Origin of the sequence: Breznakia blatticola (genome assembly GCF_004365815.1) — a bacterium.
GTDB lineage: Bacteria > Bacillota_I > Bacilli_A > Erysipelotrichales > Erysipelotrichaceae > Breznakia > Breznakia blatticola.
In genome coordinates this window covers 1-57,671 of sequence record NZ_SODD01000003.1, presented here as the reverse complement: position 1 = coordinate 57,671, position 57,671 = coordinate 1, and the positions used below count along the sequence as shown (strand labels likewise).

General features: G+C 34.3%; 56 protein-coding genes (1 of these 56 running past the window's edge). 44 read left to right on the top strand and 12 right to left on the bottom strand.

What is annotated here, in order from left to right:
- Both EDD63_RS01690 and EDD63_RS01685 read left to right on the top strand, forming a co-directional pair.
- Window positions 1-875: the 3' portion of an ABC transporter permease gene (locus tag EDD63_RS01690; protein ID WP_134167834.1), read on the top strand. The gene continues 235 nt to the left of window position 1, outside the view; the window shows 875 of its 1,110 coding nt (coding positions 236-1,110); its start codon lies off the left edge, out of view; its stop codon occupies window positions 873-875.
- Between the two features lies 1 nt (window position 876).
- Window positions 877-1,827 (top strand): ABC transporter permease, encoded by a 951-nt coding sequence (locus tag EDD63_RS01685; RefSeq protein WP_134167832.1) that lies wholly within the window; start codon window positions 877-879, stop codon window positions 1,825-1,827.
- 46 nt (window positions 1,828-1,873) lie between these two features.
- On the opposite strand, the gene EDD63_RS01680 is transcribed toward EDD63_RS01685, so the two are convergent.
- Both EDD63_RS01680 and EDD63_RS01675 read right to left on the bottom strand, forming a co-directional pair.
- A complete protein-coding gene (locus EDD63_RS01680) occupies window positions 1,874-2,551 on the bottom strand; it encodes an SRPBCC family protein (protein WP_134167830.1) in 678 nt (225 codons plus the stop codon).
- A 10-nt stretch (window positions 2,552-2,561) separates the two neighbouring features.
- Entirely contained in the window at window positions 2,562-6,149 is a 3,588-nt protein-coding gene (locus EDD63_RS01675) for a SpaA isopeptide-forming pilin-related protein (RefSeq protein ID WP_134167828.1), read from the bottom strand.
- A 693-nt stretch (window positions 6,150-6,842) separates the two neighbouring features.
- On the opposite strand from EDD63_RS01675, the gene rsmG reads away from it, so the two are divergent.
- The 4 genes from rsmG to EDD63_RS01655 are packed head-to-tail and all read left to right on the top strand — an operon-like array spanning window position 6,843 to window position 10,015.
- Window positions 6,843-7,553, top strand: a complete 711-nt coding sequence (rsmG, locus tag EDD63_RS01670; protein ID WP_134167826.1) for a 16S rRNA (guanine(527)-N(7))-methyltransferase RsmG — start codon at window positions 6,843-6,845, stop codon at window positions 7,551-7,553.
- The gene (locus EDD63_RS01665; protein WP_134167824.1) at window positions 7,550-8,314 is read left to right on the top strand and encodes a ParB/RepB/Spo0J family partition protein; all 765 of its coding nucleotides are present in this window, start codon (window positions 7,550-7,552) and stop codon (window positions 8,312-8,314) included. The genes rsmG and EDD63_RS01665 overlap by 4 nt, the downstream gene beginning before the upstream one ends.
- Before the next feature lie 11 nt (window positions 8,315-8,325).
- Window positions 8,326-9,111, top strand: a complete 786-nt coding sequence (locus tag EDD63_RS01660) for a ParA family protein (protein ID WP_134167822.1) — start codon at window positions 8,326-8,328, stop codon at window positions 9,109-9,111.
- Window positions 9,104-10,015, top strand: coding sequence for a ParB/RepB/Spo0J family partition protein (locus tag EDD63_RS01655; RefSeq protein ID WP_134167820.1), 912 nt, complete (start codon window positions 9,104-9,106; stop codon window positions 10,013-10,015). The genes EDD63_RS01660 and EDD63_RS01655 overlap by 8 nt, the downstream gene beginning before the upstream one ends.
- A gap of 13 nt (window positions 10,016-10,028) precedes the next feature.
- Here the strand turns inward: EDD63_RS01655 and EDD63_RS01650 are convergent, their stop codons facing one another.
- A complete protein-coding gene (locus EDD63_RS01650; RefSeq protein WP_166667506.1) occupies window positions 10,029-11,237 on the bottom strand; it encodes an RNA polymerase factor sigma-54 in 1,209 nt (402 codons plus the stop codon).
- 98 nt (window positions 11,238-11,335) lie between these two features.
- Here EDD63_RS01650 and EDD63_RS01645 point away from each other — a divergent pair, with 98 nt between their 5' ends.
- The 10 genes from EDD63_RS01645 to EDD63_RS01600 all read left to right on the top strand — a co-directional run bounded on the left by EDD63_RS01645 (window position 11,336) and on the right by EDD63_RS01600 (window position 20,695).
- The gene (locus tag EDD63_RS01645; RefSeq protein ID WP_134167816.1) at window positions 11,336-14,050 is read left to right on the top strand and encodes a sigma 54-interacting transcriptional regulator; all 2,715 of its coding nucleotides are present in this window, start codon (window positions 11,336-11,338) and stop codon (window positions 14,048-14,050) included.
- A 110-nt stretch (window positions 14,051-14,160) separates the two neighbouring features.
- Window positions 14,161-14,577, top strand: a complete 417-nt coding sequence (locus tag EDD63_RS01640) for a PTS sugar transporter subunit IIA (protein ID WP_067421551.1) — start codon at window positions 14,161-14,163, stop codon at window positions 14,575-14,577.
- A 12-nt stretch (window positions 14,578-14,589) separates the two neighbouring features.
- The gene (locus EDD63_RS01635; RefSeq protein WP_067421546.1) at window positions 14,590-15,060 is read left to right on the top strand and encodes a PTS sugar transporter subunit IIB; all 471 of its coding nucleotides are present in this window, start codon (window positions 14,590-14,592) and stop codon (window positions 15,058-15,060) included.
- Between the two features lie 12 nt (window positions 15,061-15,072).
- Complete coding sequence (locus tag EDD63_RS01630; protein WP_134167814.1) at window positions 15,073-15,831, top strand: PTS mannose/fructose/sorbose/N-acetylgalactosamine transporter subunit IIC; 759 nt, start codon at window positions 15,073-15,075, stop codon at window positions 15,829-15,831.
- Entirely contained in the window at window positions 15,818-16,633 is an 816-nt protein-coding gene (locus EDD63_RS01625) for a PTS system mannose/fructose/sorbose family transporter subunit IID (RefSeq protein WP_208318282.1), read from the top strand. Before EDD63_RS01630 ends, EDD63_RS01625 begins: the two co-directional genes overlap by 14 nt.
- A 28-nt stretch (window positions 16,634-16,661) precedes the next feature.
- The gene (locus EDD63_RS01620) at window positions 16,662-17,678 is read left to right on the top strand and encodes an SIS domain-containing protein (protein WP_208318281.1); all 1,017 of its coding nucleotides are present in this window, start codon (window positions 16,662-16,664) and stop codon (window positions 17,676-17,678) included.
- 5 nt (window positions 17,679-17,683) lie between these two features.
- On the top strand, window positions 17,684-18,352 hold the full coding sequence (locus EDD63_RS01615) for an HAD family hydrolase (RefSeq protein WP_134167810.1): 669 nt from the start codon (window positions 17,684-17,686) through the stop codon (window positions 18,350-18,352).
- A 1-nt stretch (window position 18,353) separates the two neighbouring features.
- Window positions 18,354-19,196 carry a sugar phosphate isomerase/epimerase family protein gene (locus EDD63_RS01610; RefSeq protein WP_134167808.1) on the top strand — a complete coding sequence of 281 codons (843 nt, stop codon included), beginning with the start codon at window positions 18,354-18,356 and terminating at the stop codon, window positions 19,194-19,196.
- Entirely contained in the window at window positions 19,186-19,821 is a 636-nt protein-coding gene (deoC, locus tag EDD63_RS01605) for a deoxyribose-phosphate aldolase (RefSeq protein ID WP_134167806.1), read from the top strand. The genes EDD63_RS01610 and deoC overlap by 11 nt, the downstream gene beginning before the upstream one ends.
- 106 nt (window positions 19,822-19,927) lie before the next feature.
- On the top strand, window positions 19,928-20,695 hold the full coding sequence (locus EDD63_RS01600; RefSeq protein WP_166667505.1) for an endonuclease/exonuclease/phosphatase family protein: 768 nt from the start codon (window positions 19,928-19,930) through the stop codon (window positions 20,693-20,695).
- A 59-nt stretch (window positions 20,696-20,754) separates the two neighbouring features.
- On the opposite strand, the gene EDD63_RS01595 is transcribed toward EDD63_RS01600, so the two are convergent.
- Entirely contained in the window at window positions 20,755-21,456 is a 702-nt protein-coding gene (locus EDD63_RS01595; protein ID WP_134167802.1) for a GntR family transcriptional regulator, read from the bottom strand.
- Window positions 21,440-22,186 (bottom strand): GntR family transcriptional regulator, encoded by a 747-nt coding sequence (locus tag EDD63_RS01590; protein WP_134167800.1) that lies wholly within the window; start codon window positions 22,184-22,186, stop codon window positions 21,440-21,442. Before EDD63_RS01590 ends, EDD63_RS01595 begins: the two co-directional genes overlap by 17 nt.
- 224 nt (window positions 22,187-22,410) lie before the next feature.
- On the opposite strand from EDD63_RS01590, the gene EDD63_RS01585 reads away from it, so the two are divergent.
- Genes EDD63_RS01585 through EDD63_RS01555 form a run of 7 tightly spaced genes read left to right on the top strand, consistent with a single transcriptional unit; the run spans window position 22,411 to window position 27,753 of the window.
- Entirely contained in the window at window positions 22,411-23,424 is a 1,014-nt protein-coding gene (locus EDD63_RS01585; protein WP_134167798.1) for an SIS domain-containing protein, read from the top strand.
- Window positions 23,425-23,430: 6 nt separating this feature from the next.
- Window positions 23,431-23,853 (top strand): PTS sugar transporter subunit IIA, encoded by a 423-nt coding sequence (locus EDD63_RS01580; RefSeq protein ID WP_134167796.1) that lies wholly within the window; start codon window positions 23,431-23,433, stop codon window positions 23,851-23,853.
- Window positions 23,846-24,316 carry a PTS sugar transporter subunit IIB gene (locus EDD63_RS01575; protein ID WP_134167794.1) on the top strand — a complete coding sequence of 157 codons (471 nt, stop codon included), beginning with the start codon at window positions 23,846-23,848 and terminating at the stop codon, window positions 24,314-24,316. Before EDD63_RS01580 ends, EDD63_RS01575 begins: the two co-directional genes overlap by 8 nt.
- Before the next feature lie 12 nt (window positions 24,317-24,328).
- Window positions 24,329-25,075, top strand: a complete 747-nt coding sequence (locus EDD63_RS01570) for a PTS mannose/fructose/sorbose/N-acetylgalactosamine transporter subunit IIC (RefSeq protein ID WP_134167792.1) — start codon at window positions 24,329-24,331, stop codon at window positions 25,073-25,075.
- Entirely contained in the window at window positions 25,075-25,890 is an 816-nt protein-coding gene (locus EDD63_RS01565; RefSeq protein WP_134167790.1) for a PTS system mannose/fructose/sorbose family transporter subunit IID, read from the top strand. Before EDD63_RS01570 ends, EDD63_RS01565 begins: the two co-directional genes overlap by 1 nt.
- Window positions 25,877-26,521, top strand: a complete 645-nt coding sequence (locus EDD63_RS01560; protein ID WP_134167788.1) for an HAD family hydrolase — start codon at window positions 25,877-25,879, stop codon at window positions 26,519-26,521. The genes EDD63_RS01565 and EDD63_RS01560 overlap by 14 nt, the downstream gene beginning before the upstream one ends.
- A 32-nt stretch (window positions 26,522-26,553) precedes the next feature.
- Window positions 26,554-27,753 carry an ethanolamine utilization protein EutH gene (locus EDD63_RS01555; protein ID WP_134167786.1) on the top strand — a complete coding sequence of 400 codons (1,200 nt, stop codon included), beginning with the start codon at window positions 26,554-26,556 and terminating at the stop codon, window positions 27,751-27,753.
- Between the two features lie 23 nt (window positions 27,754-27,776).
- Here the strand turns inward: EDD63_RS01555 and EDD63_RS01550 are convergent, their stop codons facing one another.
- The gene (locus tag EDD63_RS01550; protein ID WP_134167784.1) at window positions 27,777-28,313 is read right to left on the bottom strand and encodes a DUF5662 family protein; all 537 of its coding nucleotides are present in this window, start codon (window positions 28,311-28,313) and stop codon (window positions 27,777-27,779) included.
- Between the two features lie 125 nt (window positions 28,314-28,438).
- Between EDD63_RS01550 and EDD63_RS01545 the strand changes: the two genes are divergently transcribed.
- The 3 genes from EDD63_RS01545 (at window position 28,439) to EDD63_RS01535 (ending at window position 31,731) form a co-directional block, all read left to right on the top strand.
- Window positions 28,439-29,368, top strand: coding sequence for an aldo/keto reductase (locus EDD63_RS01545; protein WP_134167782.1), 930 nt, complete (start codon window positions 28,439-28,441; stop codon window positions 29,366-29,368).
- Window positions 29,369-29,503: 135 nt separating this feature from the next.
- Window positions 29,504-31,132: a vWA domain-containing protein gene (locus tag EDD63_RS01540; RefSeq protein WP_134167780.1), complete on the top strand. Its 1,629-nt coding sequence runs from the start codon at window positions 29,504-29,506 to the stop codon at window positions 31,130-31,132.
- Window positions 31,133-31,236: 104 nt separating this feature from the next.
- A complete protein-coding gene (locus tag EDD63_RS01535) occupies window positions 31,237-31,731 on the top strand; it encodes a GNAT family N-acetyltransferase (RefSeq protein WP_134167778.1) in 495 nt (164 codons plus the stop codon).
- Between the two features lie 56 nt (window positions 31,732-31,787).
- Here the strand turns inward: EDD63_RS01535 and EDD63_RS01530 are convergent, their stop codons facing one another.
- Together EDD63_RS01530 and EDD63_RS01525 are read right to left on the bottom strand one after the other, a co-directional pair.
- Window positions 31,788-31,979: a hypothetical protein gene (locus EDD63_RS01530; RefSeq protein ID WP_134167777.1), complete on the bottom strand. Its 192-nt coding sequence runs from the start codon at window positions 31,977-31,979 to the stop codon at window positions 31,788-31,790.
- 108 nt (window positions 31,980-32,087) lie between these two features.
- A complete protein-coding gene (locus EDD63_RS01525) occupies window positions 32,088-33,467 on the bottom strand; it encodes an NAD(P)/FAD-dependent oxidoreductase (protein WP_134167775.1) in 1,380 nt (459 codons plus the stop codon).
- 108 nt (window positions 33,468-33,575) lie between these two features.
- Here EDD63_RS01525 and mnmE point away from each other — a divergent pair, with 108 nt between their 5' ends.
- The 6 genes from mnmE (at window position 33,576) to EDD63_RS01495 (ending at window position 41,473) form a co-directional block, all read left to right on the top strand.
- Window positions 33,576-34,904 (top strand): tRNA uridine-5-carboxymethylaminomethyl(34) synthesis GTPase MnmE, encoded by a 1,329-nt coding sequence (gene mnmE, locus EDD63_RS01520; RefSeq protein ID WP_134167773.1) that lies wholly within the window; start codon window positions 33,576-33,578, stop codon window positions 34,902-34,904.
- Between the two features lie 12 nt (window positions 34,905-34,916).
- On the top strand, window positions 34,917-35,687 hold the full coding sequence (locus EDD63_RS01515; protein ID WP_134167771.1) for a TatD family hydrolase: 771 nt from the start codon (window positions 34,917-34,919) through the stop codon (window positions 35,685-35,687).
- Between the two features lie 36 nt (window positions 35,688-35,723).
- The gene (locus EDD63_RS01510) at window positions 35,724-36,035 is read left to right on the top strand and encodes a hypothetical protein (protein ID WP_134167769.1); all 312 of its coding nucleotides are present in this window, start codon (window positions 35,724-35,726) and stop codon (window positions 36,033-36,035) included.
- An 8-nt stretch (window positions 36,036-36,043) separates the two neighbouring features.
- Window positions 36,044-37,579 carry an RDD family protein gene (locus EDD63_RS01505; RefSeq protein ID WP_134167767.1) on the top strand — a complete coding sequence of 512 codons (1,536 nt, stop codon included), beginning with the start codon at window positions 36,044-36,046 and terminating at the stop codon, window positions 37,577-37,579.
- A 181-nt stretch (window positions 37,580-37,760) separates the two neighbouring features.
- Window positions 37,761-39,425, top strand: a complete 1,665-nt coding sequence (locus tag EDD63_RS11700) for an ammonium transporter (protein ID WP_134167764.1) — start codon at window positions 37,761-37,763, stop codon at window positions 39,423-39,425.
- Between the two features lie 533 nt (window positions 39,426-39,958).
- The gene (locus tag EDD63_RS01495; RefSeq protein ID WP_243833717.1) at window positions 39,959-41,473 is read left to right on the top strand and encodes an NlpC/P60 family protein; all 1,515 of its coding nucleotides are present in this window, start codon (window positions 39,959-39,961) and stop codon (window positions 41,471-41,473) included.
- 184 nt (window positions 41,474-41,657) lie between these two features.
- On the opposite strand, the gene EDD63_RS01490 is transcribed toward EDD63_RS01495, so the two are convergent.
- Both EDD63_RS01490 and EDD63_RS01485 read right to left on the bottom strand, forming a co-directional pair.
- On the bottom strand, window positions 41,658-42,839 hold the full coding sequence (locus EDD63_RS01490) for a pyridoxal phosphate-dependent aminotransferase (RefSeq protein ID WP_134167762.1): 1,182 nt from the start codon (window positions 42,837-42,839) through the stop codon (window positions 41,658-41,660).
- The gene (locus EDD63_RS01485; protein WP_134167760.1) at window positions 42,839-43,327 is read right to left on the bottom strand and encodes an Lrp/AsnC family transcriptional regulator; all 489 of its coding nucleotides are present in this window, start codon (window positions 43,325-43,327) and stop codon (window positions 42,839-42,841) included. Before EDD63_RS01485 ends, EDD63_RS01490 begins: the two co-directional genes overlap by 1 nt.
- 98 nt (window positions 43,328-43,425) lie before the next feature.
- Here EDD63_RS01485 and EDD63_RS01480 point away from each other — a divergent pair, with 98 nt between their 5' ends.
- A complete protein-coding gene (locus EDD63_RS01480) occupies window positions 43,426-44,574 on the top strand; it encodes a helicase-related protein (RefSeq protein ID WP_134167758.1) in 1,149 nt (382 codons plus the stop codon).
- Window positions 44,526-45,155 carry a phosphoribosyltransferase family protein gene (locus EDD63_RS01475; RefSeq protein ID WP_134167756.1) on the top strand — a complete coding sequence of 210 codons (630 nt, stop codon included), beginning with the start codon at window positions 44,526-44,528 and terminating at the stop codon, window positions 45,153-45,155. The genes EDD63_RS01480 and EDD63_RS01475 overlap by 49 nt, the downstream gene beginning before the upstream one ends.
- On the opposite strand, the gene EDD63_RS01470 is transcribed toward EDD63_RS01475, so the two are convergent.
- Window positions 45,140-45,829, bottom strand: a complete 690-nt coding sequence (locus tag EDD63_RS01470; RefSeq protein ID WP_134167754.1) for a PRD domain-containing protein — start codon at window positions 45,827-45,829, stop codon at window positions 45,140-45,142. The genes EDD63_RS01475 and EDD63_RS01470 overlap by 16 nt on opposite strands.
- Before the next feature lie 107 nt (window positions 45,830-45,936).
- Here EDD63_RS01470 and EDD63_RS01465 point away from each other — a divergent pair, with 107 nt between their 5' ends.
- Both EDD63_RS01465 and EDD63_RS01460 read left to right on the top strand, forming a co-directional pair.
- Window positions 45,937-46,800, top strand: a complete 864-nt coding sequence (locus EDD63_RS01465; RefSeq protein WP_134167752.1) for a MerR family transcriptional regulator — start codon at window positions 45,937-45,939, stop codon at window positions 46,798-46,800.
- Window positions 46,801-46,885: 85 nt separating this feature from the next.
- The gene (locus EDD63_RS01460; protein WP_134167750.1) at window positions 46,886-47,809 is read left to right on the top strand and encodes an AEC family transporter; all 924 of its coding nucleotides are present in this window, start codon (window positions 46,886-46,888) and stop codon (window positions 47,807-47,809) included.
- A 16-nt stretch (window positions 47,810-47,825) separates the two neighbouring features.
- Here the strand turns inward: EDD63_RS01460 and EDD63_RS01455 are convergent, their stop codons facing one another.
- Window positions 47,826-48,695: a mechanosensitive ion channel family protein gene (locus tag EDD63_RS01455; RefSeq protein WP_134167748.1), complete on the bottom strand. Its 870-nt coding sequence runs from the start codon at window positions 48,693-48,695 to the stop codon at window positions 47,826-47,828.
- Window positions 48,696-48,861: 166 nt separating this feature from the next.
- Here EDD63_RS01455 and EDD63_RS01450 point away from each other — a divergent pair, with 166 nt between their 5' ends.
- The 8 genes from EDD63_RS01450 (at window position 48,862) to EDD63_RS01415 (ending at window position 57,498) form a co-directional block, all read left to right on the top strand.
- Complete coding sequence (locus EDD63_RS01450; protein WP_243833716.1) at window positions 48,862-49,905, top strand: ABC transporter permease; 1,044 nt, start codon at window positions 48,862-48,864, stop codon at window positions 49,903-49,905.
- Window positions 49,902-50,951, top strand: a complete 1,050-nt coding sequence (locus tag EDD63_RS01445; protein ID WP_134167746.1) for an iron chelate uptake ABC transporter family permease subunit — start codon at window positions 49,902-49,904, stop codon at window positions 50,949-50,951. The genes EDD63_RS01450 and EDD63_RS01445 overlap by 4 nt, the downstream gene beginning before the upstream one ends.
- Window positions 50,952-51,704, top strand: coding sequence for an iron ABC transporter ATP-binding protein (locus tag EDD63_RS01440; RefSeq protein ID WP_134167744.1), 753 nt, complete (start codon window positions 50,952-50,954; stop codon window positions 51,702-51,704). It begins immediately after the preceding gene.
- 14 nt (window positions 51,705-51,718) lie between these two features.
- On the top strand, window positions 51,719-52,711 hold the full coding sequence (locus EDD63_RS01435; protein ID WP_134167742.1) for a siderophore ABC transporter substrate-binding protein: 993 nt from the start codon (window positions 51,719-51,721) through the stop codon (window positions 52,709-52,711).
- A gap of 193 nt (window positions 52,712-52,904) precedes the next feature.
- Complete coding sequence (locus EDD63_RS01430; protein ID WP_067421503.1) at window positions 52,905-53,105, top strand: cold-shock protein; 201 nt, start codon at window positions 52,905-52,907, stop codon at window positions 53,103-53,105.
- A gap of 92 nt (window positions 53,106-53,197) precedes the next feature.
- Complete coding sequence (gene secA / locus EDD63_RS01425) at window positions 53,198-55,531, top strand: preprotein translocase subunit SecA (RefSeq protein ID WP_134167740.1); 2,334 nt, start codon at window positions 53,198-53,200, stop codon at window positions 55,529-55,531.
- A 6-nt stretch (window positions 55,532-55,537) separates the two neighbouring features.
- A protein-coding gene (gene prfB / locus EDD63_RS01420; protein ID WP_208318280.1) for a peptide chain release factor 2 occupies window positions 55,538-56,639 on the top strand; the annotation gives its coding sequence in 2 pieces (ribosomal slippage) (window positions 55,538-55,600 and window positions 55,602-56,639; 1,101 coding nt in all).
- A 7-nt stretch (window positions 56,640-56,646) separates the two neighbouring features.
- Window positions 56,647-57,498 (top strand): YitT family protein, encoded by an 852-nt coding sequence (locus tag EDD63_RS01415; RefSeq protein ID WP_134167736.1) that lies wholly within the window; start codon window positions 56,647-56,649, stop codon window positions 57,496-57,498.
- Window positions 57,499-57,671 lie beyond the last annotated feature (173 nt).

Here is a 57,671-nt window from a genome sequence, read left to right as displayed (position 1 = left end):
CTTATAAAACAGGAATGTTTAACATTGGGGCTGAAGGACAATTCATGGTAGGAGCATGTGCGAGTGTTGTAGTTGCTATTTTAGTACCACTACCAGGAATCTTACATGTAATTGCATCAGTACTTGCAGGAGCCCTTGCAGGAGCCTTATGGGGTTTTATACCTGGTCTACTGAAAAGTAATTTTAAGATAAATGAAGTTGTAGTTTGTATTATGTTGAACTACTTTGGTATGTATTTAAGTAACTTTATTTTGAAATCATTACCAGGATCAAGTATTTCTAAAACGGTAGTGATTCCTTCATCTGCATCATTAAGTTCAGAGTTCTTAAGTGGACTTACTAATCACTCACGTTTGCACTGGGGAATTCTAATTGTTGCATTCTGTGTATTTGCTTACTGGTTTATTTTAAACAAAACATCATTTGGATTTAGTTTACGAGCAACTGGACACAATGAATACGCTGCAGATTATGCAGGTATGAAAACAAAACGTAACGTTGTACTATCGATGATGATCGCTGGAGCATTAGCTGGTCTAGCTGGAGCAATTATGTCACTTGGTGTATTCAACATGGGACGTGTTCTTAGTGGATTTGAAAACTACGGATTTGATGGAATTGCGGTTGCCTTTGTAGGTGCATTTAACGCCATTGGTATTGTCTTAGCTGGATTGCTATTTGGTTTGTTAAAAGTTATGGCACCATTAATGCAAGCAACTGGAGTACCAAAAGAAATCAATGAAATTATTTCAGCATTTATCGTATTATTTGTGGCAATGCAATATGGTATTCGCTTATTACTTACAAAACTTGAAGCGCGTAAGCATAAAAAAGCTAAGCCAAAAACCTTAGAAACTAGTAAGGAGGGAAAATAAAATGGAATTATTCTTACAAATGTTCCCAGCTGCACTAGTTATGGCAACGCCAATTATCATTGCAGCGCTTGGTGGATTATTCTCAGAAAGAAGTGGAGTTATCAACATCGCTTTGGAAGGGATTATGTTAGTAGGAGCATTCGCAACTGCAGTTACAGTTATTTTCCTAGGTGAAAGTATGGGACGTGCTGCAATCTGGGTTGGATTACTTGTAGGAGCCCTTGTTGGTTGTGCCTACTCAGCAATTCATGCTTTTGTTTCGATTCGATTACGTGCAGATCAAACCATTTCTGGTACTGCGCTTAACATGTTATCAACAGGAATTACCGTATTCTTATGTCAATTAATTTTCCAAGGACAAAGATCACCTAACATTCCTGTAAGTATGCCAAAGATTTCAATTCCTATTTTAAAGGATATTCCAATTCTTGGCCGTATGTTCTTTAATGAAGCATATCCAACATTCTTCATTGCTGTATTACTTGTTGTTGGTGCATACTTCTTGTTATATAAAACAAGATTTGGATTACGTTTACGTAGTTGTGGAGAATTCCCACAAGCCAGTGCATCAATGGGAATCAATGTTGCAAAAATGCGTTACATTGGAGTTCTAACTTCAGGAGCTCTAGGAGGGCTTGCTGGAGGAATCATGCTTTTAACAACAAACATTCAATTCTCTGTATCAGTTATTCACGGAGTTGGGTTTATCGCTCTTGGATGTTTGGTATTTGGAAAGTGGAATCCATGGGGATGTCTACTTACTGGAGTATTCTTTGGATTCTCAGAAATCATTTCATCATACTCAGGAAACATTCCTGGATTAAGTGGAATGCCTACAGAATTCTTCTACTCAATTCCTTATGTATTAACCATTGTTGCATTGGTATTATTTGCCAAACGTTCAATTGGTCCAAAAGCTGCAGGTCAAATTTACGACGCTGGAGAAAGATAAGCAAAAAGCAAAAGGTCAATCTCACTTACATGAGACAGACCTTTTTTTAATGGAATGTGGCTTTTGTTCCTATCGGATTACGATCTTGATCGTAAAGGATTTCACAGTGTCCACTATATCCACTTGTATGCACACTAAGTAGGTATTGTTGGCAAGCATGATCCGCAGGTTTTAAACCTGTAGAAGTAGTATAACCTTCTGTAAACAGAAAACTTCGTTCTTCAGGTTTTGTTTGTGATACGACAGTTTCTACCGCTATGGAATTCCCATTCTCTGTAGGAGTATTTATGATAGGAGTTACACCATTTGGTTGTAAATTTGTATTTGGTAAAGGTGTAGTATCACTTTCTTTGTTTGGAGGTATCGCCTTGGATGGCTCTTTTTTTGAAGACGTATCGCGTACAAGTATTTCAAGTGCTTTACGTGCTTCATTTCCTGCATGATCTTTTGCCACAATTTCTACTTGGTAGTGACCAGGTTTGTATTTATCAAAATCACCTTCGATTTGATAACGAATATTCTTTGTCTTGTTATCGACAACTTCTATATGCTCTTTTAAATCAAAGTTTGCACCTAATTCAATTTCATAGGAATCACTATCGCAAATGATGATTGGTGGAGTTAGATCTTTTTCTTCTTCTATAAGAGAAAAATCTTTTAAGTTTCCTTGTTCACTTGCACTTTGTCTGCATCCGCTACAAAAGAGAAGAAAGATGCAAATCATGATTTGTTTTCTATGGTGTTTCACGATGTTTTCTGTATCGTAATATACATACTCCACCAATCGAAGTGCAAATCAAAGTGATAAAGAAATGAATTTGACTTGTATCATTTGTTGCTGGGAGTGTCATCGATTCAATTAGAGAATTGAAATAATGAATCGTGTAGACATGTTCATCATCGAAGTCATCCATTTGTACGGTAATGATTTCATCAGATATTTGATATCCCATTGGTGCTTTGATTTCTTTTATTTCAATACGATCATAACTTCCAGAACCTGCAAATGATAAAGTAGCTACTCCAGTTTCGCTTTCTGAAGTAATTTCTTTTGTTTGTACGCATGTATCATCTTTATAGAAATTTGCTTCGAAGATAACTTCTTTATTTTTATCACCTTTGATAGGTTCTTTTGAATGTGTATCTCTTTTTTCTACATAGATTGTATGTTCTGTTGATTGAAATGCAATACTTTGATCATCACTGTTGATATCTTCATGTGCTACGTATGGTACTAAATCTTTTTTCTCTACATAGTCATCTTTGATGTATAGATATTCATAAAATACGATTTCATCATCATCGCTGAAGGTATTTGCTGGCACATGATGTTCTACTTCATAGATGCCATCGTGTGTTTCAAAACGAATATCTTCACTAGTGAATGACTGGATACATGAGGTACTTTGTTTATCAATTATTTCAGTAACTAATGTATAGGCTTGATTGGTATCGATATTTTCATATAGTAAACGATCTACTAAAACTTGATCAACAGTTGGGTCAATAATTTTTTCTTCATCCTTGTTGAAAGCAATCGTTGATAACTTTGGTTTTGGGACGTTTGCATATGCAATGGTATGTGTACTTCCTAAATCGCTAAATGTTTCATCTATAACGAATGTATACACTTCATCTGATAGTATATATAGACCATTGCTTTTGCTTTCTGTGACATGAACTGTTGCACCATAAGGTAAATCTGTAAATGCTATTTTTCCTGTACTTGAATCAATACTACTTGTTTGATGATATTCTTTGTCGTGCCAAGTATAACTCAGACTAAATTCGAACCCATCAAGATCCGTAATGCTTTCATTTGTGTATGCATCAATTTTCTCAATGACAAGATTGGTGCGAATATATGTATTTTCTAGTTTTTTACTTTCCGTGTAAGTTGCTGTCTTATTATCAGCTTGACTAAATGTATAAATAAGTGGTTCTTCATGAAGCAGATATCCAGTTGATGTAACTTTTTCTAGGAGAGCATAACGAGTTTTACCTACTACAGAAATTGGTAAGTTCGTAATTTGTAGAAGATGATTTTCATCTGTGTAAAAATATCCATCTTCTGAATCTTTATTTACAATTATGTCACCTTTTTTATATAGCGTTGAACCATCAATTGGTGAAAGGATATCATCTAAAACTTGTAGTTCAAATCCAGCACTATAGGTATGACTAGCTAGTGGCATTTCCCATGTTTTCTGCAGTTGGATAGTTGCAGTAGGTTGTTTGTTTTTAATGACTAAGCTTATTACACTATTTCCATCTTCATCGCTTTCTAAGAACTCGCTATCACTTGAAATGATAAGTGTTGGTGTATAATCAAGAGCTAACATACCTTCAGGTGTTTTGATTTCTTCAACAGTATAAGTACCTGCACGAAGTTTTAATGGTGTAAATGCTTCACCAGTTACTTTGCTTGTGATATGTCCATCTTCTGTTGTTGTAAATGTATCATATACTTTATTTCCAACTCGTTGACTTACATACTTTCCATCTGCATCTTTTAGTTTAAAACTTGCTGCTGAGTATGTAACTTTTTGATTTGTGTTTGCATCCACTTTTATCAATTTAGCATATGCTTCAAATTGATTGTTGCGAACAACATAGGTTTGAAGTTCTTGGTTTTCTTCTTTTACCGTGAAAGTCATATCCGGAGCTTTATGTAAATTTAGATTTCCGGTTTTTGTGTTTGTGATAATGTATGTACCATAAGGAAGGGGTTTACTTTTTGCATATCCTTTCTCGTTGGTACAAAGTGTATCGTAAATTATTGCATTCTCTTTTCCGATACGCTCTACTTCTGAAGCAAGCTGTATGGTAAATTCAGCACCTTGTTCATTTAACTGTAACCCTGATGATGGACCCCACACTTTTATAATCGCTAGTTGTCCTTGATATACTTGTTCATAAGAAGTCACATCACGTGTAATTACATCCGTTGTTTGATTTTCATACGTTAGTTTAATAATCTTGGCTTTATCTTTTGCATAGCCATTAGGTGCTTTTGTTTCTTCGATTCGGTAAGTTCCTAATTCTAAGCCTTGCCAAGATAACGTTAGATTCTCTTTGCTTGTACTTTGTTGACCAATCGATGTGTCTTTTGGTAAAAGTACATGTTTACTAACTGGATCGATAATATCTTCATGTGCAAACACTTCATAGGTTGCAGGATACAATGATGCATCTCCTTGTGGAGTGAAACCGTTTGTTGCATCTTGTTTATGCAAGTTGATAGTTCCTTTTGCACGCTTGTTGCTCATTGTATATGTATAAGTTTTATTTGGTTGAATATATATAGGTACAACTTTTGGATCGACAACTAAAGGTGCAACAACAGCAACTTCCTGTAAATACAATGTTTGTGGAAGAAGGTTCTCGATACGCACACTTCCTTGTTCACCAGTTATATACGTACCTATTTTATGTTGCATCTGCATATCAGTAGCTAAATCAAAACTTACACCTGCAACTGGGGTTCCGCGTTCATCGACTTTTGTTATCTCAAGAGCACCATAACGAATGTTCTTTAAGGTGATTTGCATCGTATCACTTTGCGTAAGTTTGTAACTTGCTAAAGTTTGTGCACCAGTTTTGGTAAACATCGTTGCGCCACCTTTATAGTTTCCGATATCCTTTTCTAAAGTAATAGTAATCGTATCATCTGTTGTATTATTATTTTGCACATGTAATGTGTTTTGTGACTGTATGCTTGCTGATACGTTTGGACTTGCTGACACGACTTTCCAAGCATGATTCGTGGCTTGATTATTTACAGCAAAGCTACGTGTCTCATTTGCCTTGATTGAGCCATCACCAAGCGCATAGGTTGGTTTAAGCCAATAATTTGTATTTATGGCTTCCCAGTGTTGGATACGCTGTTGAAAGTTAGCGACATCAAGAGAAGCATAGGCTAAATTTGGATGTAATATTTTCCATACATATGCATTAAAAATGCTGATTTCCTCGTTTGACATATTTGCATAATTATTTGCGATTGCTAAACGAGCAATGCGTGTTTGCAAAGTGTTGTTAGGTAATGGACTTGCTTGATATCCAGGTCCTAGACTTGCCTCAATTGCTGGATCAATACAAAGTGCACGTTGTCCATCTACAGTGAAAGCATGCAATGTACCCCATCCTGCAGCCATTCCATTTACATTTCCTGCTGTGGCTTCCCAGCGATAGGATATCCCTGTAGAAATCTGTGATAGATTTCCATTTTGTGCTCGTGCTTGTTTATTAGGATAGAAGGCTACACTACTAAAACTGATAAGCATGACGAGCATTACATAAATCAATCGTTTAATTTTCATAGAAAACCTCCTCGTTTATATATTGGAAAAAGTAAAAAGATTATCCTAAAAATTAGTGAAAAAGAATTCAAATTATGTAAAAATCCGAATCTTCCATAAAACGAGCAGAATTGGACAGTGCCATTAACAAATCTATTTCTATACGTATAATGTAAGTAAGGAGGAAGACTAAAGGAAAAAGCTTTAGCTACCTCGCATAAATTTCCAAACAGAAAGGAGCTTAGACCCATGGGAACATAAGCAGTCTAAATGAAAAAATTGACAAAGACTACATTTGAATATGATAAGGCAATAGGAATGAATAATACATTTGGGTTATTCAGGCAGTATCCGCTATCAAATTAGGGTGAATAGAAATTCATTTGGACAAAAGAAAAAAGTTGTTGATTAATACATTATGACACCTAGCTGATAACAATGAGCATAGAAGTAAGAGAAAGTAAATATAGGTAAGTGATAAGGTAACTACAATCAAAATAATTTGACGAAGTAATTGAAGAAGAAAATACAACAGAAAAGTAAGAATGTAGGAAAAACATCAACAACAAAGAAGTTAGAAGTAAAGAAAAGGAGAAATTGTTTGGAAAATTTGAATTGTTGACGGGTTCGTTATTATGATTAGATAATAATGAACCCAATTTTTTTATGTCAAGGGAATGAATTTTCGGATTATATGCTATAATAGGTAGGCATATGAATAAGAAAGAATTCTTCTATCAACAAGTCGCAAAAAAAGGAATTGAAGTTAGTGAAGAAATGAAACTTCAATTTGCAAAGTATGCAGACTTATTAGTTGAATGGAATCAAAAAATGAATCTGACGGCAATCGTCGATGAACAAGGGATCTATGAGAAACATTTTCTCGATAGTTTTCTTTTAGCTTACGCGGTTGATATAAAAGGCAGTCTTTGCGATGTAGGTGCAGGGGCTGGTTTTCCTAGTGTACCGTGCTTGATATTATACCCAGAGTTAAAGGTAACGATTGTTGAACCACTGCAAAAACGTTGTACCTTTTTAAATGAGGTAAAAAAACAACTAGGATTATCAAATCTTACAATTATGAATGCTAGAGCAGAGGACTTTGCCAAAAATCATCGAGAATCATTTGATATTGTGACAGCTAGAGCGGTTGCAAACTTAACAATGTTAAGTGAATTATGTTTGCCGCTAGTAAAAAAAGGTGGATTTTTTGTGGCCTTGAAAGGGCCAGGTGCTGATGATGAATTACAAGAGGCAGCATTTGCAATACAAACATTAAAAGGAAGTGTTGAGCGTATTGATCATCAAGAGTTTTTTGGTCAACAACGCAACAACCTAATTATAAAAAAAGTCGATTCGACACCGAAAAAATATCCGCGTCCATTTGCGCAGATAAAAAAGAACCCGTTGAGGAGAAAAGCATGAGTGAAATACGAGACATAAACATAGATGAAATTAAAATCAATCCAAACCAACCACGTTCATTCTTTGATGTGGATGCAATTATTGAATTAGCCAATTCGATTCGTGAAAATGGTTTAGTTCAACCGATCAGTGTACGGATTGTTGATGATGGTTATGAACTTGTAGCAGGGGAACGTCGATTACGTGCCACGAAATACTTAAAATATGAAACCATACCTGCATATATTGTAGAAAGTGATGTAAAAGATTCTGCATATATGGCAGTTGTTGAAAATGTACAACGCGAAGATCTTAGTGCAATTGAAGAAGCAAAAGCCTATGATCATATTTTGCGTCAATTCAATATGACACAAGCAGAACTTGCAAAACGTTTAGGAAAATCACAACCTGCGATTGCAAATAAATTACGTTTATTGCAACTAGATATCAATGTCCAAAATGCAGTAGAAAGTAAATTGATCAGTGAACGACATGCACGAAGTATGTTATCATTAGATGGAGAAAGCCAAAACGAAATCTTAGACCAAGTAATTAAGAATCGTTGGACGGTTTCACAAGTAGAAAGTGAAATTGCGAAAAAGAAAAAAGAGAAGAAACCGGTTGTCGCAAAAACCGTTAAAGGTGTATCAAGAAATGTACAAATTGGTATTAATACCATTAAAAGAGCAGTGGAAATGGTTGAAAAGAGTGGTATCTCGATTGACTATGCCCAATCTGAAGAGGAAGATTTCGTAACGATTACACTAAAAATTACGAAATAGAAAGGGGACTTATGGGAAAGATTATTGCAATATCTAACCAAAAAGGTGGTGTCGGGAAAACCACTACGGCGATAAATCTTGCTAGTGGACTTGGTTATTTAGGTAAGAAAGTACTACTTGTTGATTTTGATCCACAAGGAAATGCAACACAGGGTGTTGGTGCAAATAATGATGACAGCAAACTCAGTGTTTACAATTTGATCATGGAAGATTATGAAGTGGATCAAATGCGTAAGAAATTGGTAAATCCACCAATTGATTTAATTCCAGCAAATATCTCATTAGCTGGAGCGGATTTACAAATGGTGCAATACGAAACAGGTAAAGAAGAATTATTAAAAAATAAATTAGATAAAGTGAAAGATGAATACGATTTTATTATTATCGATTGTCCTCCTTCGCTAGGATTGTTGAATACCAATGCACTTACTGCTGCAGATAGCGTAATTATTCCCGTACAATGTGAATATTACGCACTAGAAGGATTGATGCAATTGTTACTAACGATTCGTTTGGTACAACAATTATTCAATCCAAATTTAGAAGTAGAAGGTGTTGTTCTTACAATGTTTGATGCAAGAACAAAACTATCATTGGAAGTCCAACAAGAAGTACGAAAACACTTCAAGGATAAAGTCTACAAAAGCTTTATACCAAGAAATGTGCGTCTTTCTGAATCACCTAGCCGTGGTATGTCAATTTTCGAATATGATGTACGTTGTGAGGGTGCAAAAGCATATGCTGGATTAGCAAGTGAAGTTGAGAAAGCAAATCGAAAAGGGGCAAAACATGAGTAAAGAAAACGGAAAAAAAGGTGGACTAGGAAAAGGTCTTCAAGATATTACTGGAGGTGCTGGATTTGAGGCAATCTTTGGAAAAGAAGTAGGTAAAGCTGTAGAAAATCTACAACAAGGAAATGTGGAAGGATATGAAGCTTCTTTGATTGAAGTAAAAAGTATTAAACCAAACCCATACCAACCACGTAAAGAATTTGATCAAAAAGCATTGGAAGAGTTAGCACAATCCATCGAAGTGCATGGAGTCTTTACCCCAATTCTGGTAAAGAAAAGTGTTACCGGTTATGAACTTGTTGCTGGTGAACGTCGTTTGCGTGCATCAAAAATTGCAAAATTAAAAGAAATTCCAGCGATTGTTGTCGACTTTGATGATAAGCAAATGATGGAGATTTCTTTACTTGAAAATATTCAACGTGAAGATTTAAATGTGATTGAAGAAGCGCAAGCAATGGCAAACTTGATCGAGAAACTTGGATACACACAAGAAGAACTTGCAAAACAAGTTGGAAAAAGTAGAGAGCACGTTACTAACATTTTACGTTTATTAAAACTACCTAAAGATATTCAAGGATATGTTGCTGATAATAAACTAACAATGGGACATGCACGTGCAATTCTTGCACTTGATTCACAAGATGATATGAAACTTGTAGCAAAACAAGCAATTAAAGATAAGATGAGCGTTCGTCAGGTAGAACGTTTAGTAAAAGAAATGAAATCACCATATGTCAACAAACGTAAAGAAGAAAGTAAAGCTTCAAATTACGATGGTGTTGTAAAAATGATGCAAGATCGCTTACAAACAAAAGTTGATATTGATGATCGTAAGATTACAATTCACTATGATGGTGTAAATGATTTAAACCGTGTCTTAGAAATATTAGATTTATTAGAGGAAGAATAGTCTTTCTCTTTTTTTATTTTCGTTTTCTCTTATTTGAGTTAGGAATATTCAATTGTTTTCGATATTTTGCAATTGTACGTCGTGAAACGTTAAGTTCCATCTCATCAAGTAAGACAACTAATTCATCATCGGTTAATGGTGCATTTGGATCTTCTTGCTCAATTAGTAATTTAATTGCTTTAATTAGTGCATCTTTACTCGTACCACCTTTCGTTTGTGATACGAAAAGATGTTTCAATGGAAGTACTTGTTCACCAAATTCGTAGTACTTATTAGAAAGCGTACGAGAAACAGTCGACTCATGAAATCCTGTCAAATCTGCAAGTTTTTTTAAGGAACAAGGTTGTAATTCATCATTATATAAGAAATGTGACTTTTGAATATGAAAAAGCGCATTGGCTAAAACCATTAACGTTTGATTTCGTTTACTAATTGCATCAATGTAGAAATATGCTTCTTGAAAATAACTCTTGAGTTCTTCGGTATATTCTTTATATTCATCAAGGACATATACATGACCAAGATCATTAGGAATGAGTTCGATCGTATGTTCATCTATTTCTACTTTAAATTCAGGAGTAATTACTTGCTGATTTGTAGTTGTATAATTTGAGCATGGATATGGATTGCATGTCTGAATTTGTTTTAAAAATAAATCGATATCATGTTTTGAATAAGAAGTATTCTTGATGATATTCGAATAATCTTTATTGGCAAGTTGTTTTGGGTATTCTTTTAATAAATTTGCTGCTTCATCATATCCTTTATGTTGTAATTGAATGCAAATGGAATCAATAGAATTACGAGCAGCTACACCAATAGGCTCAAAGGATTGAATAAGTGCTAGGTTTGCCATAAAAGTTGATGTATCGATTTGTAATGTGCGAACACAATCCTCGATGGAGTCACTCAAAAAACCATATTCATTTAGTGATTCAATGATGAAACTACAAACTTCTTCATCATAATACGCATTACTTGTGTGTAACTGTAAATAAAGTTCGTCACGTAATGAAACACCTGTAGAAGCTAACTCAAAAAATGAATCCTCATTGCTATAGTTTGGTGTAAAATCAAAAACTGGATTGTTTTGTGTAACCTCTTGTAACATTCGTAGAAGAGATGAACGATCCATGCTTAATGTATCAAGTGAATCCTTCATTTTTGTGGATAAGATCAGTTTTTGTTGGACTGTTTGCGAAGTTTTTAAAGTTTGTTTCATGGCACTTCCTTTCATTAATATTATAGCAAGATTCATGCCAAACTATGCTCTTGACAAAGCTATTTTTTACCAATAGTATGGGATACGAGAGGTGGCCTATGCGAGATAAAATACTAGAAGAAATTAAAGTTCATACCCAAAATAATGATTATGAGAGTAACTCTGTAGTTGAGATTTCAAAGAGACTACAAGTTTCAAGAAATGTAGTAGCTAGTGAAATTCGTCAGCTCTTTGCACAGGGAAAACTAATAAAAATAAATCAAAAACCAATTTTGTATGTAGTAAAAGAAATCTTTGAAGAAATCCACAATCAAAAAGTGGACACACTTGAAGTCGATTCATTACATGTGCTTACTTCAACAAACTCTGATGAAAAAAGAGACTTTGAAAAACTCATTGGATATGATGGAAGTCTTTCTGAATTAGTTAGTCAATGTAAAGGCACCATATCTTATCCACCTAATGGATTACCAATGATGTTATATGGACCAACAGGTACTGGAAAATCATACATTGCTCGATTGACTTATGAATATGCCAAACATAAAGGTTTACTAAGTAAAGAACAACGGTTTATCTCAGTAAACTGTAGTGAATACGCGAATAACCCTGAATTACTAACTGCAAACTTATTTGGACATGTAAAAGGAGCATTTACTGGTGCAGATAAGGATAATGAAGGTTTAATTGCATTGGCAGATGGAGGGATTTTGTTTTTAGATGAAGTACACAACTTATCTCCAGAATGTCAGGAAAAACTATTTCAGTTTATGGATTTAGCAGAGTATCACCGTGTTGGAGATAATGAGAACTGGTATGCATCAAATGTGAAATTAATATTTGCGACTACAGAAAAGCCTGAGGATGTGTTACTCAAAACATTATTGCGTCGAATTCCTATGACGATTACCGTTCCTTCATTAAAAGAACGTGGGCTCCATGAAAGAGTGGAACTTTTATATTCAATGTTCAAAACAGAACAAGATAAACTACAGAAAAAAATTCGAATAAGTGCTAAAGCATATAGTATATTCTTAGCATATGATTTTCCAGGAAATATTGGAGGACTTCGCGGATGTATTCAAACATGTTGTATCCAAGCGATGTTTAGTAATCAAGATGATGATGCAATTGTTATTCAATTGCATGATCTACCAAAAGACATACTAGAAAGTGAACAATTACAAAGCATAACGACAAACTTTGAAAATACTGGAGATACAATTGCTGTAGATGAATTAGATAGTTTTATTAAAGCAGAGAGTTATATTATTCAAATGCTACATAATGTGTTAACAACTTTTCAAACATATACAGAAAATGATGCAAACATTTCAGAAATGGATGTATCGATCAATCAAAATATCCATGAGTACTTTGATAAAATCTTGTATCATGCCACACTGTCAACAGATAAAGATTTCTACTATAAAGGAATTGAAAACATTTTTGATATGATACGAAATCGTTATGGTTTGAGTTTATCAAACAATGATATTTTGACATTAAACTGTTTTATTATGGATTATCGAAAGAATTATATCAGTGTTAGAAATTGGTCGTACAAGCAAGCAGAACAAATATCAGAATTACTAAGCTATTTAGAAAATCATAAATATTACGAAACTAATATTACAAAAGAAATCACAAACTATTTACATGCATATCTTGATTTAGATATTTTAGACATTGTAAAAATTGTGTTTATGTTTTATCTAAGTAATGTAACAAATCATAAAAGTGAAAAGAAACGTTTAGCTGTAATACTTGCTCATGGATTTTCTACGGCTAGTAGTATCGCAGAAGCAACAAATCAATTTCTTGATACCTATGTTTTTGATGCGATTGATATGCCAATCAACCAAGATGTGCAAACAATTATAAAAAAACTAAATGAATATTTAAATAGTATGGGTAAATTCGAAGAACTATTTCTTTTAGTAGATATGGGAAGTTTAGAAGACATTTACAAAGGAATACAAAACAAACAAGCCAATATTGGAATTATTAATAACATCAGCACAAAAACAGCGTTAGAAATTGGAAATGGTATTATTCAAAATCGTCCTATGGAAGATATTTTTGATGAAGTCATTCAATATTCAAAGACGCATTATCACATTGAGAAAAATCAATTAAAGAAAAATGTAATATTATGTTCATGTGCAAGTGGTATGGGTACAGCAGAAAAGCTACGACGTATTCTAAAAGATTCACTACCAGTAGATGTTCCTATTGAAGTTCAAACATATAATTACAATGAATTGGTAGAAAAAGGAATTCATAATAAAGTGTTCACAGATAATCATGTATTGTTTATAGTGGGAACACTCAATCCAAATATTGAAAATCTCCCATTTATTCCAATCGAGGAATTAATTATTACAGATAGCTTTGCTGTTTTAAATCATGAGTTACAATCCATCATGAGTGCAGAGCAATTAGATACTTTCAAAAAGAAGATTTTAAAGAATTTCTCATTAAGTAATATTATGAGTAGTTTAACTATCTTAAATCCAAATAAATTATTAGAACATGTCGCAGATGCACTTGATCGCCTACAAAATGCGTTGGATAAAACATTATCAAGTAGTACATGTTTTGGTTTGTATGTTCACATTAGTTGTTTGATTGAACGATTAGTTATGAACAAAGAAGTTGAAACGTATTTAGATGTCGATGAATTCACCAAAGAAAATCAAAACTTTATTAATTTAGTAAAGCAAACATTTAGAGAGGTTGAAGAATATTATGGGGTGGATATCTCGATTCCTGAAATCGGTTATATTTACGATTATATAAAAAATGATTAAAGTGTGTCAGTTTGGCACACTTTTTGCTTGTTAGTAAGTGACGGGTAAAGAACTGAAAATAATCGGTTTGGCACAGTTCTTGCTTGATAAGAATTGAAAGGAGTGGTTTCTTGAAAAAAGTAATTTTGGCTTCACATGGTGATCTATCAAAAGGGATGCTACATTCAGTTTCGATGATTGTTGGTGATTTAGCAAAACAAGTAGAAACGTATAGTTTATATCCAGGTGAGACACCAAATGATTACTATGAAAAATTAAAGTTGGAAATATCAACAAGTACAGATACATATGTAATTGTTTGTGATGTGAAAGGTGGTAGTGTTCACACAACCTTATCAAAACTGATGGAATTTGAAAATGTGACAATTTTATCAGGAATGAATATGAGTATGGTGTTGGATTTATTACTTAACCAAAAAGAAAAGTTAGAAACTAGTGACTATCTTGACCTTATTCAAAACGCAAAAAATGGTATGAGTGTAGTGAGTAAGGATTCTATAGAAGTACGAGAAGATGAAGAATTTTAGAAAGGAGGACTTATGATTCAATTACTTAGAGTCGATCATCGTTTATTACATGGTCAAGTTGCATTTTCATGGACATCAGCGGTTTCGGCAGACTGTATTCTAGTTGCTAATGATGATGTTGTTGTAAATGATTTACGTAAAACAACTATCAAACTAGCACAACCAAGTGGTGTAAAACTGGTTATGAAAAGCATGAAAGATGCAGTTGAAGCTATCAACAGTGGGGTAACTGATAAATACAAATTATTAGTTGTTGTTGAGTCAATTAAGGATGCAAAAATGCTTGTTGATCAATGCCCAAGTGTAAAAAGCGTAAACTTGGGTGGTACAAAAGCAACAAAAGAAACAAGACAGATCTCAAAAGCGATGAATGTTTCAACAGATGAAGAAAACATGATCAAAGAGATGGTTGATAAAGGTGTCGAAGTAGAAATACGTATGGTACCTACAGATAAAAAAGTAAAAGCTGAAAGTGTATTGTAGAGAGGAGAATTTATGGAAGCACTATTATTAGCGTTGGTAGCATTCATTGGAAAATGTGATTTAGCTACAGGAACAAATATGATCCAACGTCCCATCGTATTAGGTCCAATTGTTGGATTGATTCTTGGCGACTTGGAAATGGGGATAACAATTGGGGCAACTCTTGAATTAGCATTCTTAGGGTCTGTATCAGTTGGAGCATTTATTCCACCAAACGTTATTGTTGGAGGAGTATTAGGAACAGCATTTGCAATTGTAACAGGAAAAGGACCAGAAGTAGCCTTTACAATGGCATTTCCAATTGCATTATTAGCTTTAGCAATTGACAACGTGATTTTCTCACTTGTTCGTCCATTGATGGCAAAACTTGCAGACAACTATGCTGCAAAAGGAAATGGAAAAGCAGTATCTGTGATTCACATGTGTACAGGATTTATCACATGTACAGTATTAGCAATTATTACATTTTTAGGATTCTCATTAGGATCTGCGCAAATGGAAGCAATTGTAAATGCAATTCCAGAAGTAATTACAAACGGATTAACTATCGCAACCGGATTATTACCAGGAATTGGGTTTGCCATGTTATTACAAATGATTATGAATAAGAAAGTTATTCCACACTTCTTCTTAGGATTCTTATTATCAGCATACTTAGGAATCCCAGTAGTAGGTATTGCCTTGTTTGGAGTTATATTGATTTTCTTATCAATTAAATTTACAAAAGATGAAGCACAAGTACAGGAGGTAACAGTTGATGAAGACTTCTAATTCAATTACGAAAAAAGATTTACGTAAAATGTTCTGGAGATCACTTCCTATGGAATTCTCTTGGCATTATGAAAGACAAATGCACATGGGATTTGAATTCATGATTGAACCTGCATTACGTAAGATTTATCAAGGACAACCAGAAAAATACAAAGATGCATTAACAAGAAACTTAGAGTTCTTCAACTGTACACCGCATATTGCTCCATTTATTGGTGGTATCACAATTGCGATGGAAGAAATGAATGCCCAACAAGAAGATTTCGATACTGCTTCAATTAATGCAGTAAAAGCTGCACTTATGGGTCCATTAAGTGGAATTGGTGACTCTATTATGTTAGGTACACTTCGTGTATTAGCTGTAGGTGTTGGTACTTCATTAGCAGTACAAGGAAATATCTTAGGTCCAATTTTATTCTTATTAATCTTTAATATACCTGCATTCATCCTACGCTATGTATGTTCTTTGAAGGGGTACGAACTTGGAGTTAATTATTTAGAAAAAATTCAACAATCTGGATTGATGAGCAAATTTATGTTAGCTGCATCAATGCTAGGGGTTATGGTCATTGGTGGAATGACAAATGAGTTAGTGAGTGTAACTACACCATTAACAATTGGTGGTGGAGAGAATGCTCCATTACTACAAGATGTAATAAATGGAATTATGCCTGGATTATTACCACTTTGCGCTACAGGAATTTACTATTATTTCTTAAAGAAAAAAGTAAATGTCATTCTATTAATTGTAATTACTGCAATTTTTGGAATCGTATGTGCACAATTTGGAATTTTAGGATAAACACGTCAAACTAGGAGGAGAAAAGAAAATGATGTTGAAGTTTAACGAAGAAGAATACAGAAAGAATTTAACAAAGCAAATTGAATATATTGCTGAAGGAAAGAAAATCGCTGATGAAATTGCGAAAGAAGGATATAAAAATATATTCTTTGTAGCTGTTGGTGGGACAATCGCGATGATGATGCACTTTGCAGAAATTGCAAAGGAATACTCATCAGTACCTGTGTATACTGCACAAGCTGGGGAACTTGTTTTAGCTGGACATAAACAATTAACGAAAGACTCAATTGTTATTATGGGTTCAAAATCAGGAGATACTAAAGAAACAGTAGCCGCTGCAAAATGGTGTAACGAAAGAGGAATCCGTGTTGCATCAATGGTTATTGATCCAACATCTCCATTAGGAAAAGAAAGTAAATGGTGTATTCCTTTAGCAACATTCTTCGGAGTTGAATATGAATACTTGAATATTATGGGTGTGTTCTATGGGCTTCTTGCTAACCAAGGAGATTTTCCTAAATTCGATACATTCTACCAACAAATTCAAGATAAATTGGTTGATGGATTGGTAAATGTACAAAAGAATTTTGATGATCGTGCAAATGCGATTGCGAAAAAATACTGGAACACTGACTACCAAATGTGGTTAGGTGGTGGTGAACTTTGGGGTGAAGTTTACTTATACTCAATGTGTATTTTAGAAGAAATGCAATGGATGCGCACAAAATCAGTAACTACTGCAGAGTTCTTCCACGGAACAATTGAACTTGTAGAAAAAGATGTATGTGTATTCCTAGTTAAGGGTGTAGGAAAATATCGTCCAATCGATGACCGTGCAGAAGCATTCTTAAGTAAATATACAGATGAATTAAATGTAATCGATGTAGCTGAATACATGGTTCCAGGTTTTGATAAAGAATTTGAAGCATTAATCTCACCAATCGTTTCTACTGCATTATTAAATGGACGTTTATCTAAATACTTAGAACACTATTCAGGGCATGATTTAAACACTAGACGTTACTACCGTCAATTTGAATATTAATCCATATGAAAATAGAAGCAGTCATTTTTGATATGGATGGTGTACTTGTTGATACAGAACCATTTTACATGTATCGAGTGAAACAGTTTCTTGACTCGCATCGTATTAAAGTTTCAATGAAAGATGTGTATCGACTAGCCGGATCTAGCCAAAAAGAGACTTTTGAAATCATGCAAAGTTGGTGGCCGACCTCAATTTCTATCCAGGAATTAAAAAGTATGTACCAACAAGCAACACAACTAGTTCGTGTACAAGATATATATCCGTATATCCTGCAACCATATACAAAAATTATATTAAGGCAATTGTCTGAAAAAGGAATTCCTTTGGCAATTGCCTCTGCTTCCAATAAAGTACTGATTGATTCCATGTGTACATCATGTGGAATTGATTCGTACTTTTCTTTTAAACAAAGTGGAGAGGACTTGCAAAGAAGCAAACCATATCCGGATATTTATTTGGAAGTAGCAAAACAATTACAGGTAAATCCAAAGAACTGTATTGTTGTTGAAGATTCTACTTATGGAATACGAGCAGCAAAGGATGCAGGAATGTATGTCATCGCAAAGGAAGATAAACGATTTCATTATGATCAATCACCAGCAGATATATGCGGAAGTGATTTATTCGAAATATATACGATCATTAAAAACAAACTAAACGAGGTAAAATAATATGAAGTATGCATTAATGAATACACATCATCGATTTTATACACTTGATTCTTTTTTTAAGCATGCGCATGAAAATGGTGCAAAATATGTAGAACTATGGCTAGGACCCATGCATTTTTATGTGGATTATAATGGGTATGAAGATATACAACGATTACAAGATTTACAAAGAATATATGATGTGCAAATTATTGGAATATGTCCAGAACAAACCAATCCAAAACCAAATAATGTTGCAACAGGAAATGAAGATGCGAAAAAGCGAGTATTTTCATACTTTAAAAATGCAATTGATTTAGCTAAAGCGGTAAATGCAGGTTTTGTTGTCGTGACACCAGGATGGGCATATTATGATGAATCTATTGAAGAAGCAAGAAAACGAAGTGCAAGTATGCTACATAAATTAGCTGACTATGCAAAACAGCAAGGTATCTTTTTAGCAATAGAAGCCTTACAAAATCGTGAATCTAGAATTGCAAATAGCGCATCTGAATTAGCTGAGTTTCTTTCACTAGTGAATCACGATAATGTAAAAGTATGCTTGGATATCGGAGCTATGGTAGCAGCTAAAGATAGTGTAGATACATATTTTAAAGTGTTTAACAATCGAATACAACATTGTCATTTCGTGGATGGAAAACCGACAGGACATATGGCACTAGGTACTGGAGAACTAGACTTACAAACGATGTTTGCTCAGTTTTACAAGCATCATTATGGGGGATTCTATTCTTTTGAAACTGTAGATCGTACAACGTATGCGAATCCTGCGCAAGCAGACGCACAATCCATCGCATACTTTGAAGTATTGAAACAAAAGAAGGGAGTTTCATATGATAGGTAGAAGATTAGACTATATATGGAATCGTAAAATATCTTATGAAGAGTACTTACAAAATGCAGTTGATTATCATATGCGTTGTATTTTTGCATATCCAGATCAACTCGATTTTGCTAGCAAGGTATTAGCTGGTAGCGATGTAAGGATTGCATGTGCAATCGATTTTCCTGATGGAATAATGAAGCTTGACAAGAAAGTAGAAGCATTTCAAAAACTCATTGACTTAGGTTACTATGAAATTGATTATGTACTAAATCAAGAGAATATAGAGAACAAGGATTATGAGCAAATTGAATTAGAAATGCAAACCATTGCTGATTTGTGTAGAAAACATCATGTTGTGGATAAAGCAATTGTGGAAATGTGTAAGTTAGATGATCTAGCAAAGGAAGAAGTGTGTAGAATTGCTGCAAGAGTAAAGCCTGCTTTTCTTAAAACTTCAACTGGGAAAAGTTTCGGTGGTGCGACAATTGATGATGTGAAACTCATGCGTAAGATTTTACCAGAATGTGTGAAAATAAAAGCATCTGGTGGCATTCATAGTCTTACACAAGCAAATGAATTTATACAAGCAGGTGCGGATGTAATGGGGGCTACAAAAGCACTAGAAATTGCACAAGAAGAATAATAGTTATTGATATGCGGTAAATAAGCTGCATATCTTTTTTTTATACAGTTTATGCTATACTTTTTATATGGCAAAGGTTAGAAGACGATTCTTAGTAGGACTCATTGTGTTGTTAGTTGTAGCATGTGCGCTTTTTTTAGTGTGGCGATTTGAATCGCGAAGTTATCGAAAAGCCTTTGATATAGATACTTCAGTACATACTCCAGATACCTTGCGTGTTGCGAGTTACAATATTAAACTACTTGATGAAGGAAAGGGACTATCAAATATTACTGAGGAATTAAAAGATATGGATATTGATATTCTATGTCTTCAAGAAGTGGATCAAAATGCACTGCGTTCTGGTAATTTTGATCAAGTTGAAGCAATTGCAAATGCACTAGACTTTCCATATTATCATTTCTATAAAACGATGTTTGTATTTCCTGGTCACTACGGCTTAGCGATTTTGAGTAAATATCCAATCAAAGAAGTTATTTCTCGAGAAATACCACAAGAGATATTTACTGAACCTAGAATACTAGCCGAAGCAATTATTCAATTAGATGATAAGGAAATTCACGTGTACAACACGCACTTTACGTGGAATCAACAACGAGTACAAATGAAGGAAGTCAACTTCGTTCATGACAATCTTGCCAAAGAGAATATTATACTAATGGGTGATTTCAATTCCTTTTGGAATGAAAAGCAAGAACAATATCTAGGCTTACAACAACTCAATAATGAAGAGAATCGTCTGATTACGTTTATGGGGTTTGCAAGTCCAGATAATATATTTATTGACGATGCATTTGAAGTGATATCTATGCAAATGCAAGCAACAACGTTTTCTGACCATGCGATGGTCTATGCAGATTTGAAAGTGAAATAAAAGACGAAACTAGTAGGTCCTGAATAAACTGTTAGTTTCGTCTTTTTTAGTACGATTTGTTAATCTTTTGATGTATATGTATCAGTATTGATGTCGAGTTGCATTTCCATGCGTGTACCAACACAAATAGATTCGCAAACTGCAATTAATCCAGATTCATCCGAAATAGATTCATTAACAACAAATAAACTATCGTTTGTTGTTAATTCCAATAACTCCATTTCTCGATTGTTAGCGTGATATACTCTTGTTCGCTGTCTTTGTATAAGTGATTTTGGTTTCTTTCCCTTAAAAAGTTTTGGATATTTTCTATGTATTTTCTGATCAACTAAAATACAAGTGATGGCGATTGGAACTTTGTTCATACATTCGATAAATGAATATATTTGAATATCTTCAAAACCACAATTTTGATACTCCTGATCAATGATTTTCGAAGAGATGTTAGAAGCATTGATTTCTATTTGTTCATAGTTTTCAATGTCTAGTAAATCGTCATCATAAGGGAAGAACAGTGACTCAGCTCTTCTACGAATTCTTGGGAAAGATACGAAATATCCGTTGTTTGGAATATTAAAAATAATTCCATCATCAATTAGTTTTTGTAGTCCCTTTCTAAGAGTTACACGTGTCATTCCATATAGTTGAGACAATTCTCGTTCTGATGGAATTTTATCTCCTGGCTGTAGTTTGTTTTCAAATATAAATTTCTCAATACTTTCCGCAACGTGATAACTCAGTAAATTAATTATTCTGGGCATAGATTGTTACCTCGTTTTCTCTAAAAAGTGAGTCTGTATAGAATCCACTAAAATCGGATACGACAAATACTTTTGTATGCTCAACAACATTTTTAGTATCTGCATGTGATGTAAGTTGAATGTAAATCACTCCATCTCCATCGTTAAGATTCAGAAGTTTTGCTTCATTATTTCTTACTCGTGCTGTAGTAATTGTATGACTAATTACATCTATCTTAATCGAGTGAGATGAAAGAATGTCATACAAAGAGAAAATTTGAAAATCAATGGAATCGATATTAGGAATTAAATCAAAAGGAATATAGGTGTCCTCAATAGAAATCGAGCGATTGTTTCCCTTTCTCAAACGCATAATTCGAAAAAGTTTATCTGTTTCTTTAATTCCAAAAATTTGTGCATGTTTAAAACCAGCTTCACACACCTCTGATGCAACAATTATGGTTTCAGGTGTGAATCCAGCATCAGTAAGTAATTCTGTCATCCCTTTGAAGTGTATACTAAGGTCTTCGTGTGTATTCTTTATTACAAAAGTTCCTCTACCAGGGGACCTTTTTAGGTAATTTTCATTAATTAATAATTCGAGAGCTTTCCTTACTGTTTCCCTACTCAGTTGATACAAATCTGATAACTCTCTTTCTGATGGAATCATACTTCCGAAAATGTATTTTCCATCGTGAATATCATCTTTGAGCATTTGTGCTAATTGCTCACTTTTATTAAGCTTTCTCATGTAATCTCCTCATACCTTTTACTGCTTTATTATACCATACAATTATTAAGTGGTATAATAAAAATACAAAATGGTATGTTTTTTTGTTGACATGTCGTCTGCTATGGTGGTATATTAAAAATGCAAGGTGGTATGTTTAGGTAGTGCACATCATCATACTACTGGATAAAATGTAATTGGCCATTACATGAAATTGCATATCAAGATCAATAGGAGGAAATCAAATGTACGGATTTGAAAATGAGAGATTTTTAAGTGTTATGAATGGGGCGGCAAATAACATTGCTCGTATTAATGAAGTTGTAGATGAATTATGTAAAGAAGGGTATGAAAACCTGTTTCTATTAGGTACAGGAGGAACTTATGCAATTATTAGTCCACTTGCATATTTACTAAAAACTAACTCTAAGATTACGTTTTATCACGATATAGCTGCTGAAACAGTAAAAGCAAAACCAAAAAGTTTAGGAAAAGGTTCAATCGTAATTACTGCTTCATTAACAGGAACTACATCAGAAACAATCGAAGTTGTTGAGTATGCAAAAAGTGTTGGAGCTAAAACAGTTGTTTTTGTTGGTGATGCAAAATCTCCATTAGGACAAGCAGCAGACTATGCTATAGAAAATGATGCTGAAAACGATAACTTAGTTGAAGAGTTACATTTACAATTCTTTGCTTTAGGTGCAAGATTTATGAAAAACAATAATGAATTCCCAGAATATGAAGAGTTCATTAGTACTTTAAAAATTATGCCTGAAGTATTACTTAAAGTCCGTGAGGAAAACGATGAAAGAGCAGAGATGTTTGCAAAAAAACACAAAGATACAAAGTTCCACATGTTTGTTGGAGCTGGAAATACTTGGGGGGAAACATACTGTTTCGCAATGTGTGTATTAGAAGAAATGCAATGGATTGCTACTAAGTCAATTCATGCAGCAGAATTCTTCCATGGAACGATTGAAATGACAGAAAAAGATATGAGTTTTGTTTTAATTAAGGGAGAAGATGAAACAAGACCATTAGTAGATCGCGTTGAAAACTTTGTAAATAGATACAGTGACGTAGTTCAAGTGTTTGACACAAAAGACTATGCACTTGAAGGTGTGAGTGAAGCAATGCGAAAATATGTGTCTCCAATGGTAACTGCTACACAATTAGAACGTGTAAGTGCACATTTAGAAAAAGAACGTGGACACTCTCTTGAAATCAGAAGATATTACCGTACAGTTGAATACTAAGATATTATGAGAAAAATTGTAGTAGCAACGCATGCATCTTTTGCTAAAGGTATAAAAGAGTCTGTGGAGTTTATTATTGGTAAGCAAGAGATGTTGCAAGATATGTGTGCATATGTAACACAAGATTTTGACATCGAGAAAGAAATATCAAGTATACTTGATGAATTAGGTGATGATGACACTTTAGTCGTATTGGTAGACTTATTTGGAGGAAGTGTATCAAACGCTTTTGCTGCTCGCATACAAGATGAAAGAGTACATGTAGTAACAGGAGTAAACTTTCCACTATTGTTAGATCTTTTATTAAATCAAGATGATGATGTGGAAAGTGTAATTCAAAGAGCCGTGCAAAGCGGTAAAGATGGGATTTTATACGTTAATCAGGTTTTGAACGAACAAATGGAAGAAGAGGATGAATTAGATGATTAAAATTATGAGATTGGATGAACGATTCATCCACGGACAAGTTGCATTTTCATGGACAAATAATTTGGGGGCGGATTGTATCTACATTGCTAATGATGAAGTCGCAAATGATAAATTGCGTCAAACTTCATTAAAATTAGCTGCACCTGCTGGTGTGAAATTCTTTGCTCGTACAATAGAAGAAAGTAAAAGAATTCTAAATGGAGATAAGATAAAAAAGTATAAGGTATTTGTCATTGTGAATAATACAGCTGATGCATTAGAGTTAGCTAAATCAGTTGAAGAAATTAGACACTTAAATCTTGGAAACATGAAAAAAACAGATAGTAGAAGAGTGATTACAAACTCAATTGCTGTCGATGAAACTGATGTCGAAAATATTAAGGAATTAGTAAATTTAGGGGTAGAAGTGGAATGTAGAGCAATTCCAACAGATAAAAGAGTTCAAGCCTTAGATATATTATAAGGAGGAAATATAATGATTGAATCATTATTATTAGCAGTAATTGCCTTTTTAGCGGCAATTGATGAATATACATTTGGTGCCTCAATGATGGGGCGACCATTATTTACAAGTATGTTTGTAGGTTTAGTATTAGGTGACTTACAAGCAGGGGTAACAATTGGTGCAACACTAGAATTAATGTTTATGGGTTCTATTATGGTTGGTAGTGCAACCCCACCAGAAGTTTATGCATCAAGTGTTTTAGGAACAGCTATTGCAATTCAAACAAATCAAGGTGTAGGAACTGCGGTTGCATTAGCGTTGCCACTATCAATCTTTCTTCAAATGTGGAGAAACTTCTGTTATGCAGTACCAGCAAGTTATGCAGGTAAAATGATCGAAACTGCAATTGATAACAGAAACTTTAATAAAGCAAAACTTATTCACCTTACGACGATGCCAATTGTTGTAGGTATACCATCTGCATTATTAGTATTCTTTGCGACATATTTTGGTACAGATGCAATCAATAGTGCAATAAATATGATCCCAGAAGTTGTATTAAATGGATTTGATGTTGCTGCAGGAGTTCTATCTTGTGTTGGGCTTGCATTATTAATTAAGATGATGGCAAATAAAAAATTGATGCCTTATTTATTCATTGGATTTATCGCTGTAATGTACTTAGGTATGGATGTTATTGGAGTAGCGGTAGCAGGATTATGTTTTGCATTGTTGGCAGTAAACCAAATGCAAATAGCTGAAGAGGAGGAACTATAATGGAAGGAAACAAACAACCACTTATCGGAAAAAAAGAAATTAACAGTATGTTCTGGCGTTCTTTCTTTATGCAATCTTCTTGGTCATTTGATAAAATGATGGCATATGGACAAATGTATGCAATTGAAAAGTCTTTAAGAAAAATTTATCCAAATGACGATGATTATTATGCTGCATTAAAAAGACATTGTGAAACATACAATGTAACACCACATATTTCACCATTTATCATGGGGATCAGTGTTGCAATGGAAGAAGAAAATGCAAAATCAGAATCATTTGATGTATCTTCAATCAATAAAATTGAAGTAGGGTTAATGGGTCCATTATCAGGAATTGGGGATTCATTTTTCTGGGGTACATTCCGTGTAATTGCTGCGGGTATTGGTATCGGTTTTGCACAAGAAGGAAATGTCCTTGGTTGTATTTTATATTTTGTATTGTATACAGCTATTCACTTTATTGTTAAATGGTTATCAGCAAAATATGGATATAAGATTGGTACAAAGTTATTAGATGATAGTGAAGAAAGTCACATGATGGATAAATTATCATATGGAGCTTCTATTCTTGGGTTAACTGTTATTGGAGCAATGATTGGCACAATGGTAACTTTATCTACTTCACTAACGATGAACTTTGGTGGTACGGAAACAACTTTACAAAGTATTTTTGATCAAATATTCCCTGGTATCTTACCACTTGGAGCAACATTTATCTGTGTTTGGTTATTCAATAAGAACGTAAAAACTATTTACATTATTATTGGTATCTTCGTGTTATGTATTTTAGGATCGATGTGTGGAATCTTCTAAACGATTAATTGCATTTGACCTAGATGGAACTTTAAATAAAACTGAGGTTTATGCATTGGATGCATATCGAAATACACTTAAAGAATTGGGTGTTGGTCCATTCAGTGACGAGGAAATTCTTGATCGTTTTGGAGCAACGCATGAGGAAGATATAAAATATTTCCTTGGAAATGATGTTACTGAAAATCAAGCAAAGAAATACTCAATTACGCTTGATAGATATTGGCAAGAAGCGCAAAGTAATAAATGTGAGTCATATCCAATGGTTGCTAGTACACTGCAATCGCTTAAGGAGAATGGCTATTATCTATGCATTTGCTCTAATGCTCCATATGATGAAATTGTTGGAACATTAAAGCGACTTGATTTGTTTGACTATTTTGATGATATACAAGGACTTACTCCTGAATGTGATAAAGTGTATAGCTTACGGGAGTTAGTAAAAAAGCACGAACCTCGTTCGCTTACAATGGTAGGTGACAGATACTATGACTATTTGGCTGCAAAAGAAAATCAGGCAACATTCATCGGATGTGCATATGGTTATGGAAAAGATGAAGAACTGAAACATGCAGATTATGTTATTCATAGTATTCAAGAAATTGAAAGTATAATGAAAGTCATATGCTAAGGCATGTGGCTTTTCATTAAGGAAGGAAGGTCATGGAATTTATAGGTAAAATTGTAATTTACATTATTATGTTTTGTGCTTTTCTAGGTGCAATTTCCTCACTACGTAAGGATGAAAATCTACTTGGATTAGAGTTTGTTAAGGGAATTGAATCAATTGGAACCATTTTTTTATCAGTTGGAGGAGTAATGGCATCTATTCCTATATTAACAAAGTTGATAACATCCATAATTTCTCCATTGTATCAAATGGTTGGTGCAGATTCTGCAATGGCAGCAACGACATTTCTTGCTGTTGATATGGGAGGTTATCAACTTGCTGATGTGCTTTCAGATACAAGAGAATCATGGATTATGGCAATGGTCGCAGGATATATGGCAGGTGCAACGATCGTATTTACCATTCCGGTAGCATTGCGAATTTTAAAAAAAGAAGACCATAAATTTCTTGCATATGGCGTATTAGCTGGATTTGTTTCTATTCCGATTGGTGTCCTTGTATCATCACTTAGTATGGTTATTACCAATCCGTTAATACGTGATGTTGTAAGTACATCATCTTCCTTAAATTATCAACTTCAACTAAGTATAGTAGTCATGATTCGTAATTTATTACCTTTGTTGGTAGTGTGTGCAATCATCGTAGTTGGTTTAATAAAGGTTCCAAATACAATGATTCAAGGATTTCAAATGTTTGGAAATATGTTTAATGCAATCATGCGTATGATATTTGTTATTTGTGTTATTGAACATTTTACATCCATTTTTTCGAACATTTGCATATGGTTAGATATCCCTTGGCTTTTAGATCCAATGATTGCTGATACAAGCAATATAAATCGTGCGTTAGAAAATGCAGGATATATAGGTATTATGCTATGTGGTACTTTTCCAATGATGTATTTAATAAAGAAGTACTTTATTAAGCATATAATTAAAGTTGGTGATGCATTTGGGTTAAGTGATAAGCTTATGGTAGGTTTGATTGGTTGTTGTGCAAATGTGCTAGCATCGTTGGTTCTAGTTGAGGATTTAGATGATGAAGATAAGGTAATAGTATTAGCGTTTTCAGTATGTGGGTCATTCTTGTTAGGTGATCACCTTGCCTTCACAACTAACTATCAACCTAGTTTAGTAATGTACATTATATTAGGTAAACTTGTAGCAGGAATATGTGCAATTATTATTGCAAAAAAAGCAATTATTCCAATAATGAAAAAAGAGATAATGTAGATAAAGAAAAGCGGTAAGTTGATTTACCGCTTTGTTAGTATTTCACTTTTAATATAAGAAACAGTTTCATCTAATCCGTTTTCACTTAAGTATACAAGTAAGTGTCGAATGAGTTTGTCTGTTTCAGGGTGGATAATTAAATATCCATTTCCATTGTCATAATAATCTAGTGCACTACTATCTGTGTATGCATCTTTTTGATATATCTTTGAGGCAACAACACGATCACAAAACATTTCAACAACATACTTGGTAGGCATCTGAATCGGCTTGATTCCACCAACTGCATTATCTAGCCAGTATTCCCAGTGATGCTTATTTCTACCTTTGTGGTGAAGCCATCCTAAAGAATATCCTTTGTCTTCTTTTTCTGCATCAATCGGACTTCGATTTCCTTGGAAATATTTTACTCCAGAACTAAATTCGATCCATGAATACTTAGATAAATCATGTAATAGTCCTTGCTTGTATATTCCACATCGAAAGCATAATGCAGTAACTTTAATCTTGTGTTTATTAATGGTAGTTAAATGTCCCCAATATTTTTGCCATAAATTCATATGATTATCATAGCATAAATCTAATCCAAGTTTTCTAGCAACTTAAAAGAATCATGTGAAATGATGAAAAGAAGATGAAGTTTTAGTTAAATTGGTTTATGATGAATACAGAAGAGGTGAACCTAATGAAATATTTAGAATTACAAAATGGAATGAAAGTAAGTCAACTAGCCTTCGGTTGTATGCGTATTAGTGATATGAGTGTAACTGACTTTACAGAACTTGTAAAAGAAGCACTTAAAGAAGGCGTAAATTTCTTTGACCATGCAGATATTTATGGTGGTGGAAAAAGTGAAAAACTATTTGGAGAAGTACTAAAACAAAACCCTGAACTACGTAAAGAGATGATCATTCAATCAAAATGTGGAATTCGCCGTGGTGAACATGTGGGATATTTTGATTTTAGTAAAGAACACATCATCAATAGCGTAAATCAAAGTATTGAACGAATGAACTGTGAATACTTAGATGTATTGGTTTTACATAGACCGGATACATTAGCTGATCCAAAAGAAATTGCTGAAGCATTTGATGAACTTGAAGCAAGTGGAAAAGTAAAAGCATTTGGTGTGAGTAATATGAATCCAATGCAAATGGAATTACTACAAAAAGCATGTAAACAAAAATTGATGTTCAATCAATTACAATTAAGTCCTGTTCATTCACTAATGATGACACAAGGTCTATTTACAAATATGAAAGAAAGTCAAAGTATTGATCATGATGGAAGCATTCTTGATTACTGTCGTTTACATGATGTTACAATTCAACCATGGAGTATTATGCAAGCAAGTTGGGAAGAAGGAACTTTCCTAAATAACCTAGACTATCAAAAGTTGAATGATACATTAGATATGTATGCAAAGAAATACGATGTTAGTAAAAGTGCAGTTGTTATTGCTTGGTTCTTACGCCACCCAGCAAACTTCCAACCAATCTTTGGAACAACAAGTGTGAATCACCTTCGTGAGATGTGTGCAGGATGTAATGTTGAACTAAGTAGAGAAGAATGGTATCACATTTACATTGATGCAATTGGACACGCATTACCATAAAGAAATAATGAACACATGGATGTAAAAATCTATGTGTTTTTTTAATGTGTTTTGTGTAAATTAAATGACTTTTATTTATATGATGCAAAACAATCATGATATAATTTGTGTGTGTTTTATAAGGAGGATTTTCAAATGTTAAAAATAACACAAAGAGGGTTAACGAAACTCGTTGCCTTATTTGCGGTTGTTTTCGTTGCATGTACAGCAATGTTTTCAACGAACGCAATGGCAAATGCCAATGAAACTGCAAACACATACGTGAATGCAGAAAGTGATGTTACAGTAAACGCCAAGGTAGATCCAGGTACTGATGATACATATACAGTAACTGGTACGTTTAAAGCGATACCTAAAGAGTTAACAGTAACAAATCAAAAAGATGTAGATGTAGTGTTTGTGCTTGATTCATCTGGAAGTATGGGATTTGGTATGGACGGTGCCAATACCATTGCAGGAAAAGATGAAAAAACAAGAAATGAAGTAGTAGTTGAAAATACAAAGAAACTCGCTGAAGCAATTATGAACAGTAATGCAAATAATCGTGTGGCTGCAGTAGACTTTGATTCAACAGCGAAAACACTTACGACTTTCACTTCAGATTTAACAACTTTCAACAATGCAGTTGATAGACTAGATAAAACTGGTGGAACATATCTTGGAAGTGGGATTAAAGAGGCTGAAAAATTAATCAGTGAAGACACGAATACGGAAGATCGAGTAAAAGTTATTATTGCGATTACTGATGGTCAAGATGACCCATCTTCAAATGCAAGTTTAACTCTGTCTCATTTTAAAAGTTTGAAGGATACAACAACTATCTATCGCCTAATTGGAATGGGATTCTCAGAAGACAAGAATAAAGAAGGTGCAGATGCACTAAACAATTTATCAGCTTCGGTTGGAGCAAACGTGAATGCTCAAACATACATTATTCCATTGGAAGAAGATATATTAGAAGATGTGCTTAATAGTATTCATACTGAGGTTTCAAAAGCGATGATTGATATGGTGAATGTAGATGTAACACTTCCAGAAAGCTATGATTTTGTGGCTGATTCACTAGAAATCACAGAAGAAAACGGAGCAGACATCCAAGGTGGTAGTGCTGGTTATATACATGACTTTATGTTTGGGGTAAGTAGTCCAACTACTGGAACGTATACATATTCATACAAAGTGAAAATTAACCAAGCAGAAGCTGCTAAGTTAACACAAAAAGAGTTTAAGACAACAACCATTCAACAAAAAGTAACTTTTAATTACACATATGGTGAAGAAAAAGGTACAGTAGCAATTGATGAAGCAGTTGATTTAACAACACATAAAGTAAGTGTTAGCTCATGTGAAAACTCTGCAATTGAAAATACATATAAAACTACTGAGTATTATGTAGGAAACGGTGCAAGTCATACGGCTACATGGGCACCTAAAGATGCAAACGCAAAATTAGAACAAGTTGTAGTGACTACATATCCAATGAATAAAGATGCTGTTGTTAGTGCAGTTGATCTTACTACATTATCAGGAAATGCATATGCACTTACAGATATTATGGATTGTACAAATATCTATGTAGGATATGAAAAATCAGCGCCTAGTATTGCACCAGATGTAAAAGATACACCAAAGGATGAACCAAAGAAACTTCCAAGTGTAGCTACTGGTCAAAACTCAACAGGACTTGTTGTTATGTTAGTGACTTTAGCAGGAGCTAGTTTATATTTAGCATATAGACTAAACCGTTACCGTAAGTCATTATAGGAATAGATACATATAGAAATCAGTTGTTTAGGCAATTGGTTTCTTTTTTCTATGCACAAAACAGGAAATATGGTGTAATGTAAGTACATACTTGAGGGGATACTATGGATATAACAATACGAGAAATGAAACAATCAGACTGGAAGCAAGTGGCTTCAATTTACAAGCAAGGAATTGAGACAAATCTTGCAACATTTCAAACAGAAATACCAACATATGACGCATGGGATAAGTCACATCTAAAGCAGCTAAGATATGTTGCATGTATTCAAGACAAGGTTGTTGGTTGGGTTGCACTAAGTTCAACATCGTCAAGAGAAGTATATAAAGGTGTTTGCGAGATCAGTGTTTATATTGATCGTTCGTATGCAGGATGTCATATTGCGTCTAACTTGTATGAACAAATGATTCCCGCATCTGAAAAACAGGGGATTTGGACATTACAAGCTGGAATTATGGAAGAAAACATCGCAAGCATTAAGCTACACGAAAAACATGGATTTCGAAATGTTGGTTATCGTGAACGCATAGGAAAAGATATTCTTGGTATATGGAGAAACACCATATTGATGGAACGTAGAAGTGCATGTATAAAGTAAAACAAAAATAAAACGCCAACTCTCAAGCAATATGAGAACTGGCGTTTTATAATATTCTATTGTTTGTTTTTACGGTTGGCTAGAATTCCTTTTACAATAAGTACAATTGCAACAACATCAATAACTAATGTAATTGAACCTAATGCAATTTTATCTGATTGTACATCTGATTTTAATGCAACTCGTAAGATAATATCAAGTACCAATAGCGCAACTCCAAAAAGAATCATTTTCGTATTTTTATTCATGTGATTTCCCCCTTTGCACGCGTTTTAGTATATCATAATGTGCAATATAAAATACATAATTTTTGATAGACAAAAAAAGAAACCATGACAATGCATGATTTCTAGCGTTTATTTTTGAAGATCTGCAGCAACTTTTCTAGCTACATATACACCACTAGCACTTGCGTGACTTAATGAGTGTGTAACTCCACTACAATCACCAATAACATAAAGTCCTTTATGTTTTGTTTCTAGTTGGTTATCAACATCTACTTGTAAGTTATAGAATTTAACTTCAACTCCATATAGTAAAGTGTCATCACTTGCTGTTCCTGGAGCAATTTTATCTAATGCATATAGCATTTCAATAATATCATCAAGTTGACGTTTTGGTATGACAAGACTTAAATCACCAGGTGTTGCATTTAGTGTTGGTGTCACAAATCCATCATCAATTCTTGATTGTGTTGAACGTTGTCCACGAATCAAATCACCAAAACGTTGGACAAGAACTCCTCCAGATAACATGTTTGATAAACGTGCAATACTTTCTCCATATTCATTAGAATCTTTAAATGGTTCCGTGAACTTGTTAGAAACAAGTAAAGCAAAGTTCGTGTTTTCTGAGAAACATCCTTTGTCTTCGTATGAGTGTCCGTTTACAGTAATAACACCATTTGTATTTTCATTTACAACAATTCCGCGTGGGTTCATACAGAATGTACGAACTTTATCTTGGAATTTTTCTGTACGATAAATAATTTTACTTTCGTATACTTCATCTGTGATATCTTCAAATACAGCAGCAGGTAGTTCTACACGAACCCCAATATCTACACGGTTACTACGTGTTTCAATATTTAAGTTATCGCAAATCGATTGCATCCATTTTGAACCTGAACGACCCGTTGAAATGATACAAGTATCACATTCGTATACCGTTTCACCAACATATACTTTATAATCATGGTCACTTACTTTCTCAATTTTTGTTACTGAGGAATGGAATTTCCAATCAATTGTATCTTCTAATTCTTTGTATAGGTTTTCTAGAATGATGTAGTTTAAGTCTGTTCCTAAGTGACGAACTTGTGCATCAAGTAAATGCAATTCGTGTTGCAAACAGCGCTTTTTCAATTCAGAATTTGCAGTAGAGAATTTACGAGCACTTGCTCCACCGTATTCCATATTAATATCATCTACATAATTCATTAGATCAAGTGCTTCTTGTTTTCCAACGTATTCGTGTAAGTTTCCACCAAATTCGTTAGTGATGTTGTATTTTCCATCAGAGAATGCACCTGCACCACCGAAACCTTTCATAATGTCACAACTTGGACATGAGATACAGCTTCGAATATTTACACCATCGATAGGACAGTGGCGTTTACTTAGTGGATTTCCTGCCTCTAGTACTAGGATGTTAAGTTCTTTGTTTTTTCTTGTTAGTTCTAGTGCTGAGAAAATCCCACCAGGACCAGCTCCAACGATGATTACGTCATATTTCATAGTTATCTTACCCCCATTGGTATTATAAGGAATTTAGTTAAAAGTGCAAGCGTTATATTCACTTTCTTATTGTGGTATAATAATAGACACGAAAATGGAGAAAATGATATGTTCCAAGATACAATTGTAGCGATTGCAACTGCACTCCAACAAGGCCCCATTGCCATTGTTCGAATGAGTGGTCCAGATGCAATAGAAATCGCAAGCACATTATTACATAAAGATTTACATCAACAAGCAAGCCATACGATTACATATGGTTTTATTCGTGATCCAAAAAACGGTGAGAAAGTTGATGAAGTGCTTGTTTCCTTATTTAAAGCACCAAAAACATATACTGGTGAAGATATGGTGGAAATCAACTGTCATGGTGGTTCATACATTACCAAAGAAATCTTACGTTTATGTTTGGAAAATGGTGCGCGTATGGCAAATCCTGGTGAGTTCAGTCAACGTGGATATCTAAACGGTAAAATGGATTTAACGAAAGCAGAAGGAATTCATGACATGGTGTTTGCGCAAGATAAAAACAACGCACGTATGGCAATTCAAGCGATCCAAGGAAGTGTTGTCAAAGTCATGGATCCATTGTTAGAAAAACTACTTGATATTATTGCGAATATTGAGGTGAATATTGATTACCCTGAATATGATGATGTAGAACTATTAACTGCTGAAATCTTATTACCAAAAACGTTAGATTTATTAAAGGATATTGATGAGGTGTTACGTCGTGCATCCTCAGGTAAAGTTTTACGTGAAGGTATTAAAACCGCAATTATTGGAAAGCCGAATGTTGGAAAATCAAGTTTATTAAATGCCCTGCTTGAGGAAGATAAAGCGATTGTTTCTGATATTGAAGGAACAACACGTGATATTGTAGAAGGTAGTATCCGTTTGGATAATGTAACATTACATCTAATTGATACAGCAGGAATTCGTCAAAGCGATGATACAATTGAGAAAATTGGAATTGATCGTTCGAAGAAAATGGTTGAAGAAGCACAACTTGTACTTGTGGTATTTGATGGTTCAAAACCATTGGATGTACAAGATGAAGAATTACTTGCTATTAGTGAAGGAAAAGATCGCTTACTTATCTATAATAAAAAAGATGAGAAAACACATGATGGAATTAACATTTCTGCTAAAGATGGAGATGTTGATGTCTTAATGGATGCTTTGAATGAAAAATACCAAGAATTCCATCAAGCATACCAAATGCCAATGCTGCAAAACGAACGTCAATTATCTTTAATGGCAAAAGCTAAAGTTTCTTTAGTGAAAGCAAAGGAAGCACTTGAGTTAGGCTATGAACTAGATCTAGTGACAATTGATCTTCAAGATGCATATTATTCACTAAAAGAAATCCTTGGTGAAGTAAGTAAAGATGATTTACTTGATACATTATTCTCAAAATTTTGTTTAGGTAAATAGGTAGGAGTATATATGGATTATTCGTTAATTGATACACATGCACATCTTACATTTGATCGACTATATGAAAGAGTTGATGAAATTATACAACATGCTAAAGATGCTCATTTTAATAAAATCGTTTGTATTTGTACAAGCGTTGTTGAGTTTGAACGCGCATTAACTTTACAAGCAAAATATACTGATATGATAGATATAGCCCTAGGCTTTCATCCTAGTGATTTATTTGATATTAAAGAATCGGATCTGCAGCGTTTAGAACAAGCATGTCAAAATCATGAAATTATCGCAATTGGTGAAATTGGATTAGATTATCACTATGATGGTACAGATATTGAAATGCAAAAAGAATTATTTATGAAACAAATTGAATTAGCCAATACATATGATTATCCGATTTTAATTCATATGCGTGATGCAACAAAAGATACATTGGATATACTTGCAGCACACTGCAAGACGAAGTTTTTGATGCACTGTTTTAGTGGTAGTAAAGAAACTGCAGAAATCGTGATGAAAATGGGCGGATATATTTCGTTTGCTGGACCACTTACATTCAAAAATGCACGTGGTTTATTAGAGGTGCCTGCAGTTGTGCCAATCGATCGAATGTTTATTGAAACCGATTGTCCATTTTTGACTCCACATCCATTTCGTGGAAAAGAAAATGAACCGATGTATGCAAGTTATACGTTTGCAAAATTAGTAGAACTACTAGATATTGATCCAAACGTATTAGCGGATCAAATGCAAGAAAACTACAAGCATTTTTTCAAACTATAGCTTTTTGCCTATACATGCTATAATTATGGAGAACTTATGAAAATACAAACATGTGAAGTATGTCAAAAGGAAATACAAACGAAGAAAAAAATTATGTTTGCCCATATTCGTTGTGAGCATTGTCGCGCAGAGTATGAACTAAAAAGCGAAGCTTGGCGTTGGTATATTCTTTTTCCTTTTGTGAGTGTTATATTCGCCATGTTTATTTCAATTAATATATTAAAAACAGATGATATATTTCTAAAGATGATCATTATATTAGGAAGTGCAGGGATCATGTATCGAATCTTGTGCTACCTTGGTTTTTATTTCCACTTTTTATGCTATCAATTGCGTAAAAAGGGATAGGAGGATCTATGACAAATTCGATGCAAGGAAAAAAGGAAACCCTACAAAAACGCATGAAGCAACGCTCAAGTGACTATGATCGTTATGGGCGATATATGGCACAAAATTTCACGCGTAAGAATTTATGGATGCGCTTTATTGCGGAATTGGGTGATATTGCCTTTATGTTACTTCCAGTCATTTTATGGCTTGTTGTTTTTATACTTACAAGTAGTGGTTTTATCAGTGTAAGTTTATTGAATTTTGCGGCTATTGTTACCGTCATTTTGATTGTAATATTTGCAATTGGTGCAAACACGTATTTGACAATTATGTTTAAAGGTCAAAGTTTTGGTAAAATTGCAATGCGTTTAAAAGTAGTAAATAGCGATGGAAGTGAATGTTCAAGAAAGAAATTATTCGTTCGTGAAGCATTCGGTAAAACGTTACCAATGTTTGCCTTTTATGGGTTATTTTCATTATTCACAAATGGAATATTAGGAATACTTGCATTTTTAGTACTTGATGGCTTACTTGTCTTTATTGATGGACGCCATCGTAGTATTATCGACTTTATCTTGAAAACAAAAGTCGTTTGTTTAAATGATGCAGTCCGTCGTGAAGATATTGTTGTTGAAAAACCAGCAGCTAAAGAAACACCAAAGGCAGAAAATACGATTGATTTACATCTGATTTCTACATTCTCTCATGATGGAGAATACAATGTTGAAGATCTATTTAAACAAGCAAAAAAAGCCGGTGTACATACACTGTCGATTACAGATCACAATAGTGCAAAAGCAAACTTATCTGCGTTGCGTTTAGCACCTTTATATGAGATTAACTACATTCCTGGAATTTCTATCGATTGTAGTTATAAAGATATGCATATGCGTATCTTGGGTTATTTTATTGATCCTTCTGATGAACGTTTTGTGACATTGGAACATGAAAATTTAATGAAAGAAAAAGCGAGTAGTATGCGTCGTGTAAAACTCTTTGAAGAGTTTACAGGTATAGAAATCGATACCGAACAATTACTGAAAGGCAATCGTTTCCAACTTGCTTCACCAGAACTAATTGCTCGTTATGTACTAAATAATGTAAATTATAAAGATCATCAATTGATCGCACCATATTTAACTGGAAATAAACGAAATCGTCCAATTGCGAATTTCGTACAGGATTTCTTTGCACCTGGAGCAGTTGCATATTGCCCAGTTGCACATCCAAAAGTAGAAGATATGATTTCTTTGGTAAAGGCTACTGGTGGAGTTGTTATGTTAGAAGATCCAATGGTGTATTTAAAAGATGAACCTGAATATATTAGTGAACTACTAGAGTCTGGAGTTGATGGACTTGAAGTGTTCACACCTAGACAAAGTAAGAATGATGTAAAATACTTACTGAAATTGGTTAAAAAATACAATTGTGCAGTCAGTGCAGGTAGTGAATATCATGGTGAAAAACGCAAAGAATTCATACTTGGACATACGACATGTCCACTAGATGCAGAAGCACTTGTAGAAAATTTTGTGGAAACATACGCTAGCAAGAGCAAGTAAAAAAAAGTGGTTGACAAGCACTTTAGATAAGCGTAAACTAAGTACAAACATAAGCAAAGAGGCTTTGTAAGCAAAAAACTTACAAGGCCTCTTTTGTGTTTTTGCTTGTGTTTGAACCGACACAAAGGTGTGTACTTTTTATAAAGTATGCATCTTTTTTTGTTATAAGGGAGGTATGTATATGGGTTCATTTTCTGGTATTGATACGTTATGGGTATTATTGGGGGCAACACTTGTATTTTTTATGCAGGCTGGATTTGCGATGGTAGAAACAGGATTCACTAGGGCAAAAAATGCGGGAAACATTATTATGAAGAACCTAATGGACTTCGCATTAGGAACGATTGTCTTTTGGATTATTGGTTTTGGTTTGATGCAAGGAGAAGACATAGGAGGATTGGTTGGTTCATTCGATTTCTTTATTCAAGGGAATTATGATAGCAATATCCCAACTTATGTATTTGTGATATTTCAAACCGTGTTTTGTGCAACCGCAGCTACGATTGTTTCTGGAGCTATGGCAGAACGTACAAAGTTTTCTAGTTACTGTGTGTATTCAATAATTATTAGTATGATTGTATATCCAATCTCAGGTCACTGGATTTGGGGTGGCGGATGGCTAGCACAACAAGGCTTTCATGATTTTGCAGGATCGACTGCTGTGCACTTAGTTGGTGGAGTTGCCGCTTTAGTTGGTGCTAAAATTCTTGGACCACGCATTGGGAAATATGGAAAAGATGGAAGTGTAAAAGCAATTCCGGGTCATTCATTAACCCTTGGAGCACTTGGTGTGTTCATTCTGTGGTTTTGTTGGTTTGGATTTAATGGTACTTCAACATTATCGTTAAGCAGTTCAGAATCAATGGTGAGTGCAGGTAATATTTTTGTGAATACAAACTTAGCTGCTGCAAGTGCAACGGTTGTAGTTATGCTATTTACTTGGATAAAATATGAAAAGCCAGATGTGTCAATGACATTAAATGGCTCTCTTGCTGGACTTGTAGCAATTACTGCAGGATGCGATGTAGTAGATCCATTTGGTGCTGCTATTATTGGATGTTGTGCAGGGCTAGTGATGTTATTTGTTGTTTGGTTCATGGATAATATTGCACATATTGATGATCCTGTTGGTGCAATTGCTGTACATGGAGGTTGTGGTGCACTTGGAACACTAATGACAGGACTGCTTGCTGTTGATGGTGGTTTGTTTTATGGTCATGGAATGGATTTCTTTATCACGCAATGTATTGGAGTGGGGAGTGTGATGCTATGGGTTACAGTAACCATGACAATTGCTTTTATGGTTATAAAGAAAACTATAGGTTTACGAGTAACAAGGCAAGAAGAACTTGTTGGTCTTGATATTGAAGAACACGGACTTGTTTCTTCATATGCGGGTTTTAGTTTTGATGATACAACACCAACAGAACAATTAGGTGATGTATATGAATATACTCCACTGTATATGGAAAAAGAAACATCGATAACAAGTGGCATATATAAAGTGGTCATTGTATGTCGTCCAGAGTGCTTTGAAAACTTAAAAGAAGCGCTTAGTGCAATTGGAGTCATGGGATTAACCGTGACAAAAGTGCTTGGATGTGGAACACAAAAAGGACAAACGGAATATTATCGTGGTGCTAAGGTTGATACAGAGCTATTACCGAAAATAAAATGTGAGGTAGTTGTTGCTAAGGTGCCAGTTACGCTTGTAGTAGATACAGCAAAACGTGTATTATATACCGGAAATATCGGGGATGGGAAAATATTTGTATATGATGTACTTGATGCAATTAAGATTCGTACAGGAGAACAAGGCGTTGATGCACTTCAGTATGAAGACTAATAAAATAAGTTCATATAGTTTTCGATGTAGATGTAATGATACAAAAAGTAGAAGTAGACTTAGTTCATGGAGTAAGTAATGTAGTTATAGAAATTTAAGTATCGAAACTGTGAAGTTAGACTGTATCTATTCATTAATAAAGTACATAAGAAGTAAGGAATAAAGATCGACTTTACATGATAGAATTCATCGCAATGTCGATTTTTTCGATAGAAAAAGAAAAACTACTTACTTAAGAAATAAAGTGGTTATAAATCGTGAATAAATATTGTGTATTTTCACCCACAATCATGATAGTTTTATTATAAAAACAGTATAAAAAAACGTTGTTTTTTAGAAGTTCAATATGTAATAAAATGTGATGAATGCTGCGTTTTTTTATCATTTGACCCTTAATAGAAAAAACACAAATATATTTATGTGAAAATTTGGGATTTGATTGTGTAAGGGCTTTCACTATGGTATCATCAAACTTGTAAAAATCTATATGATTTTGTTATGTAGAAAATGAATAAACACTGAGGGGTGACCGAATGAATTCAATCAAGAAAACTTTCGTACTAGGGACACGAAAACTCAAAGAATTAAACACAATTTTAATGAGCAACTTTAAAGTAGGATTAAAAGTTGCTGGAACATGGGCAAATACATGTAAAATCAAAGCTAGTGTAGCTGGTGCAGAACTATTAGAATTAGCAATGGCTTTATCAAGTCAAGCAATTGTAAAAGCAGATGCAGCATTTACAGAAATCTATCCAGTAGTTATCAAACAAACGAAAACTACGTGTACTTCAATTGCAAATAAAGCAAACGTTGCTTTATCTACAATTGAAAACCGTTTTGGTAAAGTACACTTCAACTTTCAACACTTTGTATTAACAACAACTACTGCTGCTTTAGTATTTGCAGTAACATTTACATTTACTGGACTAGGACGCTCACAAGTTGATGCAGCAACTGTTCTTCGTAAAGTAGAAGTTGCTACTCCATTAAATGAAAAAGCAATCAAAGTGAACTATGGTGATGACAGTGCAATCATTGATGTTGCTAAAGAAATCATTTCAAGAAATGAAAGTAACGTATACGATGCAAAAGCAATTACACTTAATGATGGAAGCCAAGGATATGAAATTGGTAACTACGTAGTGAAATTGGATCGTATCCCAACAAAAGAATTAAGAGAAGATACTGTAGCAATTAAGATTCAATCAAAAGAAGCTTATGCAAGTGACAGTGTAAATAAAGTAGAACTAAACAACGACAAACCAGTAATCGCTGATGATGTATTTGCAGTTAACTCATACTTAGTAAATGTGAAATATGTAGATACACAAGCACCAGTAATTGCTTTATCAGAAACACATGTAGATGTACTTGATACAGGAGACTTTGATCCTCAAGCATATGTAACAGGTGTATTTGATAACTACGACGAAGTAGTGAACTACACAGTAAATGGAGAAATCGAAGAAAACGAAGATGGATTATACATCGACGGAGATTATACATTCACATATACAGCAGTTGATGCTAATGGAAACAAAGCAGAAGCACAATTAGTTGTAACTGTAAGTGAAGATGAAGAAGCTGCTGAAGAAAGACGTGAAGCAGAATTAGAAGAAGAACGTGAAGCCGAAAGAGAAGCACTTGCATTAGAAGAAGAAAACGCAAGAAACTCTCAAGTAGCTGCAGACAATGGATCTTCAGTTGACGTACCTGATTCAGTAAGTGGTAACTCAATCGTTGCTGCTGCATACGCTCAATTAGGTGTTAACCAAGACTGTACAATGTTAGTAACAAATGCATTGGCTGCTGTTGGTATTTACTACCACGGATGGCCAGCTGGATACATGAGCTTAGGAACAATCGTTCCTGCTAGCCAAGCACAACCTGGTGATTTAATTTACTACGATAACGCTGGAGCTGGAGTACCACACATCGCTGTATACATTGGTGGTGGACAAGCAATCCATGGTGGATACATGGGAACTACTGCAATCGCAAGTGCATACTTAGGTTCAGGACCTGTATTCATTCGCTTACCTTAAGTTTAATAATCAAAGATGGAAACCTAACGGAATCCATCTTTTTTATTGATTACATATATATTAATAACTTGTATATAACGTTATGACGACTAGCCAACCTAAGTGTAAATAATGACTACAAATGCATAATAAAAGAAGCTGTATACATTAGAGGAATATCTCTTACGTATAACAGCTTCTTTATTTACTTAGTGCTTGTTAGGTTGAATGGTTCAACAAACGTTGCAATTCGTGATAGTGCTTCTTTGATCTCTTCTAAACTTGATGCGTAAGATACACGGATAAATCCAGTACCTGCTTCACCAAATGCAGTCCCAGGAACGCAGGCAACGCGCTGCTCTTTAATAAGTCGTTCACAGAATTCATCACTTGTTAGTCCGGTTGGACGAATGTCTGGGAAGATATAAAATGCACCTTTTGGTAGATGCGTTGGTAGCCCCATTTTATTAAATCCATCAACGATTAAGTTGCGTCGTGCTTTATATGCTAAGCGCATTGCATCAACATTTTTTTGCCCATTTTTAAGTGCTTCAATTGCAGCGTATTGTGCAGTAGTTGGTGCACTCATAATTGCAAATTGATGAATCTTAATGACTGCTTGAAGTATTGTACTTGGACCAAGTAAATATCCAAGTCGCCATCCTGTCATCGCGAATGCTTTTGAGAATCCATTGACGATTAAGACTTGATCTTTGATTTCAGGAAAATGTGCAAGTGATGCATGTTCACCTTCATAAATTAACTCTGAGTAGATCTCATCACTAATTACAATAATTTCATGTTCCTTGATAATTGGAACAAGTTTTGTATAGTCTTCTTTACTCATTGTTCCTCCGGTTGGATTACCAGGGAAGTTGATCATCAATAATTTTGTCTTATCGGTAATACATGCTTTAAGTCCTTCTGGTGTAATTTTAAATTCGTCTTGATGTTGTAGTGGTAAATACTTTACAACACCACCAGCCATGTGTACCGTTGGCTCATACGAGACAAAACAAGGTGTAGCAACAATGACTTCATCTCCAGGATTTAATAATGCACGAAAACAGTTGTCGAGTGCTTCACTTCCACCAATTGTAACTAAGCAATCAGTTTCTGCTTGATACTCTAAATCATAGCGACGTTTATAATAATCGCAGATTTGTTTACGCAATTCTAAAAGTCCTGCATTTTCTGTATAGTGTGTATGCCCTTGTTCGATCGAATATATTCCAGCTTCACGAATGTGCCATGGTGTATCGAAATCAGGTTCACCAACTCCCAGTGAAATGACATCTTCAATTTGTTTAGCGACGTCGAAGAATTTTCGAATTCCACTAGGTTTCATTTGTTTTACAACTGTACTTAATTTATCTTCAAGTTTCATTATGGCGTAACAACAAGTCTTTCACTGACTGTCTCTTCATCTTTCATAATCACGCCGCTTGTTTTGTATGTTTGTAAAACAAATAATGTACTTGTTGAAGTGATACCTTCAATACATGCAAGTTTAGTCGCAACAAAGCTTGCCACTTCTTTCATGGTTTGTCCATGAATCATAATAATGAAATCACTTTTTCCACTAGTTAAATACATTGATTCAACTTCAGGATAGTTATAAATCTTTTTAGCGATATTATCATATCCGTGATCACGTTCAGGAATCGCATCACAATAAATAATCGATGTGACTTGTTCCTCGCTTGTTTTATCCCAATTGATAATCGTGTGGTAACCACAGATGATTTTCTTTTGCTCCAAGGCGGCGATTCTTTGCTCCACATCTTGTAAGTCTGTTTGCAAGATAACTGCAAGATCTTCAGTGTTATACTTCGCATTTGCAGCTAATAATTGTAGTAATTCTAAATCGTTCATATACTGCCTCCTTTTTATATGGTTTCTATTGTACAGTATTTTTATTATAAAAACGATAAGTACACAGGAAATTTCCTATATTTTTTGTATATGTAGGTATGAAATGTCCAAGATGTAAAAATGAAAACAAACTCTATTTCTATGAAGATACAAAAGGAATCTATTGTCGCAAATGCATTCGTTTTGGCAAAGTATATGTGAATCAACATATAGTAAGTCCACAAGTGTATAAGCCTAAAATACAGACGAAGATTCATTTGGATTATGAACTTAGTGATGTACAAAAGGATGCAATTCAAAAAGTTGAACTCTTATACGAACATCATAATAAAGTTCTCGTCTATGCTGCATGTGGTGCAGGAAAAACAGAAATCACACTCCAGCAAATCCAACAACATTTAAAAGATGGAAAGAAGGTTGGTTATGCTATTGCACGTAGACAAGTTGTTATTGAACTAGCAGAGCGTTTAGCGCAAGCATTTCCTGGTGTAAATGTCATTAAGGTATGTGGTGGATATACAAATGTTATTGATGGTGACTTAATTGTTTGTACAACACATCAACTGTATCGGTATCATAAGTGTTTTGATTTACTTGTACTTGATGAAATGGATGCATTTCCATTTGCCAATAATGAAGTACTTCAGCAACTTGCTATCAATGCTTGTTGTGGAAAAATGTTACTATTAAGTGCAACTCCTGAAGCACAACACTTTCAAGAAGTTAAAGATGGTTACATGGGACAAGTATCGATTTTTGAAAGACCACATAAACATCCACTAATAAAGCCAAAGATTTTTCGTTTGCCAAGTATACTTCAATATGTGTTTTGTTTTCTTTGTGTAATGAGACATAAAGGGAAGTGGATTATCTTTTTACCAAAAATATCACAGGTAGAGTTACTTGAAAAAATATGTAGGCGATTTATTCGATGTAGATCGATTAGTTCAATGACTACAGATAAGGATGAATTGATGGCTCAATTTAATAATGGAGATTTTCAAATTGTCTTTGCAACAACCATATTGGAAAGAGGAATTACCATCAAAGGTGTGCATGTAGCTATTTTACATGGTGAACATGTTGTTTATACAAAAGCATCTTTGATTCAAATGATTGGACGCGTCGGTCGTAAATTTGATGCACCAACAGGGTATGCCTATATATTTTGTAAAAGAAAAACAAAGGAGATAGAAGCATGCAAAAAAGAAATCATCATGATGAACAAAAAAGCGAAACATGTTTAATCTGCTTCCAATCGGTTATGCAAGGACGAAGTATTTTTGACTACTTTTCAAATGATTGTATTTGTGGAACTTGTCGAAGATCATTTACAAATGTACATCGTGAATATGACGTGTTAGGAATGAAGGTATTCAGTTTTTATGCATACACTACATATTTTGAAGATTTGATGTTTACGTGTAAAGAAGGTGGAGATGAAGCACTTGCTTCTATTTTTATTGAACCATTTATTAAATACATTGAAAAAACTTATAAAGGGTATACGATTGTTTATGCACCAACAAGCAAAGAAAAACTAGAGGAACGTGGGTTTATTCCTCTAGAGAAAATGTTTGCAAAAGTAAAGTTGAAAAAAATGCATGGATTTGTAAAACAATATGATTATAAACAAAACAATCAAATTGCAAGTAAGCGAAAAGATGTCGCTAAAGTGATTGCTAGAAATGATGTAGATTTACCACATAAAATCTTACTCGTTGATGATGTTTGTACAAGCGGTCATACACTAAAAGCAATGGTGGATTTACTTGCTGCGCATGATGTGAAATTGCTTTCGATTGCTATGGTTCAATCATTTGACTGAATATTTGCAAGTTTTTGAATATGAAACAATAAAAATAGTTGTTCTGAATCAGAAAGATGAAAATCATAGTGTTCACTAATATGCGCTGCAATATGAGCACTACATGTAGCAGCTTTTGGAAACTGTTCTTTATAGCAAGTAGCAAGTTCACTCATATCACTATGTGCATCAATTCGATTGATAATTCGATACGCTAGATATTTTATGTGTTCAATAAAACTGTGAACACTTAATCGCTTTTCATCAATCGAAAATGATATGTGATCATTGATGATTTGATAAATATCTAAAATGATATGATGCATCGTCTTTAGTTGCTTTGTTGTTAGTGAAAAGTTTGCGGCAACAATTAGTTGCGCGATTTCACTTGCATGATAGGTATTGTATGTAGGAACTAAACTTCGTGATTGTAATTCAGAAGTAAGTGCTTTAGCAAGATTGTACTCTTGCATGAAAAAGTGTTGATTCAGCCAAAGCGTTTGTTTATCTACTTTCGCATCTATGATTTTAGCGTGATGCAAATAGCGACACAAATCAACGTATAGAGAATAATTCACCTTTTCATTAATATCGCGTTTTACAAGTGATACGTATTTTCTGACGAGTTCACCATAGTTGATGGGTTCAAGTTGTAAGTAGTTGTTATTTGTTTGAATTGATTTTGAATGTAACATGTAGATCTCCTTTCTAGTTGTATCTTTATCTATATGCACATCATAAACTGTATAGTTACTAGACAGTCAAGGGGTATTTGACTACAATGTAAATAGGTGGTGATTTTATGGAACAAACAATAGATCGTAAGATGTATTTATCAATCGGAGAGTTTGCCAAAGCCTCTGGAGTAAGTCGAAAGAATCTTATTTACTATGATCAAATTGGTGTATTTACACCGGATATCACTTTAGATAATGGATATCGTTATTATTACTATCGTCAACTATATACGATTCGTATGATTCGTATTTTAAAGGAGACAGGAATGTCACTTGAAGAAATAAAAGCATATAGTGATAAGCGTTCACCTGAAGCGATGATAGAATTGTTTGAAATGCAACACAAAAAAGTTGAAGCAAAAATTGCAAAGCTTCAACAGGTTCAACAGATGATGGAAATGCAAGTTGCATATGCCAAACAAGTAAGTGATATAAAATTTGGTGACATTCAAGTAGAACATCGAAGTGAAAGACAGCCTATTTTTGTGGCAAGCAAACAAGTGATTATCTCAAAGACACATACAGAATCAATGACGCGCATGAGCACAAAATTTTATCAACAAGCAAAGCAAGAAGGATATGATGTAGCTTTTCCATTAGGCTTTCATCAACGGATGAAAAGTATAGATAATGTAATTAGTTATAGTTTTGACACGGTTGATTCAGCTGAATTTTATTATCATGTTCCAAAGAGTGATACGTATATCGAAGCAGGAACCTACTTGGTTGGATATATGAATGGAGATTTTAAACAACTAGAGCAATTTAGTAAAAGTATGTATACGTATGCTATAAAGCATCAACTAAAAGTGGAAAACGATATTTACGCAGATTATTTACTTAATGAAATATCGGTTCAACATTCCATTGATATTGTGATACGCGTTTCCATTCGACTGAAAGATGTAGATTCAGATACAGAAATATAGGGAAAATGTATCTTATACTTCCACTGTGTATAAAAAAGGCGTATACTAGGCACAATAAAGTTTATTGACGTACAGGGAGAAACGCATGGATTTTTTTGTTTTATTAACGACGATGGTGAAGTTGTTTTCACTCATTCTCGTTGGCTATTTTTTACGAAGAGCAAATCGATTGGGTGATGAAATGATGAAGCAAACATCATTTTTGGTGGCTAATATTATGATGCCAGCATTGATTTTGTATTCCTCAAGCACACCAAGTAGTATCAGTGATGCGGAAATCATACAATGTTTATTACTTGGAATTGCACTTTATGTTGTATTTATTATGATGAGTAAATGGATTGCTCATAAAATTGCTCATACGCATGAAGATAAGGCATTGTATCAAATCTTACTTGCCTTTGCTAACTTTTCATTTATTGGCTATCCACTATTGGAAGTGATGTATGGAAATTATGCAGTATTCGTTTTTACGGTACTACATTTGCCATTTAACATTTTGATTTATACATATGGAGTGTATTTGCTTAATAAAGGGAAACGCAGTTTTAAGGTAAAAGAATATGTACGCATGTTTTTAACACCAGGTGTAATTACTTCAATTATTGCTTTAGTATGTTTTTTAGCGAAGTTTAAATTACCAAGTTTTGTGACAGAAACAAGTGGGTTACTTGGTCAAGCAACTGTACCATTAAGTATGATTGTCGTTGGTGGAAATCTATCGTTTGCAGGACTTGCCAAAAACAAGGAAACCATCGCACTGCTAAAAAATGTCTTTATTAAGATGTTTATCTTTCCGTTTATCGGTTTTGGATTGATCTATTTTCTAGATGTTTCGGTATTTTTTAAAGAACTGTTTGTATTCTCATTTATGTTGCCATCAGCTTCTATCCCGTTGATGTTGGCTTTGCAATATGATGTAGATACAAGCATTGCTTCAAAGACGATTTCACTAACAACGTTAGTATCTGTGGTGAGTATACCGTTATTTATTTTTCTATTATTTTAAAAAAATGAGCGTTGGCTCATTTTTCTTTTGGATTGGTAAATGTATGGTTGTATGCAAATTGAACACCATGTGCATCAAATTCTTTCTTTAAGGCAAAGCGCAAATCACTTAAAATGTGAAATCCGGAGATGGAATCTTCTGAAAAAACTTCAGCACGTAAGACCATACCTGTATCAGCAAAACGCGTACAACTGATATTAACTGGTGAAATATTTGCTTGAATTTCTGCATGTGAACGATTATCAATGAATTTTGGATGCTGTAAACAAACTTCTTTCATCAGTTGTACAGCTACATCGATATCAGAATCAAAGGTAACTACAACTTCAAAGTAATTTGATTTCACACTCGTCACAAAGTTTGCATTTTCGACAACTGCTTGATTGATCGCGTTATTAGGAATAATGATGCGATTGTTTTCATATGTGCGAATAATTGTATGACGCAATGTGATTTGTTCGACATATCCGATAAGTTGATCTTGATTGATTTTGATTAGATCACCAACAACAAATGGTTTTGAAATAATAACCATAATTCCAGAAAATAAATTACCTAGTGTATCTTGTGCTGCAATACCAACAATCAAAGCAATAATTGAAGAACTTGCTAGAATTCCTTTTGCGATTGGGGCAAACATAACAAATCGACTAAATACTATAAGTACCCAAATCATAATTAAGATACCACGCGTAATGTTTGCAATACTTTTTGCATTGACTAACTCGCGCTTTTGCATAAAGCGATTAATAAATGTGTAACAAAGGTAGAAAATAAGTGCTAACACAGTAATCACAATCAAACTTGTCAGCAATCCATCTTCAAATATCGTATTACCAAAGTCAAAAATGTTTGGTTCAGTCGTATCATTTGTAGCTAAAAACATGGTGTGCCTCCTTTAGTTTTTATATATTGTAACACGTAGATTTTGAATGTCTATTTTGAAGTTCAAAAGTTATTGACACGAAAAATATAAAATGTTATCCTTGTCTAAGTTAGAGACGTCTAACATTTTATATGTTGATAGGGATTAGAGTTTTACATGAAACGTTTTGCTAAAACTTCGGGAGGTGGATCTTATCAAAGAAAGAAAGTTTACGTTTATTTTATTAGGTTTAACACTCATTGTATCTTATGCGTCATTATTTGTTGGTGTCTTAGATATGGAGTTATCAGGGATATTGGGTAAAGACTTTTCGCAAATTGAGATATTACTTATTTCACGTCTGCCTAGACTACTTGCAATTCTTTGCACAGGAGTCGGTATGAGTGTGGCAGGACTTATTATGCAGCAACTTTGTATGAATAAGTTTGTATCACCAACTACAGGAGCAACTATTTCTTCTGCACAATTTGGAATTCTCATGGTATTAGTTTTTATTCCAGCTGCTACGATATGGCAAAGAGCGATCATTGCATCTTTGTTTGCACTACTAGGGACATGGATCTATATCTATTTTATTCAAAAGATTCAGTTTAAAGATGTCGTAATGGTACCACTTGTGGGGATTATGTTTGGGAATGTGATTGGTGGAATTACCAATTTCGTTGCCTATAAATTTGAGATGACACAAGCATTGTCTTCTTGGTTAACTGGGCATTTTTCAATGGTCTTACGAGGTCGCTATGAAATTGTATACTTAGTAGTTCCGCTTGTGATTTGTGCATTTATATTTGCCAATCATTTCAATATCGTTGGAATGGGAAAAGACTTTTCAAAAAATCTTGGTGTAAACTACAATGTTATTTTATTTATTGGTTTAAGTATTGCAGCCATGATTACTGCAAGTGTTGTGGTAGTTGTAGGAAGTATTTCTTATATTGGCTTAATTGTGCCAAACCTTGTCGCAATGTTTAAAGGTGATAAAATACGAGGCACTTTGGTGGATACTGCATTGCTTGGGGCACTATTCGTATTAGTTTGCGATATATTAGCACGTGTAGTGATTGCGCCATATGAATTACCGATTGAGTTAATTATCGGTATTTTAGGAAGTGTTGTATTTATTGCAATTTTAATACGACGCTTGAATCATGGTAGAAAAGCCATTGTTAGAAAAGAGAAGAAAACCATGATCGAAGGAGCTTCTTCATGAAATACATAAAACAATTCACGATAGATCAAACACCTTCTATTGCAAAGAATAAACATAAAGCTACTACTCTACAAAAAAGAGAACGTTCTCACAAATGGACACTTGTGTTGCTTGCGATGTGTACTGTACTTGCTTGTGTGCTCTATGTATTCGTTGGCGTTCGCTTTGATCATCCCCAATTATTTTGGTATGCACTTGAAATCCGTGTACCAAAACTTATAGCGATGCTTGTTGTTGCATTATGTATCGGTAAGGCATCAATGATTTTCCAATCGGTAATTCAAAATACAATCGTGACTCCTTGCTTACTTGGAATGAATTCACTATATACCTTATTGCATACAGCAATCGTCTTCTTTTTTGGATCTGCAAGTCGTATAGCAAGTAATGTGAATCTATCGTTTGCTATAGATTTACTTGTCATGGGTGTAAGTGCAACTTTTATTTATGGATACCTATTCAAAAAGACGAAATACAATATTTTATATGTATTGTTAATTGGAACGGTATTATCATCTTTATTTGGTAGTATGCAATCAACGATGATTCGTGTCATGGATCCAAATGAATATGACACGCTACTGGTTAGTTTAGTGGCAAGTTTCTCAAATGTGAATACAGAAATTATCCTGTTTTCTATTGTGGTGGTTATTGCAATTTCATATATCTTGAGAAAAGACTTTGCTTTATTAGATGTTATTACCTTAGGTAAAGAGCAAGCAATCAACCTTGGTGTAGACTATGATCGTACGATTCGAAGACTTTTGTTTGGTGTCGTATTACTTATTGCTGTTGCTACAGCGCTAGTAGGACCTATTTCATTTTTAGGTTTGATTGTGGCAAATATCGCAAGACAAATGTTTCAAACGTATCAACATCGTTACTTAATTATGGGATCGGTATTGGTTGGTATGATAGCTTTAATTGGTGGACAAGTATTTGTGGAACACATTATGGTATACGCAGTTCCATTAAGTGTATTTGTCACTGTAATTGGTGGTTTGTATTTCTTATACTTACTGCTGCGACAAAAAAGGAGTATCTAGATGAAAATCGAAAAACTAACAAAAACATATGATGGAAAAACGGTTGTAGATCAAGTAGATTTTGAAATTCCAAAAGGAAAAGTACTTTCTTTAATTGGTCCAAATGGTGCTGGAAAATCAACCGTAATGCATATGATATCCCGACTAATTGCCAAGGATACAGGATGTATCACTTTTAAAGGAAAGAAATTAGAAGCGTGGAAAAGTAAAGAATTAAGTAAGCGTCTTGCGATCTTAACACAAAGCAACCATGTACAAATGAAGCTAACAGTACGTGAACTTGTTGCTTTTGGTCGTTTTCCATACTCTGGAAGTCATTTGAATAAAGAAGATGAAGAGCTAATTCAAAACGCGATTGACTATATGGAATTAACCCAAATGCAAGATCAATTTATTGATGAACTATCTGGAGGGCAAAGACAACGTGCATATATCGCAATGGTCATTGCACAGGATACGGAATATGTTTTATTGGATGAACCAACCAATAACTTAGACATTTATCATGCATCCAATATGATGAAAACTCTTCGCAAACTATGCGATGAACTACATAAAACCGTAATCATGGTATTGCATGAAATTAATTATGCTGCATTTTATTCGGACTATATTTGTGCGTTTGTTGATGGGAAAATCACAAACTTTGGTCCAGTAGAAGAAGTAATCACAAAAGAAAATTTAAAAAATATCTATAAAGTAGATTTTGAAATTCAAGAAGTGAAGGGAAAACCACTTTCCATTTACTATTAGAGGAGATTGAAAATATGAAAAAAATAACAACTGTGTGTTTAGCATGTGTGATGATGTTTGCACTTGTGGCTTGTAACAAGGAAAGCAGCACAACAAAAGAAAATACAAAAAAAGAAACAGTAACAATTACAACATTGAATGCAAATAAAGAACAAATTGAGTTGGATGTTCCATACAATCCACAACGTGTGGCAGTCATGGACTTAGCAGCACTTGATATATTAGATAACATTGGTGTTGGGGATCGTGTGGTTGGTGTATCTAAAGGTTCATCAATTGCATATCTTCAATCGTATGTAAATAATGAAGAACTTCTTAATCTAGGAACGATTAAAGAAGTAAGTTTAGAGAAAGTGATGGAGGCAAATCCTGATGTGATCTTTATCGGTGGACGTTTAGCTAGTCAGTATGATGAATTATCAAAAATTGCACCTGTTGTGTTTTTAGCAACAGATACAGAAAAAGGTGTTGTTGAAAGTACAAAAGAAAATGCAACTACGATTGCTTCCATTTTTGGTAAGGAAGATACTGTGAAAAATCTATTTACAGACTATGATGCACGAATCGAGAAACTACAAGCGATTGCGAAAGATCAAACAGCTTTTGTTGGGATGCTTAATGCTGGTGGATTTAATGTGTTAGGTAATGATGGACGCTGTTCACTAATTGGGGTTGAAGTTGGATTTGAAAACGTTGGCTTAGGTGCACAAAGTGATGAAGGAAAATCAAATATTACATCAACTCACGGAAATGAAACTTCCTTTGAATATATTGTTCGTCTACAACCGGATTATATTTTTGTGATGAACCGTGATGAAGCAATTGGTACAGAAGGTGCGACTCCAGCAAAAGAAGTGATTGAAAATGAATTGGTACAAACGACAGATGCATACAAAAATAATCGAATTGTATATCTTGAACATTCCAATATATGGTATACAGCTGAAGGTGGAATTCGCGCATTAGATTATATGTTAAGTGATTTAGAAAGTGCACTGCTTCCATAAGAAATAAACATATCAAAAGCAAGGTATATTTTATGTACTTTGCTTTGTTTTATATAAGTGAAAAGTATTATTTTCATTAACGAAATATAAGCGGTTACACTTGTATGTTTTATGTTTGTTTTTTTTAAAGTAAGCGTGTACAATGAGTGTATGTGGTCACACTGCATAGAAAGGCTAGGGAGTACTGATCGTAATGCAAGGAAAAATCAAAATGTTCAACCCTGAAAAGGGATTCGGTTTCATTACAATTGAAGATGGAAAAGACGTTTTCTTCCATTATTCACAACTTGTTATGGATGGTTTCAAGACAATTGATCCAGATACAGAAGTCGAATTTGACATGATCGAAACAGATCGTGGATTACAAGCGCAAGACATTAAAGTTATAGCTTAATTAACACAAGGAGAGGGAAGTGAAATTCCTTCTCTTTGTTTTGTATATAGGCAGTAAATAAGGTATAATAATCAAGGTATGGAGGTATATACATGGGTATTTTAAATAAATTGTTTGGTGGGGAAAGTGGACGCCTCAAACAAATTGAATCAACAGCAAGAAAAGTTGATGCCTTAGCAGGTGAAATGGAAGCATTAAGTGATGATGCATTACGTGAAAAAACTGCAGAATTTAAAGCAAGAGTACAAGGTGGAGAAACACTTGATGATATATTAGTTGAAGCATTTGCGGTAAGTCGTGAAGCTGCAAAACGCGTAATTGGTGAGTTCCCATATTTAGTCCAAATCATGGGGGCAATTGTTATGCATAATGGTGATATTGCCGAAATGAAAACCGGAGAAGGGAAAACCCTTACTTCAACAATGGCAGTGTATTTAAATGCACTATCATCACAAGGTGTACATGTAGTTACAGTAAACGAATACTTAGCAAGTCGTGATGCTGAATGGATGGGACAAATCTATGAATTTCTAGGATTGAGTGTTGGTGTGAATATGCGTGCACTTACACCTAGTGAAAAACGTGCAGCATATGCATGTGACATTATGTATACAACAAACTCAGAACTAGGATTTGATTACCTAAGAGATAATATGGTGACAGATGTAAAGGACCGTGTTATGCGTGGACTTAATACAGCACTTGTCGATGAGGTCGATTCAATTTTAGTTGATGAGTCTAGAACTCCATTGATCATTTCAGGGGGAGCTAAGAAAACAGCGAACCTTTATCAAAATGCGGATTACTTCGCAAAAATGTTAAAACCAAGTGACTATGAAGTTGATGAAAAAACACGTCAAGTACGCTTAACAGAAAGTGGAGTTGCACGTGCAGAGAAAAACTTCAAAGTGAAAAACTTATATGATGTGGAACACTCACAACTTGTTCACCACATTACAATGGCACTACGTGCAAACTACATTATGATGCGTGATGTTGAATATGTAGTTGATGGTGATGAAATTGTTATCGTTGACCAATTTACAGGTCGTTTGATGAAAGGTCGTGCGTATTCTGATGGATTACACCAAGCCATTGAAGCTAAAGAAGGTGTAAAGATCAAAGAAGAAACAAGTACGTTAGCAACAATCACGTACCAAAACTTCTTCCGTTTATATGACAAACTATGTGGTATGACAGGGACAGCAAAAACCGAAGAAGAAGAATTCTTAGAAATCTACAACATGCGTGTTATTGAAATCCCAACAAACCGCCCAGTTGCAAGAATGGACTATCCAGATGCAATTTTCGAAACTGCAGAATACAAATTCTTAGCCTTAGTTGAAGAAGTAAAAACACTTCATGAAAAAGGACAACCAGTACTTGTTGGTACAATTTCAGTTGAAGTTTCTGAACACATTAGTCAAATGTTAAAACGCGAACGTATTAAACACGAAGTGTTAAATGCGAAAAACCACGAACGTGAAGCGGATATCATCGCAAAAGCAGGACAAGTAGGTTCTGTAACAATCGCAACCAACATGGCTGGTCGTGGTACCGATATTAAGCTTTCTGATGAAAGTAAAGTGTTAGGTGGACTTGCTGTATTGGGTAGTGAACGTCATGAATCACGTCGTATTGATAACCAACTTCGTGGACGTTCTGGACGTCAAGGGGACCCTGGGTTCTCTAGATTCTATGTATCACTTCAAGATACATTAATGGTACGTTTTGGACAAGAAGGATTATTAAACAAAGCATTCTCTTCACTTGAAGGAGCTGCGATTGAATCAAAAATGGTAAGTAAAGCAATTGGAAATGCGCAAAAACGTGTCGAAGGTCAAAACTACGACGTGCGTAAACAATTACTTGACTATGATGATGTACTTCGTCAACAACGTGAGATTATTTATGATCTTCGTAACCACATTTTAGAAAATGAAAATGTGCATGACATTGTAAAAGAAATGTTTGAACGTGTTACAAATAACATGGTAGATGCAAACATTGGTGCAAGTGGAGATGTGGATACAAAAAGTTTAGTAAACGCATTTGAAGTACTTGGATTTGAAGAAGGAACAATCAAAGAAGAAATGTTCTTTGGATTAGACCCTGATGAAGTAAAAGGAAAAGCTTTAGATTTCACTTGGGATTTCTATGATGCAAAACTTGATGGAATTCGTGAACAATATACACAATTCGAACGTAATGTAGTATTACGTACAATTGACCGTAACTGGATTGATCACATTGATACGATGAGTAAACTTCGTGATGGAATTCACTTACGTAGTTTTGCACAATCAAACCCATTACAACAATATGTACAAGAAGGATTTGAAATGTTCGATGATATGTCACAAAACATCGCACGTGAAATCGTATTCTTCGCAATTCGTATTAAAATCGAGCGTAAAGAAGCATAGGTGTCTATGGAATTATATGAGATTAAACAACACTTGGACAATGACAGTGATAAGTTAAAACAACTTATCGACTCTCTTTGACCTAGCTAGTAAGAAAAAACAAATTGAAGAACTTGAACAAGCACAAAATGAACCAAATTTCTGGGATGACCACAAAAAGGCGCAAGCCAATGTGGCATCCTTGAATGTGTTAAAAGCATATGTTGATGGAAGTCATCGACTAGAAGTTGCCTATACAAATCTATTTGATATCTATGAGATGTTAAAAGTAGAAGAGGATCATGAACTTCACGAAATGTTTGAAATGGAATATGAAAGCTTTGAAGAACAACTCGAAGCTTTTGAAATCCAAGTGCTATTATCAAGTGAATATGACCAAAGCAATTGCATTCTTGAATTGCATCCTGGTGCAGGTGGTACAGAATCTTGCGATTGGGCAGAAATACTCTATCGGATGTATACAAAGTATGCAACAAGCAAAGGTTTTAAGCTGGAAGTCTTGGATTATCTTCCTGGAGATGTGGCAGGCTTAAAAAGTGTCACGGTCCGTATTGAAGGTCCAATGGCTTACGGGTATTTAAAAAGTGAAAAAGGAGTACATCGACTGGTGCGTATTTCTCCTTTTGATTCAGGTGGACGTAGACATACTTCATTTGCAAGTGTCGATATCATTCCTGAGTTTAACGACAAAGTTGAAATTGTCTTAGAAGATAAAGATTTAGAAATTGAAACAATGCGTTCAAGTGGAGCAGGTGGACAACACGTCAATAAGACGGATTCTGCTGTGCGTATTACACATATTCCAACTGGAATTAGTGTAAAAAACCAAAATGGACGTAGTCAACATGACAACAAAGAACAAGCAATGCTCATTTTGAAAAGTAAGCTTTATCAAAAAGAAGTAGAAGCACAAATGCAAAAAATGGCTGAAATTAAAGGAGAAAGCAAATTGATCGAATGGGGAAGTCAAATTCGTTCATATGTTTTTCAACCGTATAAACTTGTGAAAGATAACCGCACAAACTATGAAACAACAGATGTGCAAGGAGTCATGGATGGAAAGCTTGATGACTTTGTCTTTGCGTATTTAAAATCATTAGTGAAATAGGAGAATTATGAGTAAAAAAGAGATAGTAAATGATGTAGGCATGATGCTACTAGGAAATATATTGTTAGCAATTGGAGTTGCTTTCTTTATTGTACCTAACGATATATTATCTGGTGGAGTTGCAGGGATTGCAGTTGCTGTAGCACCAATTGTACCAATCAATGTGAATGACATCATTACGATTCTCACAATATCCTTATTCTTGATTGGTGGAGCGTTTCTTGGACGCAACTTTATGATTAAGTCGGCGTTATCGAGTATTTTATATCCTGTACTCGTTCATGTCTTTGGATTGATTGCAGCAAAATATACCATTACGACTGATCCGATATTAGCTTCTATTTATGCAGGAGTATTTGTTGGTGGTGGTCTTGGATTTGTTTTTCGAACTGGAGCCTCAACGGGAGGGATGGATATTCCTCCACTGATTATTCATAAATATACCAACATCCCTGTATCAAGACTCGTTTTGATTACAGATGCATTAACGGTATTGTTAGGGATGTCAATACACGGTATTGAACCAGCACTGATTGGATTAATTTCCGTGTATGTAAGTAGTCTCATGGTTGAGAAAACGATGTTACTTGGTATGGCAGAAGCACAAAATGTAATGATTATTTCTGATCATACAGATACCATCATTGAACAAATTTATGAGCAATTGGATCGTGGTGCAACAATTGTGAATGCAAAAGGTGCATATACAAGAGAAGATCGCTATATGATTATGGTTGTTATTTTGAAAAAGCAATTGCCATTACTAACAAGAATTATTGAACATGTAGATCCATCTGCATTTATGATTGTGAATAACGTAAATGAAGTACATGGAGAAGGATTTACGTATAACGGATAAGTGTTACAAATTCGAAAATGTAACACAAATATGATAAAGTGATAAAATAAAGGAAACATTCATTCCTTCATATATAGGATAGATAGCTAACTATATTAAAATCAAGTAGTTTTATGAAAAAGTTTGAAAATAGATTATTTGATTTATATCAATAGTGAAATAAATGTAGATCT

Excerpts from the sequence above, each read along its gene's own strand:
- EDD63_RS01685 (WP_134167832.1), top strand. The coding sequence starts at position 877 with ATGGAATTATTCTTACAAATGTTCCCAGCTGCACTAGTTATGGCAACG.
- EDD63_RS01680 (WP_134167830.1), bottom strand. The coding sequence starts at position 2,551 with ATGATTTGCATCTTTCTTCTCTTTTGTAGCGGATGCAGACAAAGTGCA.
- EDD63_RS01675 (WP_134167828.1), bottom strand. The coding sequence starts at position 6,149 with ATGAAAATTAAACGATTGATTTATGTAATGCTCGTCATGCTTATCAGT.
- rsmG (WP_134167826.1), top strand. The coding sequence starts at position 6,843 with ATGAATAAGAAAGAATTCTTCTATCAACAAGTCGCAAAAAAAGGAATT.
- EDD63_RS01665 (WP_134167824.1), top strand. The coding sequence starts at position 7,550 with ATGAGTGAAATACGAGACATAAACATAGATGAAATTAAAATCAATCCA.
- EDD63_RS01660 (WP_134167822.1), top strand. The coding sequence starts at position 8,326 with ATGGGAAAGATTATTGCAATATCTAACCAAAAAGGTGGTGTCGGGAAA.
- EDD63_RS01655 (WP_134167820.1), top strand. The coding sequence starts at position 9,104 with ATGAGTAAAGAAAACGGAAAAAAAGGTGGACTAGGAAAAGGTCTTCAA.
- EDD63_RS01650 (WP_166667506.1), bottom strand. The coding sequence starts at position 11,237 with ATGAAACAAACTTTAAAAACTTCGCAAACAGTCCAACAAAAACTGATC.
- EDD63_RS01645 (WP_134167816.1), top strand. The coding sequence starts at position 11,336 with ATGCGAGATAAAATACTAGAAGAAATTAAAGTTCATACCCAAAATAAT.
- EDD63_RS01635 (WP_067421546.1), top strand. The coding sequence starts at position 14,590 with ATGATTCAATTACTTAGAGTCGATCATCGTTTATTACATGGTCAAGTT.
- EDD63_RS01630 (WP_134167814.1), top strand. The coding sequence starts at position 15,073 with ATGGAAGCACTATTATTAGCGTTGGTAGCATTCATTGGAAAATGTGAT.
- EDD63_RS01625 (WP_208318282.1), top strand. The coding sequence starts at position 15,818 with ATGAAGACTTCTAATTCAATTACGAAAAAAGATTTACGTAAAATGTTC.
- EDD63_RS01620 (WP_208318281.1), top strand. The coding sequence starts at position 16,662 with ATGATGTTGAAGTTTAACGAAGAAGAATACAGAAAGAATTTAACAAAG.
- EDD63_RS01615 (WP_134167810.1), top strand. The coding sequence starts at position 17,684 with ATGAAAATAGAAGCAGTCATTTTTGATATGGATGGTGTACTTGTTGAT.
- EDD63_RS01610 (WP_134167808.1), top strand. The coding sequence starts at position 18,354 with ATGAAGTATGCATTAATGAATACACATCATCGATTTTATACACTTGAT.
- deoC (WP_134167806.1), top strand. The coding sequence starts at position 19,186 with ATGATAGGTAGAAGATTAGACTATATATGGAATCGTAAAATATCTTAT.
- EDD63_RS01595 (WP_134167802.1), bottom strand. The coding sequence starts at position 21,456 with ATGCCCAGAATAATTAATTTACTGAGTTATCACGTTGCGGAAAGTATT.
- EDD63_RS01590 (WP_134167800.1), bottom strand. The coding sequence starts at position 22,186 with ATGAGAAAGCTTAATAAAAGTGAGCAATTAGCACAAATGCTCAAAGAT.
- EDD63_RS01585 (WP_134167798.1), top strand. The coding sequence starts at position 22,411 with ATGTACGGATTTGAAAATGAGAGATTTTTAAGTGTTATGAATGGGGCG.
- EDD63_RS01580 (WP_134167796.1), top strand. The coding sequence starts at position 23,431 with ATGAGAAAAATTGTAGTAGCAACGCATGCATCTTTTGCTAAAGGTATA.
- EDD63_RS01575 (WP_134167794.1), top strand. The coding sequence starts at position 23,846 with ATGATTAAAATTATGAGATTGGATGAACGATTCATCCACGGACAAGTT.
- EDD63_RS01570 (WP_134167792.1), top strand. The coding sequence starts at position 24,329 with ATGATTGAATCATTATTATTAGCAGTAATTGCCTTTTTAGCGGCAATT.
- EDD63_RS01565 (WP_134167790.1), top strand. The coding sequence starts at position 25,075 with ATGGAAGGAAACAAACAACCACTTATCGGAAAAAAAGAAATTAACAGT.
- EDD63_RS01555 (WP_134167786.1), top strand. The coding sequence starts at position 26,554 with ATGGAATTTATAGGTAAAATTGTAATTTACATTATTATGTTTTGTGCT.
- EDD63_RS01550 (WP_134167784.1), bottom strand. The coding sequence starts at position 28,313 with ATGAATTTATGGCAAAAATATTGGGGACATTTAACTACCATTAATAAA.
- EDD63_RS01545 (WP_134167782.1), top strand. The coding sequence starts at position 28,439 with ATGAAATATTTAGAATTACAAAATGGAATGAAAGTAAGTCAACTAGCC.
- EDD63_RS01540 (WP_134167780.1), top strand. The coding sequence starts at position 29,504 with ATGTTAAAAATAACACAAAGAGGGTTAACGAAACTCGTTGCCTTATTT.
- EDD63_RS01535 (WP_134167778.1), top strand. The coding sequence starts at position 31,237 with ATGGATATAACAATACGAGAAATGAAACAATCAGACTGGAAGCAAGTG.
- EDD63_RS01530 (WP_134167777.1), bottom strand. The coding sequence starts at position 31,979 with ATGAATAAAAATACGAAAATGATTCTTTTTGGAGTTGCGCTATTGGTA.
- EDD63_RS01525 (WP_134167775.1), bottom strand. The coding sequence starts at position 33,467 with ATGAAATATGACGTAATCATCGTTGGAGCTGGTCCTGGTGGGATTTTC.
- mnmE (WP_134167773.1), top strand. The coding sequence starts at position 33,576 with ATGTTCCAAGATACAATTGTAGCGATTGCAACTGCACTCCAACAAGGC.
- EDD63_RS01515 (WP_134167771.1), top strand. The coding sequence starts at position 34,917 with ATGGATTATTCGTTAATTGATACACATGCACATCTTACATTTGATCGA.
- EDD63_RS01510 (WP_134167769.1), top strand. The coding sequence starts at position 35,724 with ATGAAAATACAAACATGTGAAGTATGTCAAAAGGAAATACAAACGAAG.
- EDD63_RS01505 (WP_134167767.1), top strand. The coding sequence starts at position 36,044 with ATGACAAATTCGATGCAAGGAAAAAAGGAAACCCTACAAAAACGCATG.
- EDD63_RS11700 (WP_134167764.1), top strand. The coding sequence starts at position 37,761 with ATGGGTTCATTTTCTGGTATTGATACGTTATGGGTATTATTGGGGGCA.
- EDD63_RS01495 (WP_243833717.1), top strand. The coding sequence starts at position 39,959 with ATGAATTCAATCAAGAAAACTTTCGTACTAGGGACACGAAAACTCAAA.
- EDD63_RS01490 (WP_134167762.1), bottom strand. The coding sequence starts at position 42,839 with ATGAAACTTGAAGATAAATTAAGTACAGTTGTAAAACAAATGAAACCT.
- EDD63_RS01485 (WP_134167760.1), bottom strand. The coding sequence starts at position 43,327 with ATGAACGATTTAGAATTACTACAATTATTAGCTGCAAATGCGAAGTAT.
- EDD63_RS01480 (WP_134167758.1), top strand. The coding sequence starts at position 43,426 with ATGAAATGTCCAAGATGTAAAAATGAAAACAAACTCTATTTCTATGAA.
- EDD63_RS01475 (WP_134167756.1), top strand. The coding sequence starts at position 44,526 with ATGCAAAAAAGAAATCATCATGATGAACAAAAAAGCGAAACATGTTTA.
- EDD63_RS01470 (WP_134167754.1), bottom strand. The coding sequence starts at position 45,829 with ATGTTACATTCAAAATCAATTCAAACAAATAACAACTACTTACAACTT.
- EDD63_RS01465 (WP_134167752.1), top strand. The coding sequence starts at position 45,937 with ATGGAACAAACAATAGATCGTAAGATGTATTTATCAATCGGAGAGTTT.
- EDD63_RS01460 (WP_134167750.1), top strand. The coding sequence starts at position 46,886 with ATGGATTTTTTTGTTTTATTAACGACGATGGTGAAGTTGTTTTCACTC.
- EDD63_RS01455 (WP_134167748.1), bottom strand. The coding sequence starts at position 48,695 with ATGTTTTTAGCTACAAATGATACGACTGAACCAAACATTTTTGACTTT.
- EDD63_RS01445 (WP_134167746.1), top strand. The coding sequence starts at position 49,902 with ATGAAATACATAAAACAATTCACGATAGATCAAACACCTTCTATTGCA.
- EDD63_RS01440 (WP_134167744.1), top strand. The coding sequence starts at position 50,952 with ATGAAAATCGAAAAACTAACAAAAACATATGATGGAAAAACGGTTGTA.
- EDD63_RS01435 (WP_134167742.1), top strand. The coding sequence starts at position 51,719 with ATGAAAAAAATAACAACTGTGTGTTTAGCATGTGTGATGATGTTTGCA.
- EDD63_RS01430 (WP_067421503.1), top strand. The coding sequence starts at position 52,905 with ATGCAAGGAAAAATCAAAATGTTCAACCCTGAAAAGGGATTCGGTTTC.
- secA (WP_134167740.1), top strand. The coding sequence starts at position 53,198 with ATGGGTATTTTAAATAAATTGTTTGGTGGGGAAAGTGGACGCCTCAAA.
- EDD63_RS01415 (WP_134167736.1), top strand. The coding sequence starts at position 56,647 with ATGAGTAAAAAAGAGATAGTAAATGATGTAGGCATGATGCTACTAGGA.